General features: G+C 52.1%; 54 protein-coding genes and 1 riboswitch (1 of these 55 only partly in view). Of the genes, 48 read left to right on the top strand and 6 right to left on the bottom strand.

All coding sequences use genetic code 11. The features are described from left to right. The 7 genes from argS to AC07OI_RS27815 form a co-directional block, all read left to right on the top strand. Positions 1-1431: the 3' portion of an arginine--tRNA ligase gene (gene argS / locus AC07OI_RS27845; RefSeq protein ID WP_495259413.1), read on the top strand. The gene continues 282 nt to the left of window position 1, outside the view; only the last 1431 of its 1713 coding nucleotides appear in the window; the start codon falls outside the window, past its left edge; its stop codon occupies positions 1429-1431. 41 nt (positions 1432-1472) lie between these two features. Beyond that, positions 1473-2108, top strand: a complete 636-nt coding sequence (locus AC07OI_RS27840) for an SPOR domain-containing protein (RefSeq protein WP_492708417.1) — start codon at positions 1473-1475, stop codon at positions 2106-2108. A 54-nt stretch (positions 2109-2162) separates the two neighbouring features. Beyond that, positions 2163-2924 carry a thiol:disulfide interchange protein DsbA/DsbL gene (locus AC07OI_RS27835; RefSeq protein ID WP_492708418.1) on the top strand — a complete coding sequence of 254 codons (762 nt, stop codon included), beginning with the start codon at positions 2163-2165 and terminating at the stop codon, positions 2922-2924. Between the two features lie 56 nt (positions 2925-2980). Next, the gene (locus tag AC07OI_RS27830) at positions 2981-3763 is read left to right on the top strand and encodes an SDR family oxidoreductase (RefSeq protein ID WP_495259412.1); all 783 of its coding nucleotides are present in this window, start codon (positions 2981-2983) and stop codon (positions 3761-3763) included. A 2-nt stretch (positions 3764-3765) separates the two neighbouring features. Beyond that, the gene (locus AC07OI_RS27825) at positions 3766-4572 is read left to right on the top strand and encodes a helical backbone metal receptor (protein WP_495259415.1); all 807 of its coding nucleotides are present in this window, start codon (positions 3766-3768) and stop codon (positions 4570-4572) included. 164 nt (positions 4573-4736) lie between these two features. Next, positions 4737-7139, top strand: a complete 2403-nt coding sequence (locus AC07OI_RS27820) for a TonB-dependent receptor plug domain-containing protein (RefSeq protein WP_492708421.1) — start codon at positions 4737-4739, stop codon at positions 7137-7139. Positions 7140-7363: 224 nt separating this feature from the next. Continuing rightward, complete coding sequence (locus AC07OI_RS27815) at positions 7364-7903, top strand: carboxymuconolactone decarboxylase family protein (RefSeq protein ID WP_495259411.1); 540 nt, start codon at positions 7364-7366, stop codon at positions 7901-7903. A 32-nt stretch (positions 7904-7935) separates the two neighbouring features. Here AC07OI_RS27815 and AC07OI_RS27810 read toward each other — a convergent pair whose 3' ends face one another. The 3 genes from AC07OI_RS27810 to AC07OI_RS27800 form a co-directional block, all read right to left on the bottom strand. Beyond that, the gene (locus tag AC07OI_RS27810) at positions 7936-8829 is read right to left on the bottom strand and encodes a DMT family transporter (protein WP_495259410.1); all 894 of its coding nucleotides are present in this window, start codon (positions 8827-8829) and stop codon (positions 7936-7938) included. Positions 8830-8885: 56 nt separating this feature from the next. Then, positions 8886-10028 (bottom strand): aspartate-semialdehyde dehydrogenase, encoded by a 1143-nt coding sequence (locus AC07OI_RS27805; protein WP_495259409.1) that lies wholly within the window; start codon positions 10026-10028, stop codon positions 8886-8888. A gap of 195 nt (positions 10029-10223) precedes the next feature. Continuing rightward, the gene (locus AC07OI_RS27800) at positions 10224-12080 is read right to left on the bottom strand and encodes a glycoside hydrolase family 13 protein (protein ID WP_495259408.1); all 1857 of its coding nucleotides are present in this window, start codon (positions 12078-12080) and stop codon (positions 10224-10226) included. Between the two features lie 315 nt (positions 12081-12395). Here AC07OI_RS27800 and AC07OI_RS27795 point away from each other — a divergent pair, with 315 nt between their 5' ends. The 11 genes from AC07OI_RS27795 to AC07OI_RS27745 all read left to right on the top strand — a co-directional run bounded on the left by AC07OI_RS27795 (position 12396) and on the right by AC07OI_RS27745 (position 20473). After that, positions 12396-13244 (top strand): hypothetical protein, encoded by an 849-nt coding sequence (locus AC07OI_RS27795; RefSeq protein WP_495259407.1) that lies wholly within the window; start codon positions 12396-12398, stop codon positions 13242-13244. 254 nt (positions 13245-13498) lie between these two features. Continuing rightward, complete coding sequence (locus AC07OI_RS27790; protein ID WP_495259406.1) at positions 13499-14737, top strand: diguanylate cyclase domain-containing protein; 1239 nt, start codon at positions 13499-13501, stop codon at positions 14735-14737. Positions 14738-14866: 129 nt separating this feature from the next. Next, positions 14867-15241: a COG4315 family predicted lipoprotein gene (locus tag AC07OI_RS27785; RefSeq protein WP_495259405.1), complete on the top strand. Its 375-nt coding sequence runs from the start codon at positions 14867-14869 to the stop codon at positions 15239-15241. 45 nt (positions 15242-15286) lie between these two features. Then, on the top strand, positions 15287-15802 hold the full coding sequence (locus AC07OI_RS27780; RefSeq protein ID WP_495259404.1) for a sigma-70 family RNA polymerase sigma factor: 516 nt from the start codon (positions 15287-15289) through the stop codon (positions 15800-15802). A 13-nt stretch (positions 15803-15815) separates the two neighbouring features. Next, entirely contained in the window at positions 15816-16622 is an 807-nt protein-coding gene (locus AC07OI_RS27775) for an anti-sigma factor family protein (protein WP_495259403.1), read from the top strand. A gap of 136 nt (positions 16623-16758) precedes the next feature. Next, entirely contained in the window at positions 16759-17637 is an 879-nt protein-coding gene (locus AC07OI_RS27770) for a hypothetical protein (RefSeq protein WP_495259402.1), read from the top strand. A 56-nt stretch (positions 17638-17693) separates the two neighbouring features. Further along, positions 17694-18500, top strand: a complete 807-nt coding sequence (locus AC07OI_RS27765; RefSeq protein ID WP_495259401.1) for a glutaminyl-peptide cyclotransferase — start codon at positions 17694-17696, stop codon at positions 18498-18500. A 5-nt stretch (positions 18501-18505) separates the two neighbouring features. Next, the gene (locus AC07OI_RS27760) at positions 18506-19027 is read left to right on the top strand and encodes a hypothetical protein (protein WP_492708445.1); all 522 of its coding nucleotides are present in this window, start codon (positions 18506-18508) and stop codon (positions 19025-19027) included. Between the two features lie 99 nt (positions 19028-19126). After that, on the top strand, positions 19127-19549 hold the full coding sequence (locus tag AC07OI_RS27755; RefSeq protein ID WP_492708447.1) for a VOC family protein: 423 nt from the start codon (positions 19127-19129) through the stop codon (positions 19547-19549). A 73-nt stretch (positions 19550-19622) separates the two neighbouring features. Further along, positions 19623-19967: a GFA family protein gene (locus AC07OI_RS27750; protein ID WP_495259400.1), complete on the top strand. Its 345-nt coding sequence runs from the start codon at positions 19623-19625 to the stop codon at positions 19965-19967. A 29-nt stretch (positions 19968-19996) separates the two neighbouring features. Continuing rightward, positions 19997-20473: a nuclear transport factor 2 family protein gene (locus AC07OI_RS27745; RefSeq protein WP_492708451.1), complete on the top strand. Its 477-nt coding sequence runs from the start codon at positions 19997-19999 to the stop codon at positions 20471-20473. Between the two features lie 54 nt (positions 20474-20527). On the opposite strand, the gene AC07OI_RS27740 is transcribed toward AC07OI_RS27745, so the two are convergent. Continuing rightward, a complete protein-coding gene (locus tag AC07OI_RS27740; protein ID WP_492708453.1) occupies positions 20528-21601 on the bottom strand; it encodes an MBL fold metallo-hydrolase in 1074 nt (357 codons plus the stop codon). A gap of 445 nt (positions 21602-22046) precedes the next feature. Here AC07OI_RS27740 and AC07OI_RS27735 point away from each other — a divergent pair, with 445 nt between their 5' ends. The 27 genes from AC07OI_RS27735 to AC07OI_RS27605 all read left to right on the top strand — a co-directional run bounded on the left by AC07OI_RS27735 (position 22047) and on the right by AC07OI_RS27605 (position 51655). Then, positions 22047-22442, top strand: coding sequence for a MerR family transcriptional regulator (locus tag AC07OI_RS27735; protein WP_492708455.1), 396 nt, complete (start codon positions 22047-22049; stop codon positions 22440-22442). A 164-nt stretch (positions 22443-22606) separates the two neighbouring features. After that, positions 22607-23077: a PaaI family thioesterase gene (locus AC07OI_RS27730; protein ID WP_495259399.1), complete on the top strand. Its 471-nt coding sequence runs from the start codon at positions 22607-22609 to the stop codon at positions 23075-23077. Between the two features lie 101 nt (positions 23078-23178). Beyond that, positions 23179-24363: an isovaleryl-CoA dehydrogenase gene (locus AC07OI_RS27725; RefSeq protein WP_162043910.1), complete on the top strand. Its 1185-nt coding sequence runs from the start codon at positions 23179-23181 to the stop codon at positions 24361-24363. Between the two features lie 38 nt (positions 24364-24401). Then, the gene (locus AC07OI_RS27720; RefSeq protein WP_495259398.1) at positions 24402-25343 is read left to right on the top strand and encodes a pyridoxal-phosphate dependent enzyme; all 942 of its coding nucleotides are present in this window, start codon (positions 24402-24404) and stop codon (positions 25341-25343) included. Positions 25344-25352: 9 nt separating this feature from the next. Next, the gene (aceK, locus tag AC07OI_RS27715; protein WP_492708463.1) at positions 25353-27134 is read left to right on the top strand and encodes a bifunctional isocitrate dehydrogenase kinase/phosphatase; all 1782 of its coding nucleotides are present in this window, start codon (positions 25353-25355) and stop codon (positions 27132-27134) included. A gap of 80 nt (positions 27135-27214) precedes the next feature. Continuing rightward, positions 27215-28396 (top strand): acetyl-CoA C-acetyltransferase, encoded by a 1182-nt coding sequence (locus tag AC07OI_RS27710; RefSeq protein ID WP_495259397.1) that lies wholly within the window; start codon positions 27215-27217, stop codon positions 28394-28396. A 162-nt stretch (positions 28397-28558) separates the two neighbouring features. After that, positions 28559-29227: an SDR family oxidoreductase gene (locus tag AC07OI_RS27705; protein ID WP_495259396.1), complete on the top strand. Its 669-nt coding sequence runs from the start codon at positions 28559-28561 to the stop codon at positions 29225-29227. A gap of 26 nt (positions 29228-29253) precedes the next feature. After that, the gene (locus AC07OI_RS27700) at positions 29254-30387 is read left to right on the top strand and encodes an acyl-CoA dehydrogenase family protein (protein ID WP_110257515.1); all 1134 of its coding nucleotides are present in this window, start codon (positions 29254-29256) and stop codon (positions 30385-30387) included. Between the two features lie 36 nt (positions 30388-30423). Beyond that, positions 30424-30819, top strand: coding sequence for a rhodanese-like domain-containing protein (locus AC07OI_RS27695; protein WP_110257516.1), 396 nt, complete (start codon positions 30424-30426; stop codon positions 30817-30819). A gap of 2 nt (positions 30820-30821) precedes the next feature. Then, positions 30822-31205: a YchJ family protein gene (locus tag AC07OI_RS27690; protein ID WP_495259395.1), complete on the top strand. Its 384-nt coding sequence runs from the start codon at positions 30822-30824 to the stop codon at positions 31203-31205. Between the two features lie 8 nt (positions 31206-31213). After that, positions 31214-32836 carry a carboxyl transferase domain-containing protein gene (locus AC07OI_RS27685; RefSeq protein WP_495259394.1) on the top strand — a complete coding sequence of 541 codons (1623 nt, stop codon included), beginning with the start codon at positions 31214-31216 and terminating at the stop codon, positions 32834-32836. A 9-nt stretch (positions 32837-32845) separates the two neighbouring features. After that, positions 32846-33787, top strand: coding sequence for an alpha/beta hydrolase family protein (locus AC07OI_RS27680; RefSeq protein ID WP_495259393.1), 942 nt, complete (start codon positions 32846-32848; stop codon positions 33785-33787). Positions 33788-33819: 32 nt separating this feature from the next. Beyond that, positions 33820-34599, top strand: coding sequence for an enoyl-CoA hydratase/isomerase family protein (locus tag AC07OI_RS27675; RefSeq protein ID WP_495259392.1), 780 nt, complete (start codon positions 33820-33822; stop codon positions 34597-34599). A gap of 60 nt (positions 34600-34659) precedes the next feature. Continuing rightward, on the top strand, positions 34660-35205 hold the full coding sequence (locus tag AC07OI_RS27670; protein WP_495259391.1) for a DUF1569 domain-containing protein: 546 nt from the start codon (positions 34660-34662) through the stop codon (positions 35203-35205). A 14-nt stretch (positions 35206-35219) separates the two neighbouring features. Continuing rightward, entirely contained in the window at positions 35220-36566 is a 1347-nt protein-coding gene (bioA, locus tag AC07OI_RS27665; RefSeq protein WP_495259390.1) for an adenosylmethionine--8-amino-7-oxononanoate transaminase, read from the top strand. After that, a complete protein-coding gene (bioF, locus tag AC07OI_RS27660) occupies positions 36563-37843 on the top strand; it encodes an 8-amino-7-oxononanoate synthase (RefSeq protein WP_495259389.1) in 1281 nt (426 codons plus the stop codon). The genes bioA and bioF overlap by 4 nt, the downstream gene beginning before the upstream one ends. Then, the gene (bioD, locus tag AC07OI_RS27655; RefSeq protein ID WP_495259388.1) at positions 37843-38538 is read left to right on the top strand and encodes a dethiobiotin synthase; all 696 of its coding nucleotides are present in this window, start codon (positions 37843-37845) and stop codon (positions 38536-38538) included. Before bioF ends, bioD begins: the two co-directional genes overlap by 1 nt. Positions 38539-38550: 12 nt before the next feature. After that, positions 38551-39579 (top strand): biotin synthase BioB, encoded by a 1029-nt coding sequence (gene bioB, locus AC07OI_RS27650; RefSeq protein WP_495259387.1) that lies wholly within the window; start codon positions 38551-38553, stop codon positions 39577-39579. 126 nt (positions 39580-39705) lie between these two features. After that, positions 39706-41706 (top strand): acetyl/propionyl/methylcrotonyl-CoA carboxylase subunit alpha, encoded by a 2001-nt coding sequence (locus AC07OI_RS27645; protein ID WP_492708487.1) that lies wholly within the window; start codon positions 39706-39708, stop codon positions 41704-41706. 207 nt (positions 41707-41913) lie between these two features. Further along, positions 41914-42642: a pyridoxine 5'-phosphate synthase gene (locus AC07OI_RS27640; RefSeq protein WP_495259386.1), complete on the top strand. Its 729-nt coding sequence runs from the start codon at positions 41914-41916 to the stop codon at positions 42640-42642. 166 nt (positions 42643-42808) lie between these two features. Then, a riboswitch (cyclic di-GMP riboswitch) is annotated at positions 42809-42893 on the top strand. A gap of 39 nt (positions 42894-42932) precedes the next feature. Further along, a complete protein-coding gene (locus AC07OI_RS27635; RefSeq protein ID WP_492708491.1) occupies positions 42933-43841 on the top strand; it encodes a response regulator in 909 nt (302 codons plus the stop codon). Positions 43842-43917: 76 nt separating this feature from the next. Next, positions 43918-44283 (top strand): response regulator, encoded by a 366-nt coding sequence (locus tag AC07OI_RS27630; protein ID WP_422952007.1) that lies wholly within the window; start codon positions 43918-43920, stop codon positions 44281-44283. A 35-nt stretch (positions 44284-44318) separates the two neighbouring features. After that, positions 44319-44864 (top strand): chemotaxis protein CheW, encoded by a 546-nt coding sequence (locus AC07OI_RS27625; RefSeq protein WP_495259385.1) that lies wholly within the window; start codon positions 44319-44321, stop codon positions 44862-44864. A 96-nt stretch (positions 44865-44960) separates the two neighbouring features. After that, complete coding sequence (locus tag AC07OI_RS27620; RefSeq protein WP_492708495.1) at positions 44961-46766, top strand: methyl-accepting chemotaxis protein; 1806 nt, start codon at positions 44961-44963, stop codon at positions 46764-46766. Positions 46767-46837: 71 nt separating this feature from the next. Continuing rightward, complete coding sequence (locus AC07OI_RS27615) at positions 46838-50740, top strand: hybrid sensor histidine kinase/response regulator (RefSeq protein WP_495259384.1); 3903 nt, start codon at positions 46838-46840, stop codon at positions 50738-50740. Between the two features lie 2 nt (positions 50741-50742). Continuing rightward, the gene (locus AC07OI_RS27610) at positions 50743-51231 is read left to right on the top strand and encodes a hypothetical protein (protein WP_492708499.1); all 489 of its coding nucleotides are present in this window, start codon (positions 50743-50745) and stop codon (positions 51229-51231) included. Then, on the top strand, positions 51224-51655 hold the full coding sequence (locus AC07OI_RS27605; protein WP_492708501.1) for a hypothetical protein: 432 nt from the start codon (positions 51224-51226) through the stop codon (positions 51653-51655). Before AC07OI_RS27610 ends, AC07OI_RS27605 begins: the two co-directional genes overlap by 8 nt. Positions 51656-51676: 21 nt before the next feature. On the opposite strand, the gene AC07OI_RS27600 is transcribed toward AC07OI_RS27605, so the two are convergent. Continuing rightward, the gene (locus AC07OI_RS27600) at positions 51677-53017 is read right to left on the bottom strand and encodes a sigma-54-dependent transcriptional regulator (RefSeq protein ID WP_495259383.1); all 1341 of its coding nucleotides are present in this window, start codon (positions 53015-53017) and stop codon (positions 51677-51679) included. Between the two features lie 10 nt (positions 53018-53027). Then, a complete protein-coding gene (locus AC07OI_RS27595) occupies positions 53028-54908 on the bottom strand; it encodes an ATP-binding protein (protein ID WP_495259382.1) in 1881 nt (626 codons plus the stop codon). A gap of 211 nt (positions 54909-55119) precedes the next feature. On the opposite strand from AC07OI_RS27595, the gene AC07OI_RS27590 reads away from it, so the two are divergent. From AC07OI_RS27590 to AC07OI_RS27580, 3 genes are all read left to right on the top strand, one after another. Continuing rightward, entirely contained in the window at positions 55120-55650 is a 531-nt protein-coding gene (locus AC07OI_RS27590) for a hypothetical protein (protein ID WP_495259381.1), read from the top strand. A 14-nt stretch (positions 55651-55664) separates the two neighbouring features. Further along, a complete protein-coding gene (locus AC07OI_RS27585; RefSeq protein WP_495259380.1) occupies positions 55665-56564 on the top strand; it encodes a fatty acid desaturase family protein in 900 nt (299 codons plus the stop codon). Between the two features lie 107 nt (positions 56565-56671). Next, the gene (locus AC07OI_RS27580) at positions 56672-57586 is read left to right on the top strand and encodes a hydroxymethylglutaryl-CoA lyase (RefSeq protein ID WP_495259379.1); all 915 of its coding nucleotides are present in this window, start codon (positions 56672-56674) and stop codon (positions 57584-57586) included. The last annotated feature ends 85 nt before the right edge of the window (positions 57587-57671 follow it).

The following is a 57671-nucleotide window of genomic DNA, read 5'->3' as shown; positions in this document are numbered from 1 at the left end:
GCGGCTGCCAAGCAGTCAGTCGTCAGCAATATCTTGCAAAAGGGCGCTGAATTTGGCAAAAGCCAGCGCGGTGCAGGTGAAAAAGTGGTGGTGGAATTTGTTTCTGCCAACCCCACCGGCCCGCTGCATGTGGGCCATGGCCGTCAGGGTGCATTGGGTGATGCCTTGTCTGCCTTGCTGGATGCGCAAGGCTATGACGTCAGTCGTGAGTTTTATTATAACGATGCGGGCGTACAGATCAATAACCTGGCTTTGTCAGTGCAAGCACGTGCCAAAGGTTTTGCGCCAGGCGATGCGAACTGGCCAGAATCTGCCTATAACGGCGACTATATCGCCGATATTGCACAGGATTTTTTAGCGAAACAGACAGTTTCTGCCGGCGATTGTCCTCCGGTGACTGCCAGTGGCGATGTTGACGATATCGACTCCATACGCCAGTTCAGTGTGACTTACCTGCGTCGTGAGCAGGATGCAGACTTGCTGGCTTTTGGCGTCAAATTCAATAATTACTATCTTGAGTCTTCACTGTACAAAGACAACAAGGTAGAGACTACGGTTACCGCGCTTAAGGCTGCTGGCAAGACCTATGAACAGGAAGGTGCCCTGTGGTTGCGCACCACTGACTATGGTGACGATAAAGATCGCGTCATGAAAAAGTCGGATGGCACTTATACTTACTTCGTCCCCGATGTGGCTTACCACGTCACCAAATGGGAGCGCGGTTACCGCAAGGCCATCAATATCCAGGGTAGTGACCACCACGGCACCATTGCCCGTGTGCGCGGTGGCTTGCAGGCCTTGAATGTTGGTATACCGCAAGGCTACCCAGACTACATCCTGCACAAGATGGTCACCGTCATGAAGGATGGTGCCGAAGTCAAGATATCCAAACGTGCCGGTTCTTACGTCACCGTACGTGACCTGATCGAATGGTCTGGTGGCGGCGAAGAGCAGCGTGGCCGTGACGCCGTGCGTTTCTTCCTGATTTCCCGCAAGGCAGATACTGAATTTGTCTTTGATGTCGACGTTGCCCTGGCGCGTTCTGAGCAAAACCCGGTGTTCTATGTGCAATATGCCCACGCCCGGATTTGCCGCATGCTGGAACAGTTTTCTACTGATGAAACGGCATATGCTTCACTGACTACAGTTGATTTATCACCGCTGACAGCGCCAAGTGAAGCCAGTTTGCTGACCAAATTGGCCGAATATCCCGAAGTACTGGAAAAAGCACTCGATGAACTGGGCCCGCATCAGGTGGCGTTTTACTTGCGTGAGCTGGCTGGCGAATTGCATAGTTATTATTTTGCCGAAAAGGTTTTGGTTGAAGATGAAGCAATCAAACTGGCCCGGTTGGCACTGGTGCTGGCAACCCGTCAGGTCTTGCGCAATGGCCTTGCGTTGATCGGTGTTTCAGCACCAACACAAATGTAAATGTATTGCCTCATCTAGCTAACGAAACTCGTCGGAGACGCATGAAAGCTCAACAAAACGCCCCAAAACAAAAGAATAGCCAGCGCGGCAGTACCCTGACTGGCATCATCATCGGCCTGGTAGTCGGTCTGGCTATTGCAGTGGGCGTGGCCATGGTGATTACCAAATCATCGACGCCATTCACGAATAAAAATGGCAAATCGGACAAGGCGGATGTCCCTTTGACGCAGTTGCAGGATCCCAACAAGCCCCTGTATGGCAATAAGGATGCTGCCAAAGAAGCCAATAAGGAGCTGACAGCCAGCAAACCGGCAGAAACCGTAGCACCACCCAAACCTCCTGAAGCCAAACCGCCTGAAAAAACGGCAGCAGAAAAAGCTGCCGAGCGGGCAGAACGAGCAGAAGCTGCCGCTGCAGCCAAGGCTGAAAATACAGACGAAAAATATATTTACTTTTTGCAGGTTGGTGCGTTTAAGGAACAGGTGGCAGCAGAAAACAGCCGTGCCAAGCTGGCCCTGATCGGTTTTGAAGCGCGTATCGTGGAAAAAACCTCAGATTCCGGCACCATGTACCATGTGCGTCTTGGCCCATATGCGCAATTGGAAACAATGAACCGTACCCGCGCCAGATTGTCAGACAATAGCGTGGATGTTGCGGTAGTGCGCACAGTCAAGTAACGGACAAATAAGTAAGCAATAAGTATTGAATAAGCGATCAGTAAAGGAACCGTGATGCAATTCTTCAGCCAAATCAAACGCCGCATGTTCATGCTTGCCGCCTTGTCTTTGATGACAGCCGCAGCCAGTGCCAGCTCCACAGCACCACAGCCGGGTGTTGAATACCAGGTACTGAAACGTCCTCAGCCTGTAGACAGCGGTAAAAAAATTGAAGTCATTGAATTCTTTGGTTATTTTTGCCCGCATTGCCATGCGCTGGAACCCTTGATTGCTGAATGGGTTAAAAAACAGGGTGATAATATTTCCTTCAAGCGCATACACGTCAATTTTCATGACCTGGTGCCGCAACAAAAACTCTACTTCACCATGGAAGCCATGGGCAAGGCAGATGAATACCATATGAAGGCTTTTACCGCTTTCCACGTAGAACGCAATCGCCTGCAAACCGATGCCGACATCATGGAATTCGTCAGCAAGTCTGGCCTGGACAAGCAGAAATTTTCGGATATCTATAATTCATTCTCTATCACCAGCAAGCTCAGCCGCGCTACCCAACTGGCAAGTGCTTACCAGATTGACGGCGTACCTTCCATCGCAGTTGATGGCCGCTATGTGACTTCGCCCGTGCTGGCAGTAACTACCTCGACGACGCGCGTGACAGAAGAAATACAAAATCGCGCAGTCATACAAGTTCTGGACAGTTTGATCGCCAAGATACAAAAAGAGAAAAATGGCGCACCAGTAGCAGCGCCCGCCGCGGCTTCAGCCAGTGCGGCAGCTTCAGCATCAACAAAAGAGCTAGCCAAAAAGAAATAAATGCTAAGCTTGTGTTAACTAGTCCGCCACTCCGGCGGACTTTTTCATTGGACATCATGAAAACAGTCTTTATCACTGGCGCATCTTCCGGCATAGGCGCTGCGCTTGCCAGGGCCTATGCTGAGCAAGGTGCTACCCTGGGCTTGCTGGCGCGCCGTCAGGAAGTACTGGAAGAACTGCGGCAAAGCTTGCCTAATCCTGGCCAGCATCATATCTATGCAGTGGATGTCACCGACCATGCAGCATTGACCAGGGCGGCGAATGACTTCATGCAGGCAGTCGGGCAGGTGAACGTAGTGATTGCCAATGCCGGTATTTCAGTCGGTACACTCAGCGAGTATGCCGGTGACATCAAGGTGTTTGACAGCGTCTTGCAAACTAACCTGATAGCGACGGTAGCGACTTTTTCACCCTTCATCAATGCCATGAAAACCTATGCGCACACTACCGATTGCCGTCTGGTTGGCATAGGCAGTGTCGCCGGGATCCGGGGCTTGCCGGGTGCAGGTGCCTATTGCGCATCCAAGGCCGCCGTCATCAGTTATTGCGAATCGCTGCGGGTAGAATTGCGTGACAGCGGCATACGCGTCGTGACCATTGCACCGGGCTATATTGATACACCCATGACCAGGGGCAATCCCTACCCCATGCCCTTCCTGATGCCGGTCCAGGCTTTTTGCAACTCTGCATTAGGGACAATTGATGCTGGCAATACTTACCGTGTCATTCCCTGGCAAATGGGCGTGGTCGCCAAGCTGATGCGCATCTTGCCCAACTGGTTGTATGACGCAGTGTTCGCCAGGGCACGCCGTAAACCGCGTGCGGCAGACCAGGCATGAGCATGTTGATTGATGCGCTAGGTACGGTACATCAGCCGTATGTAGCTGAGGCCGGTGCAGACACCGGGGCTGAACCACGTATCGTCAGCCTGGTGCCTTCTGTCACTGAACTGGTTTGTGAGTTGGGCTTGTCACGCTATCTGGTCGCGCGCACCGGTTTTTGCATACATCCCAAATCAGTGGTGCAGGCTATTCCCAAGATAGGCGGGACAAAAGACGTCAATATAGAAAAAATCCGCAAGCTGGCTCCCACTCATCTGATCGTCAACATTGATGAAAATGAAAAGCCAACAGTAGAAGCTCTGGCCAAATTTATCCCTAATGTAGTCGTCACCCATCCGCTGGTGCCGCGCGATAACCTGGCGCTATATCAATTGCTGGGCGGGATATTCGGTGCACAAGAAAAAGCGCAGGATTTGTGTAGCCGGTTCGACCTTGCCTATGCAGCCCTGGATCCCACACCAGCCATTTCTCAGCAAGTCGTATATTGCATCTGGCAAGATCCGTGGATGACCGTTAGCCGCGATACCTATATTGCCGCCATGCTGGCCCTGATAGGCTGGCAAACCTGGTCACCTTCAAATAGCATTTTGCGTTATCCCGGCTTTCAGTGGGCTAGTGCGCTGCAACATCCCATCGACAGGGTATTGCTGTCGACTGAACCTTACCGCTTCACCGAAAGCCATGTGGATGCACTGGAGAAACAGCTGGGCTTGCCCGTACAACTGGTCGATGGCGAAATGTTGTCATGGTACGGCAGCAGGGCGATTGCCGGTTTGCAATACCTGAAGCAGTTAGCCAAGCAATAAGGTTATGCAATTCTGCGTATCAGCGCCAAATTCGAAATACGTCTATACAATTTACACAAAAATGCCACACTGCATAGCACAATAATTGACACTCTAATATCTGGACAACCATACTTCTGGGCATACCAGTTAAGGTTTTCTATATATTCTTGGAGAAGTTTGTTATGAGTAAGATGCGCAAAGCGATTTTACTTGCCCTGTATGGTGCAAGTGCTGTAACAGTTTTCACCCCGGCCATGGTCAATGCGCAAACTGCTCCTGCAGCAGAAAAAGCGGCTGACCCCGCCATGCAAACCATGACTATTGTTGGCTCCCGTCGCGCCAACACCAGCGCCACCAATACCCCTCTGCCTGTCGATTTTATCTCGGTCTCCAAAGCTGCAGAGCAAGGTGGTCAGTTTGACTTGGCTCAAACGCTGGCAAATATCTCGCCTTCCTTCAATTCCACCCGCCAGACCGGTGCCGATGGTGCCGATCTGGTGGATTCTGCGGCCCTGCGTGGCCTGGGTTCAGACCAGACCCTGGTGCTGGTGAATGGCAAACGCCGTCATACCGTAGCGCTGGTGAACTTGTTCGGTGCCCGTAACCGCGGCAATACCGGTACTGACCTGAATGCGATTCCCGTCATGGCCATCAGCAATGTGCAAGTCTTGCGTGATGGCGCGGCTGCCCAGTACGGCTCTGACGCGATTGCCGGTGTCATGGACATCACTCTCAAGAAAAGCCTGGGTTGCGAAGCCAGCTTTGGTTACAGCCAGTATTCTGTCGGCGATGGTAAAAACTACCTGCCATCAGCCTATTGCGGTATCGCTCTGGGTGAAAAAGGCGTATTGGGTATCACGGTGGAATACACTGATCGTGGCCGCTCCAACCGCGCTGACCCGGGCAACCCACGTACCATTGGTGATACCAAGGTCACCGGCCCTACGGTTTACCTGAATGGTGAAGTACCTAACGGTGGCAATGACAAACTGTATTTCACTCTGGGCACACAGCAACGCAAGGCATCTTCAGCTGCCTGGGCACGCGGTGGTATAGGTTCTGACGACATTCCTTCGCGCAATTCTGCTGCCATGTATCCGAATGGTTTTGTGCCTTATATCAATGGCGATATCAATGACATCTACGGTACCGTAGGCTATAAATGGGACATCGGCGAATGGCGTGCTGACCTGTCGCAGACTTATGGTTTCAATGAACTGAAGTACAACATCAGCAATACCATCAATGCCTCGATTGCCAACAAGGATTTGCTGGCAGGCGGCAAGGGCATCAGCCCCAGCCGTTTTGATGCAGGTGGTTTTTCTTTCTCGCAAGCGACGACTAATCTGGATTTCAGCCGTTTCTTTGACGGTTTCATGAATGGTGTCAATGTCGCCTTCGGCGCGGAATACCGTCGTGAAAACTACAAGATTACTGCCGGTGAACCAGGTTCTTACAATGATGTCGATGGCCTGGGTTTTGGTGGCAATGCTGGAAGCCAGGGTTTCCCCGGCTTCCAGCCTGGTGACCGTACTGACAAAAACAGAAATAGTATCGCTGCCTATGTCGATGTAGAAACCGACATCACAAACCGTTTCAAGCTGCAGACAGCAGTCCGTGGCGAGCGTTATAGCGACTTTGGCTCTACCCTGACTGGCAAACTGGCAGGTAGTTACAAGGTGTCTGATGATGTCCTGATGCGTGGCTCTATCAGCACAGGTTTCCGCGCACCGTCGCTGCAGCAGGTGTATTTCTCATCCACATTCACTGACTTCATCAGCGGCAAGCCCATGGATGTGGTGTTGGCACCAAATGGCGGTGCAGTGGCGAATGCCGCAGGCATACCCAAGCTCAAGGATGAAACCTCGAAAAACTACACTCTGGGTCTGACCTATAAGCCGAACAATGCTTTCGCGATGACGGCTGATTTGTATCGCATCGATATCGCTGACCGCATTGTCTTGTCTGGTCGTTTTGATGCCGACAATTACCCGGCTTTAGGTTCTACTTTGCAGGCGCTGGGTGTAGGCCAGGCACAGTTTTTCGTGAATTCCATCAATACCAAGACCCAGGGTCTGGATTTGACGGCTTCCCACAAAACCAATCTGGGTGCAGGTAAATTGTCTACTTATCTGGGTTTGAACTACAGCAAGACTGAAGTCACGAAAGTCACAGCGCCACCATCCCTGAAAGGCTATGAAGACGTATTGCTGTCTGAACGTGAACGTCTGTTCATAGAACAGGGTGGCCCAAGAATGAAAGCCACTCTGGCCTTCAATTATGACCAGGGGCCATGGTCAGGCGAGTTCAAGGTCATCCACTATGGATCACAAACCCTGGGCACTTTCTCTGGCACAGCCGCTGGTGTACCAAATGCCTACTATGAGCCAAAAACCTCGGCTGACGTGGCTTTGACCTATGCCTTCAATGACACCACCAAGCTGACCATAGGCGGCAATAATGTGTTCAACGTCAAACCTACACGTCAGGACCCGAATGAAACCGACAATGGTTTCTACTATGACAGCGTACAGTTTGGCCTGGGTGGCGCTTCTTACTTCCTGAAACTCTGGAAAAAGTTTTAATCTGTTATTTTAGTAGGTGATGCAAGAGCTATTGCGTTCGCATTAAAAGAATCGGCCTGGATGCATATCAGGCCGATTTTTTTATTTCATAATTCCAGTATACGGAATAATGAATTTCTAAATACGAGGATTCTTTTATTTTCAGGAATAAGGCAAAGTGACACCATTCGCAGTACTGACACGAAACGCGAAATCCCTTAAACCAGATCTGAATGGAAACTCACATGTCCCGCATCACTATTCCTGCAGTAGAACAATCCCCGGCAGCATCACAGGCTTTACTGGCTGCAGTGAACCAGCAATTGGGCATGGTGCCTAATTTGATGAAGCTGGTAGGCAATAGCCCGGCTGCACTGGAAGCTTATTTGTCACTCAGCGGCGCGTTGGCCAAAGGCAGCCTGAGCGCGCAACTGCGTGAACGTATCGCACTGACTGTGGCGGAATACAATGGCTGCGAATACTGTCTGGCAGCGCATGCTTATCTGGGTAAAAATCTGGCGAAACTCAGCGATGCAGACATAGCTGCGGCGCGCAGCGCCGAGGCTGCAGATGCAAAAAGCAATGCGGCTCTGCAATTTGCCCGCCAGGTTGCAGAACAACATGGCCGCGTCAGTGATGCAGCATTGGCTAATGTGCGTGCAGCAGGGTTTGATGAAGCCGCTGTCATAGAAATTGTCGTGAATGTTGCCTTGAATGTATTGACTAACTATGTCAACAACGTCGCTCACACAGACGTGGATTTTCCTGCTGTCAGTTTGCGTTAATTTTAAGGCAGAAAAATCACTATCGAAACAGATCAGGTTTTGTTGGTCAAAGTCACCCCGGCAATGACCAGCAAACCACCTACTATCATGGACGGCAGGATAGGTTCACCCAATATCAGCGCACCCAGGCTGATACCAAATACCGGCACCAGATTATTGAATACCGCGGTGCGTGAAGGGCCTATGCTTTTCACGCCTTCGTAGTACCAGACAAAACCAATCACCGTGCCAAATGCACCCAGATACACCAGCGAAGCCAGTACCTGCCAGCTCATGTGCGCAGGTTCAAAGCGTGGCAATTCCAGTACCGCACCCAGACCCAGCAAGAGCAAGCCCCAAAGTGAAGCGTAAGTCGTGGCTGCGATGGGCGATAGTCCTTTCAGGGCATGCCTGCCTATGATGGTATAGGCGGCCCAGCCACAGATCGCGGTCAGCATGAATAGCTCGCCCTTGCCCAGCGATTGCGATAAATCATGCACGGCACTCATCAAGTCGCCACGGGTAATCACTACTGCTGCACCGGCAAATGCAATCATGATGCCCAGCCAGCGTACCTTGCTCAGTCTTTCACCAAACAGCAAGGCCAGTGCCAGCGCAGTGACTATCGGGTTCAGGGCAACAAACAGGGCAGTGCGTCCGGCTGGCATATTTTCCAGTGCGGCAAAAAAGCACAGGTTATACAAAAAGATGCCAGTCGCACCCAGTGCAAAGGTCGCATGCATTTGCTGTCTGCTGAGTTTGGGCAAGCCACCCTCCAGTCGCCATGCCAGTAATAGCAACAAGACACTGGCGACTGCGAAGCGGATAAAGGCCGCAATCATATGCGGTATCTCTTTGGCGACCAGACGCCCGGCGATGAAGGTGCCACCCCAGAACAGGGCGACACAGACAAGTTTCAGATAAGTGGAGACAGGGGCTTTGTTCACGATGGTCCAGGCTATGCAAAATTGCTTAGCCTACACCAAAATCTGACCCGCTGTTTTTATCTGCGCATGTTGCTCAAGCCTTGCTGGTAAATAACTTCGGCTATCTGTATGGCATTCAGAGCAGCACCCTTGCGCAGATTGTCGCCACTGACGAACATTGCCAGACCATGTGCTACCGTGGGGTCAGGGCGCACCCGGCCAACGAACACAGGGTCGCGGCCAGTCGCCATCAAGGGATTGGGCACTTCCGTAACAATTACGCCAGCGGCACTGTGCAGTAACTCAAGCGCGGCATCTGCAGAAATGTTCTGCTCAAATTCTGCATTGATGGACAGTGAATGTCCCGTAAATACGGGGACGCGCACACAGGTGCAGGAAACATTCAATTCGGGAATACCAAGTATCTTGCGGCTCTCATTACGGAACTTGATTTCCTCTTCAGTATAACCGTCTTCGACAATTTGATAGTTGTAGGGCACGACATTGTATGCAATCGGTACCTGCCATTTCTTCGGCGCGGGAAAGTCTATGCCCTCACCATCATTGACCAGCCTGGTGCAGTCATCACCTGCTTTTTGCAATTGGCTTGCCAGTTCTTCCACGCCCGCAACACCACCACCCGACACAGCCTGATAAGTGCTGACGACCAGACGCCGCAGGCCAGCCTTATCATGCAAGGGCTTCAGCACAGGCATGGCTGCCATGGTCGTACAGTTGGGGTTTGCGATGATGCCCTTGGGGATATTTGCCAGGTCATGAGGATTGACTTCTGCTACCACCAGCGGTACGGCAGGGTCCATGCGCCAAGCGGATGAATTGTCGATGACCAGCGCGCCCGCAGCCGCGACTATGGGTGCCAGGCGTAATGAGGTGTCTCCACCCGCCGAGAAAAACACGACATCGAGGCCAGAATAATCAGCCGTCGCCGCATCTTCGACGATGATTTGTGTATCTTTCCAGTCCAGTGTTTTTCCGGCAGAGCGCGCAGAAGCAAACAAACGTAGTGAGCGTACCGGGAAGTTGCGCTCTTCCAGCAGCTTACGCATGAATTCACCGACCAGGCCAGTCGCGCCGACTACGCCTACATGCATGCCATGTGGGTAGCGCTCAAGCGACAGGACAGAGCGTGCCGGTCGCGGTGGGCTGGCTATTGAAGCCTGATGGTCTTGACGATTTTGATTGTCAGAATATGATGCCATGTAAATCTCCTTAAAGTGGCCGGGAGACAGGCATCAATCTATATGCACCCGCCTCGTAGGCGGGTTGCGAAAAAATGAAAAAGCGCTAACCCACCATTGCGATAATGGTGGTCTTAATGCTCAGAGTGGATGCAAATGTGCTTTTCATGAATTGATGGTAACAGACTTGATAAAGACGATCAAGCAGGCCCCTGCTTACCTGATTTCCAGCAGCAGGACGCCGCGTGCAGGCACTTTTATTTTCTGCGCCATTTCAAATTCCTGTCCACTGAATACATCTTTAGCCTTTGCACTCGTGGTTAATATTTCGGCAAAGCGCGCTGTCACCAGCTCTGTATCGGCAGTATTTTTATTCATCACCACCATGAACTTGCGCTTCTGGTCATAGCGGAAATATACATAGATACCATCCTGTGGCGCAAAGTGCATGAGTTTGCCGCTGTGGATGGCGCTCTGGGTCTTGCGCCAGGTCAGCAGTTTTTTGATAAAGGTCTGCGCTTCCAGTTGTCTGGCAGTCAACCCTGCACCTGTGAAAGCATTCAGTGCATCATCTGCCCAACCACCCGGAAAGTCTTTTCGAAAAGCGCCATCATCCCTGTGCTTGGTACTGGTCATCAAAATCTCGGTGCCATAGTAAAACTGTGGCGTGCGCGGCATGGTGGCGACATAGGTGATCGCCATCTTGAACAAATCCAGGTCTTCATCCAGGGCGCTGTACAAACGGCTGACATCATGATTGCCCTCAAACAGTACCATAGACGATGGTTGCGGATAAAGCTGGTCATTGATCAGCGCTTCATACAAAGTGGCAAAACCGGAATGCAGGTTCTCTGGCGCCACCAGGGCTTTGCGCAGTGTGTCATGCAAGGGGTAATCCATCATGCTGGGCATGTGTGAGACATAGCCATTGGCATTTTTATGCCCGCGCAGCCAGTGTGCTACCAGATTGGGATTATCCGACCACTCTTCACCGACCAGTGTCAGTTGCGGGTATTCCTGCATGACGCGGCGTGACCACTCTGTTAAAAAGGCCGGATCAGAATAGCCATAGGTGTCTGCGCGTATCCCTGCCAGCCCGGCATACTCTACCCACCAGATAGTGTTTTGTATCTGGTAATTCGCCACCAGCGGGTTACGCTGGTTCATGTCTGGCATATGTACTTCAAACCAGCCCTGGGTGAAATTCTTTTTATCGATGGCAGATGCATACGGGTCACTGACCGTGGTGCGCGCATGATAGGTGGGTACAAATTCACTGCTGTAGCTGAGCCAGTCTTTGCCGGGTAAATCTTTCATCCACCAGTGGCCGTCACCGATATGATTCAGCACGATATCCTGGATCACGCCTATGCCCTTCTTTTTGGCTTCGGCCACCAGCTGGAGATATTCTTCATTGCTGCCCAGGCGTGCATCGACCTTGTAATGGTCGGTAGCCGCATAGCCATGGTAAGAATATGTCTGCTGATTATTCTCCACTACCGGCGTAGGCCAGAGCATGGTGTATCCCATACTGGCGATATAGTCGAGGTGATCGCGTATCCCCTTGAGGTCACCACCATGGCGGCTGGCGCTGGCGTCATTGCGGTCTAGCTTGTCGGCAAAGCCGGGCAGGCTGTCATTACCGGTATCGCCATTGGCAAAACGGTCAGGCATGAGATTCAGGATTGCGTCTGTCGGGCCAAAGCCGCGCCGTTCTGCTGAACCTTTTTCACGTGCCTTGAGTTCGTAGGGAATGCCAAATTTTTGTCCCCCATGCTGCATACTGATATTGAATTTACCCGCGCGAGTGCCTGGTGAAATCTGTAAATCCAGAAACAGATAATTGGGGTTGCTGAGCTTGCGCACGTCCTTGATTTGCACGCCAGGGTAATCAATGTGTGGTGTGTAGGTGGCAATTTCTTTGCCGTGCAACATGACTTGCAGCTTGTCACTCTTCATTCCTACCCACCAAAAGCCGGGTTCTACATGTTCCATGGCTGGCTGTGCCTGCACAAATGCCGGTAGCAAGGTCAGCAAGCTGATGAACAGCCGTACTAAGGCTCTGGTTTTCATGCGGTCTCCTGGGGAATAGGTATTGTTTATGTACTTAAACTACATTTTTTCATTTATTTTAATTTATTAAGCTTTATTTAGGTGATTTAATTAGTGTTTTATTCATATGGATTATGTATTTTAATTACATAAATTCCAATGTCTGAAGCCAGGTATCATATTCCAAAGCTGGAACTGGCGCTGGAAATTGCCTCTTTTTTGGGCTTTACTCAGGCACTTTGTTTGATATTTTCTACCTATCAAATCAGGCTGAGCGGCCTCAGCAAAAGTAAGGGTGATAGCTATCTAAAGCGCAGCCCCATCCCGGGAGGATATATGCAAGACATTTCAAACTTAAATTCGATTTTCAGCGACGTACAGGCTTTGCAAAGCAAGCTGAAGTCCAGACTGGCTGATGCAGAGCAGAGTGCAGACAAGTTCAAAGCGGCCCTGCAGGCAGCAGTCAAGCCAGAAACCAAAGCTGATCTGGTGAGCGCCATCAAGGAAAAAGCCGCTGGCCTCAGTACCGATACCCAGACTACAGACCTGGCAGCGCAGATACAATCCACACTGGCAGCTTTGCGTGAGCAATTGCAGGCACCTCAGCCTGCGGCTGTACCTGTGGCAGCCCCTATTGCAACAGCAGCCAGCGCGGCGACAAGTTCAACGACAAGCTCAACAGCGCTTGACAGTGTCAGTGACACTGCTGCCAGCAGTAAAACTACGGCTACCGCAAGCACACCCGCAGCCACACCGCCGGCTGCGCCCACCACAACCATTGCGGCAGTCAACCCTACCCACGCCGCTTACAGAGTGTATGACCCGGCTAATCCAGCGGCTTTTGCCATGCCTTCCAATCCTGGTGGTGGTCCCAATCTGCTGGCGGCAGATCTGGTCTTTAATCCTGATCCAAGACCAGATTCAGTAAATTCTATCAAGCGCCCGACAGCAGAACAGGGTTCTGTCGAATGGGGTGAGCAATTGAAGAATTATGAAGTCGCTTATGAAAAATTGAGCAAGGAGAATAACGTCTGGAACCAGAAAAACATACAGATGCGTAACCAGACGCTGGCGGCTTCACCTTATGCAGCATTTGTCACTACCAGTGGTGGCGTTAATCTGGCGGCACAATCCGATCCTTTCTATCTGGCCTCTCTGGCAGACCCGACCAGAGCACCAGCTTAGTTGTCAATTTTGCAGGCTCACTTCTTGCCCGGGTAAGCCTGCTCCCGATTTTCGTGCCGCAGCAAACCTCCCTGAATTGAGTGATGCAGCAAAGTGAAAACTCGTAAAATCCCCCGTTTTGCTCCCATTTCACGCTCGTAATCTACGATAATGAATTGTATAAAGCTAGAACGCATCTCACCCTATTTATGAAATGAGTTCTACTAAAAATATCCGAGACAAATTGCGCAGCCGCGCATGGCTTAGGGGCAATCATGAGTTTCCGGGTGAAGTTCAATCTGGTCTTATTGCTGACTTTTGCACTGGCATTGCTACTGGCGACAGCCTATTATAAAAACGAAGTCCAGAAGGCCACGCTGGAAGAAGTCAAGCACGAGGCCAGGCTCAGCTTGCAAGCCGCACTGGCGATACGCTCCTATTCTTCCCAGCATGTCAAAGCCGATTTTAGTCAGGGACAATTCAAGCCTGACGATATTCCGGCATTTGTGACCATGGAAACCATGCGTCTGCTGTTTGAAAAATACCCTGGCTACCAATATTCCGAAACAGTATTAAACCCCCTGAATCTTGCCAACATGGCGCGTGAACCCTGGATCAGGGAAGTCATAGATAATTACCGGTCTGGCCGCACTCCCTATGCGGATGCAGAAATCACGACTTATGTACGGGATAAAACCTTGCATCTGGTCAGGCCCATCAAAATCCGCGATGTCACCTGCATGGCTTGTCACGGCAAAGTCGCAGATGCACCGGCTGGCATGGTCAGGATTTATGGCAATACCCATGGCTATGGCTGGAAGATGGATGAAATCGTCGGTGTGCAAACCGTGACTGTGCCGCTGGACAGATCAAGAGAGCGCAGTGCAGCGGCTTTTCAACGCTTCCTGTGGCCACTGGTGGCAGTGTTTACGCTGTTGTTTGCTACCTTGAATATCTTGCTGCAATACTGGGTATTGAACCCTCTGAGCAGGCAAAACCTGAACCTGAATCGTCTGGCGACAACAGACTCGCTGACAGGCATCTTGAACCGGCGCGCCTTCATGGATCAGTTCCAGCTAGAAATGGAAGCCGCCCGCTACAAGTCTGAACCCTTGTCGGTGCTGGTATTTGACCTTGACCATTTCAAGGCCATCAATGACACCCATGGCCATGCCCAGGGTGATCAGGTCTTGCGTGCTACGGCAAATCTGGTCAAGGGAGCGTTGCGCTCGAATGATCAACTGGCGCGCATAGGTGGCGAAGAATTTGCCCTGCTCTTGCCACACACCAGCACTGCGGGTGCCCAGGGGCTGGCAGAAAATCTTCGCAAGCTCATGGAGCATCAAAGTCTGCAAGACTCCCCGGCCACGACAGGCAGTTTTGGCATCGCCACCTGGGATGGTCGGGAAAGCCGTGAACGTTTATTGAAGCGTGCCGATGAAGCCATGTACGCTGCCAAAGCCGCAGGCCGCAATTGCATCGTCGCTGATGAAGGCCGCGTGAAAACTACCTGAAAAAATATTTTTCATTTTGCTGGAATAAAGTCTGGCCGGCTTACGTATATCCCTGTGTAAGCACTGCACAAAAGCTGCTTGCAAGTGAGCAACCAGTATTATTCCCTTTAAACTATCAGGAGTATGTTGATGAAAACCAGACAAATTTGCCTTGCCCTGTTGACCAGCGCCGCCTTCATTTGCGGGTTTGCACAAGCCCAGTCTGCACCCAAGGTCGCGGATGGCGTGCTTGTCAGTGATACAGGTATGACTTTATACAGCTTCGACAAGGATGTGGCCGGTAGTGGCAAAAGCACTTGCAATGGACCTTGCGCGGCTAACTGGCCGCCGGTAGCTGTGCCAGCCAAACTGCCGTCCGGTAAATATTCTGTCGTCACCCGCGATGATGGCAGCACACAACTGGCCTATGACGGCAAGCCTTTGTACTTGTATGCGGCTGATAAAAAAGCGGGTGAGCGCACTGGTGACAATTTTAAAAATGTCTGGCACCTGGTCAAGGAATAAAGCATGCCCTGCCTTATCGGCGTTACGTCTCTTGGTGCCTGACAAATGAGTCAGACGGACAGCCGCAGCCAGTTATTGGCCTGCATCCCCCGCCTGCGTCGCTATGCCCGTGCGCTGGTGGGTGACAGGGCGGGTGCGGATGATCTGGTGCAAGACACCATGGAACGCGGCTGGCTAAAACTGGGGTCTTTCTTGCCCGATGGTGATATGCGGGCCTGGCTGTTTTCCATCATGCACAATCTGCGGCTGGATCAATTGCGCAAGCCATCGCTGACTACGGTAGAGCTTGATGATGAAGACAAGTCCTTGCCTGCACAAGCCGCCAGCCAGAGCCATGGATTGGAGTTGCGCGACCTGCAAGCGGCATTGATGCAATTGCCGCTGGAGCAGCGCGAAGTATTATTGCTGGTCGTGCTGGAAGAAATGCGCTACGAAGAAATTGCCCTGACCCTGGATATTCCCCTCGGAACCATGATGTCACGCTTGTCGCGTGGCCGTGAAAAACTGCGCGCCATCATGGAAATGCGCCCCACCAGTACAGTCTTGAAAGTCGTCAAGTGAACAAGGCCAGATCATGAAACATGAGCCCATCTGCGAAGCGGACCTGCATGCCTATGTAGACGGCCAATTGCCTGCTGCGCGTCTGGCCGAGGTAGAAAGCTATCTGCAGGCGAATCCGGCTGAGCAGGAAAAAGTGTCTGCCTGGCGCAAACAGAATGCTGATCTGCATGCCTTGTTTGATGCCGTTGTTGATGAACCTGTTCCTGCCCGACTGCTCAAACCAACTGCTATTGCAGCCAATCAGCCTGTATGGGGCTGGCGTCATCTGGTAGCCGGTATCGCCATCGCTTTCGTCAGTGCCAGTAGTGGCTGGTGGTTGCATGCGCACAGTGATGCAAGTACAGTGCTGGCCCTGGCTGAGGTGCAAAAAAACGGTATCCATGGCGCAGCAGGTTTTGCCCATCAGGCTGCCGTTGCCCATCTGGTTTACAGTCCCGACGTACGCCGCCCGGTAGAAGTGGGGGCAGAGCAGGAAGAGCAACTGGTTGCCTGGTTATCCAGGCGCATGGGCAGCCCCATGCGTGCACCCAAGCTGGGTAAGTTATCGTATGAGCTGGTCGGTGGCCGCCTTTTGCCAGGCGGCACTGGTCCGGTCGCCCAGTTCATGTATCAGGACGCGACCGGACAGCGCCTGACCCTGTATGTCAGCAATGACCAGGTACAAAACAAGGATACCGGTTTCAAATTCCTGCAAGATGGCAAGATCAATGTGTTTTACTGGGTAGACGGCAAGTTTGGCTATGCCTTGTCGGGCAGTGTCAGCAAAACTGAATTGGCGCGCATTTCCAATGCTGTTTATGAACAGCTGGCGGTGCAGTAAGTACGCCCCAGGCAATCGTCCACATTCATTCAGGCAGAACTAATTTTCGTGCTGACAGTCTTAACAGCTGTCTTTGTTCTGTCGTACCCATATATGGATTGCCACCCGGTTCAGCTTTTTCCCAGGAGTATTCACTATGAAGCTCAGTCTTAAGGCCTTGCTGTTTGCTTGTTATCTGCTGGCCAGCACAGCCCAGGCGCAACAAGATCCAGCCTTGTTTCAGCCCGGCCTCATTTCCGATGGTGGTGTTTTTGGCTTGGCTTTATCCCCGGATGGGAATCAGGCATTTTGGGTGCAATCGCAAGGTCGGCGCGAAGCTTTGCGCATCATGAGTTCATCCAGGGTCAATGGAGTTTGGCAGACACCGCAGGTGGCGAGTTTTTCAAAAAACACAGCATGGAAAGACATTGACCCGGCTATCAGCCCTGATGGCAAGACCCTGATTTTCCAGTCCAACAGGCCTGTACCGGGCAAGCCTGAGCGCAAGGGTTTTGATATCTGGGCGGTCAGCAAGATCGCTGAGGGTTGGGGTGAGGCCTATCACCTGGGGAATATTATCAATACCGATGCTTCTGAATCTTCAGCTTCGATTGCTGCCAATGGCAATATCTATTTTATGAAGAATAATGAAGATGCAGTCCAGCAATCCGATTTATATGTATCCCGCTTCATCAATGGTGCTTACCAGGTGCCCGAAAATCTGGGCGCGCCAATCAATAGCATTGAGCGTGAATCGAACCCTTACATTGCACCGGACGAAAGCTATCTGATCTATTTTTCGACCAAACCGGGTGGTTATGGCGATGTCGATTTATATATCAGCTTCCGTGAGCAGGGAAAATGGACTGAGGCTGTCAACCTGGGGCAACCCATTAATTCAGTGGCAGCCGAATTTTGCCCTCTGGTGCATCAGGGACGCATTTATTTGTCACGACAAGTTAAACAAGGTGACAGGTTCATCGAAAATATCTATTCTTTCCCCTTTGATGCCGAACAGTACAGAACCAGGCGCTGAAGCGGGAAGATTGCAGCCGGTGCTATGATGCCGTTTGCTAAGGACAGGATATTTGCATGAAAAATTTTTGGCGGCTACAGCGCTATATCGGCGTGATTTCAGGATTGTTGACCGCATTTGCGGGATTTTCACTTGTCAGTAATGCCCTGGCGGCACCGGCAGCGATTCCTGCTTACAGCTATGAAGTGGTACACACTTATCCACATGATCCGAATGCCTTTACCCAGGGCCTGTTTTTTAAAGATGGTTTTTTGTATGAGAGTACGGGTTTGCAAGGCCGCTCTACCGTACGCAAGCTCAGGCTGGAAACTGGCGAAGTGTTGCAAAAAATGGATTTGCCCAGGCAAATTTTTGGTGAGGGCATCACCTGGTGGGACAAGCGCATTATAGGCATCACCTGGACTACTCAGGCGGGCTATGTGCTTGATCTGGACACTTTCGCTTTTCAAAAAGAATTCACCTACAAAGGTGAAGGCTGGGGTCTTGCACGCAATGATAAAGAAATCATCATGAGCGATGGCACCTCAGAATTACGCTTCCTCGATCCACTTACTTTACGCGAAACCCACCGCGTCAAGGTGACTGCTGATGGCAAGGCCGTAGATCAGTTGAATGAACTTGAATGGGTAAAGGGCGAGATTTTTGCCAACATCTGGCAAACCGATAACATCGCCCGTATCGATCCAAAGACCGGCAAGGTCGTTGGCTGGATCAATTTGAATGGCTTGCTGCCCATGGGCGACCGCATCATGGGTAACCCGGATGTGCTGAACGGCATTGCCTACGATGCAGCGAAAGACAGGCTGTTTGTCACTGGCAAATTGTGGCCCAAATTGTTTGAAATCCGTTTGATCAAGCGCTAGACATCATGACGAATAAAATACTGCATTGCCTGGCTTGCTCTATGATGGGCTTGTTGCTGAGCTCGCTCTCACCACATAGTCTGGCGGCCGATGCCAGGCTGGAAAACCAGCTCATCCTGGCCCTCAAAATCAAACCGGACGGGCAAGACAGGCAGGCCAGATCCAGGCCTGTGATACGGGCTTACCAGCAAGCAGCCTTCATCAGTAAAAAGCCGCAGCAGCGTGCCGACTACATCGATTTTTATCTCTTGCAAAAGCCAGCCAGCTTCATGGGGCATACATTGATTTTGCTGGAAGAAGAGTATATGGATGAGTATGTAGGCTGTTGCGTCAGTCCTGGCATGAGCCTGATGTTAAAGACCAATGCTGATACCCGGGCCGTGCAAGATTTTGCTGACAAGAACGCCTGCACTTTTACCCCGCATGCGGACGTGTTTGACAGGCTCAGAATATTTGGCATTGATCATAAATTGACCAAAGCCGATTACGCTACGCTCAGTTGCCGCGAAAGGGATGCGCAGAAATAAGCAGCCTCAAGTAAGGATGCGTGCTTGTATATGATTGCTTTTTTGTATATAAAGTAAGTCTCGTCGGCCCCGTCGTTTCCATCATGAAAGGAAAGCGTCATGTCTGAGTCTTACCGCAGCCCGTCCGATATTTATCCCAGCCTGATTTATGATGATGCGCCTGCTGCCATAGACTGGCTGGTGCGCGCCTTTGGTTTTACTTGCCGTTTTGTGGTGCCCGGTGAAAGCAACCGTGTAGAACATTCAGAATTGAGCCTGGGCACGGGCGTCATCATGGTCGCCTCGCCCAAAGCCGAGACTCATCATGTCAGCCCTAAATCCCTGACCGGTATTTCGCAGGCGCTCAGCGTCTATGTGGATGACCCGGATGCTCATCATGAAATTGCTATCGCTGCCGGTGCCAGGCTGGTACGACCATTGCAGACGGAAGATTATGGTGCCAGAGGCTATATGGTGCTCGACCCTGAAGGCCATCTCTGGTATTTCGGTAATTATCGTCCAGGTGAATACTGGCAAAGCTGAGCAGACTGAACTCGTTCGCTAAAATTGAGTCAGACAGCAGCACTCTTTTTATACATTCCAGGAGTAAATATTCATGCATAAAGGTAGCTGCCATTGCGGCAAAATCGCATTTGAAGTAGAGGGTGAGATAGGAAGCGCACTCGCCTGTAATTGTTCCATTTGCCAGCGCAAGGGTTCTTTGCTGTGGTTTGTGCCTCGCGATCATTTTCACTTGAAGACACCTGAAGATGCCGTCAGCACCTACGTCTTCAACAAGCATGTGATACAGCATAAGTTTTGCCCGACTTGTGGCATGCATCCCTACGCTGAAGGCGTGGATCCAAAAGGCAATCGTGTGGCAGCTATCAATATTCGCTGTCTGGAAGATATAGACCTGGCGGCCATACCTGTGCATCACTATGATGGCCGGGCTTTATAAGAGAAATAATAAGAGAGATGAAATTAAAGATGAAAAAATACCTGAGCCAGATTTGCCTGTTATGCGCTGTCCTTGGCCTGCATGCCTTGCCAGCTTATTCTGCTAATGTTGCTGGTGCTGCTGACAAAAAACAGGCTGCAGTGATCGCTGAATTGACACGTCAGGCAGATGCCTGGGACAAGGCCATCGTGCGCAGGGACAGGGCTGCAATCGAAGCCAATATGGCAGAAGATTTTCGCCAGATTGATGGTGAGGGTAATGTAGAAACCAAGCCCAGTTTTGTTGACGGACTGGTGTCACCCAAACTGGAAATTGATCCTTATACCGTAGAAGATTTTGAAGTAAGGTTGTACGGTGATGTTGCCCTGTTGACAGGCCGCACCAGGATGACGGGGCGGTATGAGAGCAAACCGTTCAAATCACACTATCGCTACACCGACATTTATATCAAGCGCAATGGAAAATGGAAGATAGTCAGTGTGCAGATCAGCAAAATACCTCAGTAATAGTTAGCGTTAAAAAAATAACCCCGTCGATACGGGGTTATTTTTTGGGATAGGCTATTTCATGACAAAACGCAGCACCCCGTCCTCACCCGTTTCCCGGCGCAAGATACCGTCATACCAGAGCTTGTGCAGATGAGCCAGCGCCTCGCCTATCGCGAAAGTCAATTGGTGCGAATCGAGCGGGCGGCGGAACATGATGGGGACGATGTCCATGGCTGACTGTGCTGTGGCACATGCCGTCTTCACCTCTTCCAGCCGCTCGGCGTGATGGTCTTGCAATTGCTGTACGCGGGTATGCAAGCCCTTGAAGGGTTTGCCATGCGAAGGCAGGATCAGCACATCTTCCGGCAGTGGCAGGTATTTTTGCAGTGAATCCATATACTGCTGCACAGGATTGGCTTCCGGCTCTATGGCAAACACCGAGACATTGGTAGAGATACGCGGCAACAGCATATCGCCAGAGATCAGGATATTAAGCTCGGCGCAATACAAGGATGCATGCTCAGGCGAATGACCAAATCCGGCGATGACTTGCCAGTTGCGCTGATTAATGACTACATCCTGACCCTCTTGCATCCGGTGGTAGGCGGTCGGCACGGTAGGCACCAGCCGGGTGTAGTGCGTCTTTCTTTCCTGTATCTGTTCCTGCATGCCGCCATCGACCAGGCCATGCTTGCGGAAGTGCGGGAACATGGCTGTGCCATCCGCACCCGGCAAGCTGGCCGACATCATGCGGGCAAAGGCATATTCACCTGCCGTCATCCATAGTTGCACATTCCAGCGGCTGCACAGCCAGTCAGCCAGACCTATGTGATCGGGGTGACAGTGGGTAGCGATGACGCGGATGATGGGCATGCCGCGCAAGTGGTTGTTCAGGTCACCGAACAGTATCTCCCAGGCGTCACGGGTAGCGTCGCTGGCAATGCCGCAATCGACTACCGTCCAGCCACGGACTTTGCCCTGACTGGTTTCGAACTCATCTTCGAGCAGCCACAGATTGATATGGTTCAGCGCAAAGGGCAGTCCCATGCGTATCCACAGCACACCCGGCGTGATTTCCATGGTCTTGCCTGTTTCAGGCAAGGTCTCGCCGAAAGGGTAGTGGAGTTGTTGTTCCAGTAAGTTCATGCTCGTCTCTGTTGTTATTGTGGTGGTTAGGGGGTGTTGACATATCTTTTAGTCAAGCGAATGGGTGAGAAACCTTGTCTGGCTAGGCGTGCGGAGCGCTGCTTGGCGAGCCAAGTGAGCGACGCACAACAACGCCAGGCGAGGTTTCTGACCCATTCCCTCTGGGTTCACCCCATATCGAGTGCTGGACTGCGTTGCGCGTCTTGTCAGGGGCGCCAGCCCTGACTGCACCACACGCCTTGCCAGCCCTCGATATGGGGTGAACGCTTTGTCTAAAAGATATGTCAACCCCCCCTATCTGCTGCCTGTTTTCTCATTATGGATGACTCCAGAAGCACTGGAATAGCCTACAATGCGATTTAAAACTATTTGACGTTAACGTCAACTGCATCAAGTGCAGATTGTAATCAGAAAACTGTTTCTGTGTTTTTTCACCAGATTGACCATGGCCACCTATACCATTACCGAACTTGCCCGCGAATTTGATATTACCCCGAGGGCGATACGATTCTATGAAGACCAGGGGTTGCTAAGCCCCAGCCGTGAAGGGCCAGGCGGCCGCAACCGTGTCTACACAACGCGGGAACGTACCCATCTGAAGCTGACCCTGCGCGGCAAACGCCTGGGCCTGAGCTTGTCGGATATCAAAAGCCTGGTCGATATGTACCGTTCCCCCAAGGATACCGAAGTACAGCTACAGAGCTTTCTGGTGGTACTGGCCAGGCACAGGGCGGCGCTGGAGCAACAGCGCGAAGATATAGAAATCATGCTGGCAGAAATCAGCGCGCATGAAGAAAAAAGCCGTAGTTTGCTGGAGCAGCTTGATCATGCAGAAAAATAAATTCTGCTTAATAAGAATGCCATGAGTTGTGTAGGCAATTTGATAAGGCTCGTGTTGAGGCAACAGCTGAAAAACATCAAACAAGCGAATTGACGTTTACGTAAACGTCAATTAGACGTATTATTTTTGCCTGAGATGGTTTTTCCTTGGCTATTGGGGGTTTTATGAGCAATCAGGCAACGCAGCAAACCACAGCTACGCTGGATCACAAACTGGCCCTGAGCATGCTGGAAAGCTTCAATGCACAGGGGGCATTGATGGCCTGGAATGCCCGCCTGACCAGCATCACGCCCGGAGCCTGTGAAATCAGCCTGCCGTTTAGCGAGGCAGTCAGTCAGCAGCATGGCTATTTTCATGGCGGTGTGATTGGTACGGTAGCTGATGCGGCGGGCGGCTATGCTGCGAATACCCAATTGATGCCGGTGAGTGAGTGCTTAACTGCAGAATACAAGATCAATATCGTCGCACCCGGCAAGGGCGATACCCTGATTGCCCGTGGCAAAGTGCTCAAGGCAGGTAAAACCCTGGTGGTATCCAGTGCCGAAGTGTTTGTAGTGCACGAAGGCAAGGAAAAACTTTGCGCCATCATGCAACAGACTTTGTTTGTGATACCGAAGGCAGAATCTAAAGCGTAAGCCAGTCGCCGCTAGTTCTATGGCGACTGTAAGCAGTAATATGGCTGGTATGGTTAATCATAAGCCAGCGAATTTTAATTTTATAAAAGTGTGAGGACGACATGCTCCATTTACCAGGTTTGACTTTTGATCACGGCGAAGACATCGCCGCTTTGCGCGAAGCCGTGCAGCAATTTGCCCAGGCAGAAATCGCCCCGCGCGCTGCCGAGATAGACCGTAGCGACCAGTTCCCCATGGATTTGTGGCGCAAGATGGGTGAGCTCGGCATCCTGGGTGTGACTGTCAGCGAAGAATACGGCGGCGCAAACATGGGTTACCTTGCGCATATCATTGCCATGGAAGAAATTTCCCGTGCGTCTGCCTCTGTCGGTCTGTCGTATGGTGCGCACTCCAACCTGTGCGTGAACCAGATCAAGCGCAATGGTACCGAAGAACAAAAAGCCAAATACCTGCCTAAGCTGATCAGCGGCGAACACATAGGCGCACTCGCCATGTCTGAGCCAAACGCCGGTTCCGACGTCGTCAGCATGAAGCTGCGCGCCGACTGGAAGGGTGACCGCTGGGTCTTGAACGGCACCAAGATGTGGATCACCAATGGTCCTGATGCCGACACGCTGGTCGTGTACGCCAAGAATGATCTGGAAGCCGGCCCACGCGGCATGACTGCCTTTCTCATAGAAAAAGGCTTTAAAGGCTTCAGCATTGCGCAAAAGCTAGACAAACTCGGCATGCGCGGCTCCCATACAGGTGAGCTGGTATTCGAGGATTGCGAGGTCCCGGCAGAAAACGTACTCGGTGGCCTGGGCAAGGGCGTTAATGTCCTCATGTCAGGCCTGGATTTTGAGCGTACCGTCTTGTCAGGCGGCCCTCTGGGCATCATGCAGGCCTGTATGGATGCGGTAGTTCCTTATGTGCATGACCGCAAGCAATTTGGCCAGCCTATCGGTGAATTCCAGCTCATGCAAGGCAAACTGGCGGATATGTATTCCACCATGATGGCATGCAAGGCTTATGTCTATGCTGTTGGCCAGGCCTGCGACCGCGCCACTACGCCAGAAGCAGTGCGCGCCCTGCGCAAGGATGCTGCCGGTGCGATTTTGTATTCTGCAGAAAAAGCTACATGGATGGCGGGCGAAGCCATACAGACCCTGGGTGGCAATGGCTATATCAATGAATATCCGGTAGGCCGCCTGTGGCGCGATGCCAAGCTGTATGAGATAGGCGCTGGCACCAGCGAGATACGCCGCATGTTGATAGGCCGTGAATTGTTTGCCGAAACAAAATAAGCCAAATAAGCAGATTGTTGTAAACTAAGTCAATTTATATGACACATTTGCATATCATTACACCGTTGCTGGAACACCGTGCTCTTTCAGCCAGCCTGGACAAACAGGTCTGGCTGAAGATGGAAAACAACCAGCCCTCCGGTTCTTTCAAGTTGCGTGGCATAGGCCTGATGTGCCAGCGTGCGGCTGAGCAGGGGGCAAAACACTTTGTCTGCCCTTCTGGCGGCAATGCTGGTTTTGCTGCCGCCGTTGCTGGTGTGGCCCTGGGTTTGCAAACCACGATCGTCGTGCCGCAAACCACGCATGAAAGTGTGCGTGCGGCAATACGGGCAATTGGCGCGACAGTTATTGTCGAGGGTAGCGTCTGGGATGAAGCCAATCAGGAAGCTATGCGCCTGTGCGAGCAGCCGGGTGCGGTGTATATCCCGCCGTTTGACCATGCTGATATCTGGGATGGCAATGCCACAATGATAGATGAGGTGGCGGGCAAGCTCGACTTTGATGTCGTCATCTGCTCAGTCGGCGGCGGTGGTTTGCTCAGTGGCATCGCCCTAGGCCTGGAGCGCAATGGCCTTGGCCATATACCCATCATCGCTTCAGAGACCGAAGGTGCAGCTTCCCTGCATGCAGCCGTGCAGGCTGGTGAACTGGTGACTTTACCAGCGATTACCTCGATTGCCAGCACCCTCGGTGCGAGACGTGTTGCACAACAGGCATTTGACTGGACGCGCAAACGCACCGTGCACACTGTGACCGTCAGCGACGCCCAGGCTGTGCAGGCTTGTCTGGCTTTTGCCGACGATATGCGTACCCTGGTGGAACCGGCCTGTGGCGCAGCCCTGGCAGTGGCTTACCAGAATCTGCCCGTACTGGCGCAATACAAGAAGCCGCTGATTGTGGTTTGTGGCGGTATAGCCGTGGATCTGGCTAAACTACAGGCTTGGGAAAAACAGTTCCTGCCCGCAGTTGAAACTGAGTGAGCACCGACCATGCCCCACACCCATTTCCCAAAATTGCTGTCTTCGCAAATTGCCTTCGATATCGCCAGGACCATACTCGATGGTTTTGACAGGCATTATCATTTGTTCCGGGCCAGCAGCCAAAGAGCAAAGCAACAATTTGAAACGGGTGACTGGCGCGCCGCACAAATCGCCGCACGCGAACGCATAGGTTATTACGACACCCGCGTGCGCGAATGCGTACAGGCACTGGAAGATGAATACGCAGAAGAAGACCTTAGTGACGAAGTCTGGCGCGAAGTCAAACTGCATTACATGGGCATGCTCATAGATCATCTGCGCCCAGAGCTGGCCGAGACTTTTTTCAACACCGTCTGCACCAAGCTCTTGCACAGGAATTATTATCACAATGATTTTATCTTCGTGCGCCCGGCAACCTCGACTGAGTATCTGGAAAGCGAAGATACGCCACCGAGTTACCGTGTGTATTACCCGGCGACAGATGGCCTGAATTTCACCATCAAGCGCATCGTCACGAATTTTCAACTGAATGCAAAATTCGAAGACCTGGACCGTGATGTGGCTCTGGTGGAAGCACGCCTGCGCGAAAATTTTGGCCCCGCCAAGCTGGAGCCAAATCACCAGATACAGGTATTGGCCAGTCTGTTCTATCGCAACAAATCAGCCTACATCATAGGCAAGGGCATCAATGGCAATAAGGAATATCCCTTTGTCATTCCCGTCATGCACAAGCGCAAGGCTGAACTGGTGCTGGACACGGTGATCTTCGACACCATGCTGATCACGGTGCTGTTCTCGTTCACTCGCGCCTATTTCATGGTGGACATGGAAGTGCCGTCTGCCTATGTACAATTCATACGCAGCATCTTGCCCAAGAAACCGCGCAGTGAAATCTACACCATGATAGGTCTGCAAAAACATGGCAAGAATCTGTTCTACCGCGACTTTTTACATCACCTCAAATATTCATCTGACCGCATAGAAGCCGCACCCGGCATACGCGGCCTGGTGATGCTGGTGTTTGCGTTGCCGTCTTTCCCGTATGTATTCAAACTGATCAAGGACAGTTTTCCGCCACCCAAGGAAACCACCAAGGCCTTGATCAAGGAAAAATACCTGCTGGTGAAAAACCACGATCGTGTGGGCCGCATGGCCGATACGCTGGAATACTCGGATGTGGCATTTCCACGCGCCCGTTTTTCTGAAGAGCTGCTGGCCGAGATCAGGCAATATGCACCATCTCTATTGGAAGTGAATGATGATGAAGTCGTCATCAAACATCTGTACATAGAACGCCGTATGACGCCGCTGAATATCTGGCTGACCGAAGCCGAGCGCGGTGGTGATATGGCTGCAATGGAACATGGCCTGAAAGAATACGGCAGCGCCATCAAGGATCTGGTGGCGGCAAATATTTTCCCTGGTGACATGCTGTACAAAAACTTCGGTGTCACACGTCATGGCCGTGTCGTCTTTTATGACTATGATGAAATCGAGTACATCACCGACTGCAATTTCCGCAAGATACCTTTGCCGCGCAATGAAGAAGACGAAATGTCTGCCGAACCCTGGTATCCGATTGCCAAAAATGATGTTTTCCCCGAACAGTTTGGCACTTTCCTGCTGGGGAACAAAAACGTCAAAGAATATTTTATGAAGCACCACGCTGACTTGCTGACCGCCGAATACTGGCAGGCCCGCAAGAAGCGCATAGTCGATGGCAAGGTGGATGATGTGTTTCCGTATCCGCAGGAAATCCGCTTTTGCAATCAGACCAGCAGTACAACTTAGAAGCTTTGTGCTTGCCCGTTTCATGACGGACAAGCCCTCATTTTCAGGCAGTCAATCTGCTTTTATTTTTGGAGAACAAGATGAATGATCCTATCGTAATCGTTGGTGCAGCCCGTACTCCCATGGGTGCTTTTCAGGGCGATTTTTCTTCCCTGACAGCCAGTCAGCTCGGTGCAGTTGCCATCAAGGCCGCGGTTGAACGCGCCGGTGTCAAGCCAGAGATGGTAGAAGAAGTCTTGTTCGGTAACTGCCTGATGGCAGGCCAGGGGCAAGCGCCAGCACGTCAAGCTTTGCTGGCTGCAGGTTTGCCAGTGTCTACAGGTGCTGTGACCTTGTCCAAGATGTGCGGCTCAGCCATGAAAGCCACCATGATGGCCTTTGATTCCATCAATGCAGGCAGCAATGAAGTCATCGTATCAGGCGGCATGGAATCCATGACCAATGCCCCTTACCTGATCCCCAAAGCACGTGGCGGCTACCGCATCGGTCACGGCATGATGTATGACCACATGATGCTTGATGGTCTCGAAGATGCTTATGACAAAGGCCGCTCCATGGGCACTTTTGCTGAAGACTGTTCTGCCAAATACAACTTCAGCCGCGAAGAGCAGGATGCATTTGCGATTGCCTCCGTCAAGCGCGCTCAGGCCGCAACTGCCGATGGTTCTTTCGCATGGGAAATCGCCCCAGTGACCGTATCAGGCCGTGGTGGCGATGTTGTCATCGACAAGGATGAGGGTCCGTTGAAAGCCAAGCTCGACAAAATCCCTGCGCTGAAACCAGCCTTCAAAAAAGACGGCACGATTACCGCCGCCTCATCCTCTTCCATCAATGACGGTGCTGCTGCACTGGTCTTGATGCGTGAATCCAAAGCCAAGGAATTGGGTCTGACACCGATAGCAAAAATCCTTGGCCACGCCAGCAATGCACAAGAACCAGGTTGGTTCACCACAGCACCAGTGGGCGCCATCCAGAAGCTGTATAAAAAATTGGGCTGGACTACGGATGATGTTGATCTGTTTGAAATCAACGAAGCTTTCGCTACCGTGCCTATGGCCGCCATGAAAGAACTGGGCATCCCGCATGACAAGGTCAATGTACATGGCGGTGCCTGTGCGCTGGGTCATCCTATCGGCGCATCTGGTGCGCGTATCATCATCACGCTGATGGGGGCTTTGAAGAAGCAGGGTAAGAAACGTGGTGTGGCTTCGCTTTGTATTGGTGGTGGTGAAGGCACGGCTTTGGCAATTGAGATGGTATAAGGCCGATTAAGCTAAGCGCAGCGCACTCTTGAGCCTGCGATGCCAGTTGTGCCTGGGTACTAAAGTACGAAGCGCTTCTTAACTCAATATTGCGCTGCTCGCTATGCTTACTCGACCTTATAGAATACCAGTGGTCACAATTTTGTAAATCGAAGGAACACAATGCCAGTCGCTTTAATCATCGGTGCATCACGCGGTATAGGTCATGAACTGGCCATGCAATACAAGGCTGCAGGCTGGCGTGTTATCGCCACTGCACGCAAGGAAGAAGACCTGGCCGCATTGCAGGCAGCAGGTTGTGAAGCGTTGCCGCTGGACGTCACCAATCTGAATGACTGTGCCGGTCTGGGCTGGCGTCTCGACGATGAGAAGATCGATGTGGCCATCCTGAACGCAGGTGTATATGGCCCACGTGTAGAGCAACTGACAGCGCCGCAGGAGTCCGAGTTTGATGCTGTCATGCATACCAATGTGCTGGCTGCCATGCGCATTTTGCCCCTGGTCTTGCCGCTGGTGGATGCAGCAAACGGCAGGCTGGCAGTGATCTCTTCACTGCTGGGTTCGATGAGTTTGCGCAACAGCACACATGGATGGTTGTATCGCGCCAGTAAAGCTGCCTTGAATTCTGTCCTCAAGGATATTTCCTTGCAGGCATCCGACAGTATCTGCATCGCCTTTCACCCAGGCTGGGTACAGACTGAAATGGGTGGTAGTGAAGCACCTCTGACTGTGACTGAAAGCGCCAGCGGCATGCGCCAGACACTGGCAGATTTAAGTGCCAAAGATAATGGCCAATTTTTTAATTACGATGGTACCAGCCTGAGCTGGTAATCGTTCAAAGCAAACAGAGACTTAGCATGTTACTGACACCAGAACACGAAATGATACGCGACGCCGTGCGCGCCTTTGCCCAGGACCGTCTGGTGCCCAATGCTGCACGCTGGGACAAGGAACATCATTTCCCCGCAGAAGAATTAAAGGAACTGGCGCAAATGGGGGCGTACGGCGTGGCCGTACCCGAAGAGTTTGGTGGCGCTGGTATGGATTATTTGTCGCTGGCCCTGGTGCTGGAAGAAATCGCTGCCGGTGATGGTGGAACTTCCACCGTGGTATCTGTCAATAACTGCCCGGTCTGCAGCATTGCCATGATGTATGCCAATGACGCGCAAAAAAAACAATGGCTGACACCATTGGCACAAGGTGAAATGCTCGGTGCCTTTTGCCTGACTGAGCCGCATGCAGGCAGCGATGCGTCTGAACTGCGCACGACCGCAAAACGCGATGGCGATCATTACGTCATCAACGGCGTCAAGCAATTCATCACCAGCGGCAAATATGCTGATGTGGCCATCGTCATGGCTGTCACCGATAAAGAAGCAGGCAAAAAAGGCATCAGCGCCTTCTGGGTGCCCACCAGCACGCCAGGCTATATCGTCGCCAGCCTGGAACAAAAGATGGGCCAGCATTCATCAGACACTGCACAAATCCTGTTCGAGAATTGCCGCATCCCGGCAGAGAACCTGATAGGTGAAGAAGGCATGGGCTACAAGATTGCCCTGTCTGGCCTTGAAGGTGGCCGCATAGGCATAGCCTCACAATCAGTAGGCATGGCGCGCGCCGCATTTGAAGCAGCACTGGCCTATGCCAAAGACAGGACCAGTTTTGGCAAACCTATTTTTGAACACCAGTCAGTCCAATTCAAACTGGCCGACATGGCGACCCAGATAGAGGCCGCCCGACAACTGATCTGGCATGCAGCCAGCATGAAAGACGCAGGCAAGCCCTGTTTGAAAGAAGCGGCGATGGCAAAACTGTTTGCTTCAGAGATGGCAGAAAAAGTCTGCTCGGATGCTATACAGATACATGGTGGCTACGGCTACGTCAGCGACTTCCCGGTTGAGCGTATCTATCGTGATGTGCGGGTTTGCCAGATTTATGAAGGTACTTCCGATATACAAAAGATTTTGATCGGGCGCGCACTGGCTGGTTGAGTGATTTCAATTCTTAAAAAGAATAACGGAGACAGCATGAAAAAAGGTTACAAGCAGCTGGTTGATGAAGCCAATGCCGAAATTAAAACCTATAGCGTGGCAGAAGCCCAGGCCAAACTCGCAGATGCCAATGTGCAGTTCATTGATGTCCGCGATATCCGCGAGCTGGAACGTGAAGGTATAGTCCCCGGTGCCTATCATGCCCCGCGTGGCATGATAGAGTTTTGGGTTGATCCTGATTCTCCGTATTTCAAACCTGTCTTCGGCGAGAAAAAAGAATTCATTTTATTTTGTGCCGCTGGCTGGCGCAGTGCATTGACTACCAAGACCGTGCAAGACATGGGCCTGGAAAATGTCGCGCATATCGATGGTGGTTTTACTGCCTGGAAAGCCGCCGGAGCACCAGTCGCCATCAAGGAAAGCAAGAAGTAATAATGAGCAGCAAAGCATGCCCCTGTGGCTTGAATAAAAATGTTGAACAGTGCTGCGGTCAGTACATCAGTGGTGCAGCGATAGCACCAACGGCAGAAGCGCTGATGCGTTCGCGCTATACCGCTTATACGCTGAATGATGAAGCCTATCTGCGTGCGACCTGGGATGAGCGTACTTGTCCCAAGGAACGTATCACGCATGATGAACCAACCAAATGGCTGGGGTTGGAAGTCAAGAAATTCAAAGCTGATGGTGATGCGGCGACGGTGGAATTTGTTGCCCGTTACAAGATTGGCGGTAAGGCGCACAGGCTGCATGAACTCAGCCGTTTTGTGCGATATGACGGCAAGTGGTTTTACGTGGATGGCAGTTTTCCAGAAAAGTGAAAAAGATAATGACAACTTTAGATTCCAAACTCAATCCCCGCTCTGAAGAATTCAAAGCCAATGCAGCGGCCATGCAAACCGTAGTGGATGACCTTAAAGAAAAGATCGCCAAAATTGCACTTGGCGGTGGTGATGAAGCGCGTAAGAAACATCTGGCCCGTGGCAAACTCTTGCCGCGTGACCGCGTACAAATGCTGCTCGATGCAGGCACGCCTTTCCTCGAGTTTTCGCAACTCGCTGCCTATGACATGTACAAAGAAAAAAGCGGTGCCGATGCTGCTCCATCTGCCGGTGTCATCACCGGCATAGGTCGTGTGGCCGGGCAGGAATGCATCATCGTCTGTAATGATGCGACAGTCAAAGGTGGTACTTATTACCCACTGACCGTCAAGAAGCATTTGCGTGCGCAAGAGATTGCCGAGCAAAATAATCTGCCCTGCATTTATCTCGTTGATAGCGGCGGCGCGAACTTGCCTAACCAGGATGATGTCTTCCCTGACCGCGATCACTTTGGCCGCATCTTCTACAACCAGGCCAATATGTCAGCCAAAGGCATACCGCAAATCGCCGTCGTCATGGGTTCCTGTACTGCTGGCGGTGCCTATGTGCCAGCAATGAGTGATGAATCCATCATCGTCAAGAACCAGGGCACGATTTTCCTCGGTGGTCCACCACTGGTGAAAGCCGCTACCGGTGAAGTCGTCAGTGCCGAAGACCTCGGTGGTGGCGATGTGCATACACGCCTCTCCGGCGTGGTAGATCATCTGGCACAAAATGATACGCATGCACTGTCGCTGGCACGTACCATCGTTTCGCACCTGAACCGCCAGAAACCACAAACCGTGGTCATGAAAGAAGTCGAAGAACCGAAGTTCCCGGCTTCTGAATTGTATGGCGTGATACCTGTCGATACCCGCAAGCCTTTTGATGTGCGTGAAGTCATTGCCCGCATCGTCGATGGCAGCCATTTCGATGAATTCAAGGCGCGTTATGGTACGACCCTGGTCTGCGGTTTTGCGCATATTCACGGCATGCCGGTCGGCATCATTGCCAACAACGGCATTTTGTTTTCTGAATCAGCCCTGAAGGGCGCACATTTCATCGAGCTGTGCTGCCAGCGCAAGATACCTCTGGTCTTCCTGCAAAACATCACCGGCTTCATGGTAGGCCGCAAATATGAAAACGAAGGCATCGCCCGCAATGGTGCCAAGATGGTGACTGCAGTGGCAACTGCGAATGTACCCAAGTTCACTGTCATCATCGGTGGCAGCTTTGGTGCTGGCAACTATGGCATGTGCGGCCGTGCTTATTCACCCCGCTTCATGTGGATGTGGCCAAACGCCCGTATCAGCGTCATGGGTGGTGAACAGGCTGCCAGTGTATTGGCGACCGTAAAACGTGATGGCATAGAAGGCAAGGGCGGTAGCTGGTCAGCTGAAGAAGAAGCGGCTTTCAAACAACCTATCAAGGATCAGTACGAACACCAGGGCCATCCTTACTATGCATCCGCGCGCCTGTGGGATGACGGTGTCATCGATCCGGCAGATACGCGCATGGTGTTGGGCCTGGGCTTGTCGGCAGCCTTGAATGCACCGATACCTGATGTGAAGTTTGGCGTGTTCAGGATGTAGGAACGTATCATGGCAAATTTCGCTTCAGCTATCCGCATGCCTGTGCTTGCTCTGTTGGCATTGTTCAGTCTGACTGTTCAGGCGCGTGCACTGCAGGAAGAAAAAACTGCAGAAGAACAGGCAACAGCCGGTCCTGTCAAGCTGGCAACGGACTTGCATGAATCGGTGACGGCTATCAATGTAGTCGTCAAGGATATGTTCGGACGAGAGAGCAAGGGTGAAGTGGTCATTACGCAGTTCAAACCTGATGGTGATGGCCCTTTCCCCATCCTGATCCTGAATCATGGTCGCAGCGCTACGAATCGTGCGGCGACTCCCAGATTCAGGTACACCCCGCAGGTCAGGTATTTTGTGAAGCGCGGTTTCGCCGTATTTGTGCCTACCCGCATTGGCTATGGTGAAAAGGGGACGACACCTGACCCTGAAGAAAGCGGTAGCTGCAATAACAAAAATTATGCGCCTATGGCAGAGGCCGCCAGCAAAGAAATTCTGGCAGTGCTCGAACATGCCAAAACACAAAATTATGTCGATGCCAGCCGGGTGCTGGTCGTGGGTCAGTCTGTAGGCGGTTATAGCGCGGTAGCGGCGGCGGCAAAAAATCCATCAGGTCTGGTAGCTGCCATCAACTTCGCCGGTGGCTCTGGTGGCAACCCGGCAGAACGTCCCGGTGAGCCTTGCCAGCCCTATAAGATGGAAAAAATGTATGCTGAATTTGGCGCAGGCAGCAAAGCACCCATGCTGTGGATATATACGGAAAACGATCAATACTTTGCTCCCAAATATTCCCAGGAATGGCACGCGGCTTTTGTAAAAGCGGGTGGCAGGGCAGAATTCAAGTTGCTGCCAGCATTTGGTAAGGATGGTCATACCCTGTTTACAGGGGGCAGCAAGATTTGGGAACCTTTGGTCAGCGAGTTTCTTGATGCGAATGGCTTCTCCAAAGCAAAGTAAGATCAAAATACGAATCAAGTGGAATTGTTAAAATGGAAAATATCGAGCTGAGCTTTCAGGGTTTCGTGGCAACTGTGACATTAAATCGCCCCGATGTGCGCAATGCATTTAATGAAACAACCATAGCTGAAATCACCAGTGCTTTCCGCGATTTGGATACGAATGACAGCATTCGTGCTATTGTGCTGGCCGCGAATGGTCCTGCTTTTTGTGCTGGCGCAGACCTGAACTGGATGAAAAAGATGGCCGACTACACCCACGAGGAAAACCTCGCGGATGCTGGCCAGCTGGCAGAAATGCTACATACCATCTATACATGCAGCAAGCCGGTTGTTGCCAAAGTGCAAGGTGATTGCTATGCCGGTGGCATGGGCCTGGTGGCAGCTTGCGATATTGCGGTAAGTGTCGATACCGCCAATTTCTGCCTCAGTGAAGTCAAGCTGGGCCTGATACCGGCGACGATTTCGCCCTATGTCATCAAGGCCATGGGTGAAAGCGCGGCACGCCGCTATTTCATTACTGCTGAGCGTTTCACGGCGGCAGAGGCGCATCGCACAGGCTTTGCTCATGAAGTGGTGACTGCCGAGGCACTGGATGCCAAAGTGGCCGAGATCGTCAAGGCGCTCTGCAGCAATAGCCCGAATGCAGTGAAACAGGCCAAACGCCTGGTACAGGACGTCGCCAGCCGCGAAGTGACGCCAGCATTGATAGCAGCAACGGTAGAAGGTATAGCGCAGATACGCGCATCGGATGAGGGCCGTGAAGGAGTACGTTCTTTCCTGGAAAAACGTAAGCCAAACTGGTTAAGTTGAATCTGGCTTGAAGATCAAGCGGATAGTAAGCAAGAATAGAATGGAAAGGGGCTGGCGAAGATGACAAAGCGTAGACTGGTATTGACAGGACTGGGCGTATCTTTGCTGGCTGCAGCAGGTGCTGTGACTTATCGCAAGTCCACCGTAGTCATCACTACAATTGCAGATATGCAGGCAAAACTTGCCAGTCTGAAATTGAATAAACTGGACAGCCTATCCGGCTGGCAGCCTTATAAAGTCTTTGTGCATCTGGCGCAAAGCATAGAGTATTCGATGACAGGTTACCCGGAAATGAAACCGGCTGCCTTTCAGAAAACGGCAGGCAGTGCAGCCTTTTATGCTTTTTCAATCGCCGGTGCGATGACGCATAACCTGACTGAACCAATACCAGGTGCGCCAGCAATCGCTGAAAGTGGCGATGTGAATGCCGGTATCGATATGCTGATTGCCTCATTGCAGAAATTTGAAAACCATGCGGGTGAGATCAAGCCGCATTTTGCTTATGGCAGTTTGAGCAAGGCAGAGTTTGCCCAGGCCCATGTCATGCATATAGAAAATCATTTGAAGGCGATATCTTGCGAGCCTTGTGATTTGAAGGTGTTGTAAGAGTAATTCGTTAAATGTCTGGAAATAATTTGAATCAAGAAAATGACTGGGTAGCACGCAGCCTGCAACATGTATGGCATCCGTGTACCCAGATGCAGCATCATGAAACCGTGCCGCTGATCCCCGTCAGCCATGGCCGCGGTGCATGGCTGTTTGATATGGAAGGCAAGCGTTATCTTGACGCCATCAGTTCCTGGTGGGTCAATCTGTTTGGTCACGCCAATCCCCGCATCAATGCAGAACTGAAAGACCAGCTCGACAAGCTTGAGCATGCAATGCTGGCCGGTTTTACCCATGCACCTGTGGTTGAATTATCAGAAAGACTGGCGGCTCTTACTGATCATGCCCTCGGCCATTGCTTCTATGCGTCTGACGGCGCATCAGCGGTCGAGATTGCTCTGAAGATGAGTTTCCATGCCTGGCGCAATGGTGGCCAGACTGAAAAACAAGAGTTTATTTGCATACAGGGCAGCTACCATGGTGAAACCGTGGGGGCGTTGGCGGTAACCGATGTCAGCCTGTTCCGTGAAGCCTATGGCCCCATGCTGCAGCGTGCTCATGTCGTTGCTTCACCAGATGCGCGTCTGGCAGAGGCTGGCGAAACTGCTGCCGATGCGGCTTTGCGCGCCGCTGCCGCACTCGAAGCAAAATTGCAGGAACGCGCAGGCAAGATTGCAGCCGTCATCATAGAACCACTGGTGCAATGTGCGACCGGCATGGCCATGCATGATCCAGTCTATCTCAAGCGCTTGCGCGAATTATGCGACCAGTATCAGGTCCATCTGATTGCTGATGAAATTGCCGTAGGCTGTGGCCGTACCGGTACTTTCTTTGCCTGTGAGTCTGCGAGTATCTGGCCAGATTTTTTATGCCTGTCGAAAGGCATTAGCGGTGGTTATTTACCGCTGTCGCTGGTGATGACGACTGATGCTGTCTACCAGGCATTTTATGATGCCGATGTAAGACGCGGCTTCTTGCATTCGCATTCCTATACCGGTAATCCGCTGGCATGCCGGGCAGCGCTGGCGACACTGGCAATATTTGAAGATGACAAGGTCTTGCAAAAGAACCGCGTCAAGGCAGAATTCTTGAACACGGCTTTTGCCGATTTGAAAAATGATGCGCGCGTGCGCCACTTCCGCCAGCAAGGCATGATACTCGCCTTTGATGCGGTGGTTGATGATGCAGAACGCGCAGCGACATTTTCACGCCGCTTTTTTGCTGCGGCCCTGAAGCAGGAATTATTAATGCGGCCCATAGGCCGCACAGTCTATATGATGCCGCCCTACATCCTTGAGCAGGATGAAATGAGCTTGCTGGCACATAAAACCAGACTGGTATTTGAAGAGGTAATGGCATGACAGATGCTGGTAAAAACAGTCCCGCAATAAATAATCCTGGCATAAGAATAGCCACGCAACGTAAATCCCTGATACAGGGTTTGCAGCAAGAGCTGGCCGTGCTGGATCAAAAACATTTATTGCGCCAAAGGCGCACGGTAGAAACCCCTTCAGCACCAAACATGAAAGTCGATGGCCGTGACTTGCTGGCGTTTTGCAGCAATGATTACCTCGGTCTGGCAGCGCATCCCAAACTGGCAGAGGCCATGCAGGAAGGTGTTGCGCTGTACGGCGTAGGCAGTGGTGCCTCGCACCTCATCAGTGGTCATAGCCGTGCCCATGCGGTGCTGGAAGAACGCCTGGCCGAGTTTGTCTCGCCACATATCGATAATGCCCGCGCCCTGTATTTTTGCACAGGCTATATGGCCAACCTGGCGGTCATCACCGCACTGGCCATCAACAAAGACACGACAGTATTTTCTGAAGCCCTGAACCATGCTTCCCTCATCGATGGTGCACGCCTATCGCGTGCCACCGTGCAGGTATTCCCGCACCGCGATTACACAGCGCTGGAACGCATGCTGCAACAATGCAAGACCAAGCACAGGGTCGTTGTCACCGACAGCGTCTTTAGCATGGATGGCAATATTGCAGAACTGGGTCCCTTGCTGGCAATTTGCGAGCGTTATGATGCCTGGCTCATCGTCGATGATGCCCATGGTTTTGGCGTGCTGGGCCAGCATGGCCGTGGCGTGCTCGAACATTTGCAGATCAAGTCGCCGAATCTGGTTTATATGGGCACACTAGGTAAGGCCGCTGGTGTCGGTGGTGCTTTTGTTGCGGCTGACGCAACGGTGATTGAATGGCTGGTGCAACGTGCCCGTGCCTATATCTATACGACCGCTGCGGCACCGGCATTGGCACACGCACTGCTGACCAGCATAGACATCATTGCTGGTGAAGAAGGCCAGCAAAGACGTGCGCATCTGCAGAAACTGATAGGCTTGTTCCGCGATGGTCTGCATTTGCAAGTCTGGCAGGGCATGCCATCGGATACTGCGATACAACCTGTGCTCATTGGCGACAATGCCGCCATGCTGAGGGTAGCTGGCAATCTCATGGACCAGGGCTTGTGGGTAGGTGCGATACGCCCACCTACCGTGCCTGTCGGTACGGCACGCTTGCGCGTGACCCTGTCTGCGGCGCATACAGAAATCCAGGTCTTGCAACTGGTGCAGGCGATTAACCGTCTGGATCAGATGAGTTATGTGGCCCAGTGTTTTGCTGAGGTGGCCTGATGCAAAAGCGGCAGCATGACTATTTCGTGACCGGCACCGATACCGAGATCGGCAAGACCCTGGTCAGCGCTGCTCTGCTGCATGCGATGCAGACGCAAGGTTTGCAAAGCGTTGGCATGAAGCCGATAGCCGCTGGGGCAGAAATGCGTGACGGTGTCTTGCACAATGAAGATGTAGACATGCTGGTGGCAGCATCCAGCGTCAAGGCAGAGCTGGCTCTGGTATGCCCTTACCTGATGCAGACACCGGCAGCGCCACATATCGTCGCGAAGCTGGAAAATGTGACTATAGAACTGCAGCATATCGTCGATAGCTATCAGCAGTTGTATGAGCAGGCAGATACCGTGGTGGTGGAAGGTGTAGGCGGTTTTTGCGTACCCCTGAATGCGCAAGTGACGACGGCAGACATGGCGCAAGCCCTGGATTTGCCAGTGATACTGGTAGTCGGCATGCGCCTGGGTTGCATCAATCATGCATTGCTGACTGTCGAAGCCATCGCCGCGCGAGGCCTGAAGCTGGCAGGCTGGGTTGCCAATACCGTTGATGTCAACATGCTGTACCCGCAAGAAAATATTGCCGCCCTGCGTGAGCGCATAGCAGCACCCATGCTGGGGCATATTCCCCGTTTGAATGTTCCTGATGACGAGAAGGCAAAAGCTGCTGCCTCGTATCTGGATTTGAGTCAATTGAAGTAAAAGGAAACAAAGATGCAAGCTACTGATACGACTTTGCAAGCCATGCAATTCCAGCCACCGGTCAAGAAGATAGAAGCCGATACCTGGCCCGTGGATGAAGTACTGGCCCTGTTTGATTTGCCCTTCAATGACTTGATGTTCCGGGCGCAAACTGCACACCACGCCAACTTCCCTGACGGTGATGTGGAGCTGGCGACACTCTTGTCCATCAAGACTGGTGGTTGCGAAGAAGACTGTGGCTATTGCCCGCAAGCTGCGCGTTATGACACCGGTGTTGAAGCCAAAAAATTGCTGGATGTACGTGAAGTACTGGACGCTGCCAAAGCCGCCCGCGAAAACGGCGCAACCCGTTTTTGCATGGGTGCCGCCTGGCGCTCACCCAAAGACCGCGACATGGAAAAAGTAGAAACCATGGTGCGCGAAGTCAAAGCCATGGGTCTGGAAACATGTGCGACTCTGGGAATGCTCAAGGAAGAACAGGCTCAGCGTCTGAAAGATGCGGGTCTGGATTACTACAACCACAATCTCGATACTGCACCTGAGTTTTACAGTAACGTGATTTCCACCCGCGATTACCAGGACAGGCTTGATACGCTTGGCCATGTACGCAGCGCCGGTCTCAAAGTATGTTGCGGTGGCATCGTAGGCATGGGTGAATCACGCCGTCAGCGCGCCGGTTTGATCGCACAACTGGCGAACCTGAATCCCTATCCAGAATCCGTACCTGTCAATCATCTGGTGCAGGTAGAGGGTACGCCTCTGCATGGCCTGGATCCGCTTGATCCGCTGGAGTTTGTGCGCACGATAGCCGTTGCCCGCATCACCATGCCCAAGGCGCGTGTGCGCTTGTCTGCAGGCCGTCGCCAGATGGGTGAAGCCGTGCAGGCCATGTGTTTTTTGGCGGGTGCGAATTCGATTTTCTACGGTGATAAATTGCTGACTACGGCTAACCCGGAAGCACAGGATGACCGTGTCTTGCTGGACAAGCTGGGCTTGAAGACGCGTGGCAAGGTAGAAGCGAAGGCTGGTAGTTGTTCTTGAGGAAGACCTTACTTCTTCAGCACCGAGTGCACAGAGAAAATGGAGACACAGAGAAGGGCAAGTGCTTTTCTCTGATGAAAATCGTAGTCAATTATCGTAGATACATCCACCCAAAAGGTTAGAGACATGTTTACCAAAATCCTTATCGCCAACCGTGGCGAAATTGCTTGCCGTGTTGCTGCTACCGCACGCCGCATGGGCATCAAGACTGTCGCTGTGTATTCCGAAGCCGATGCTAATGCCAAGCATGTCGCGGTTTGTGATGAGGCAGTATTGATAGGCCCTGCTGCTGCCAAAGAAAGTTATCTGCGTGCCGACAAGATCATACAAGTCGCATTGGCGACGGGGGCGCAGGCGATACATCCTGGCTATGGCTTCCTGTCAGAAAACAGTGAATTTGCTGAAGCTTGTGCCAAAAATGGCATCGCCTTCATCGGCCCGCCAGCTTCTGCGATAGAAGCCATGGGCAGCAAGTCTGCAGCGAAATCCCTGATGGAAAAAGCCAATGTGCCACTGGTGCCTGGCTACCATGGTGATAATCAGGATGCAGATTTTTTGCATACCGAGGCTGACCGTATCGGTTACCCGGTCTTGCTCAAAGCCAGTGCCGGTGGTGGTGGCAAGGGCATGCGTGTCATTGAGAAATCGGCTGACTTCAAGGATGCGCTGGCATCCTGCAAACGTGAAGCCATCAATTCTTTTGGTGACGATAAAGTGCTGGCAGAAAAATATCTGCAAAGACCACGTCACATAGAAATCCAGGTGTTTGCTGATACCCACGGCAATTGCGTCTACCTGTTTGAGCGCGATTGCTCGGTGCAGCGCCGCCATCAAAAAGTGTTGGAAGAAGCACCAGCTCCAGGCATGACAGCAGAACGCCGCGCCGCCATGGGCGAGGCTGCCGTGGCTGCTGCAAAAGCAGTTGGTTATGTTGGTGCCGGTACGGTGGAATTCATCGCCAACCAGGATGGTTCTTTCTACTTCATGGAAATGAATACCCGTCTGCAGGTTGAGCATCCAGTGACAGAAATGATTACCGGTACTGATCTGGTGGAATGGCAATTGCGTGTAGCTGCCGGTGAAAAATTGCCGCTGCAACAAAGCGAATTACAGATCCATGGTCACGCCATAGAAGCACGCGTGTATGCAGAAAATCCTGAAAAAGGATTCCTGCCATCGATAGGTACTTTGCGCCATGCACGTACTCCCGTTGCAGTGAATTTTGAACTTGGTGGCGCGACTGATCCGGCGGCTTTCCGTATCGATAGCGGCGTACGTGAAGGCGACACGATTTCACCTTTCTATGACCCCATGATCGCCAAGATGATAGTCTGGGGCAAGGACAGGAAAGAAGCATTGGCGCGCATGGCGCAGGCATTGGCGCAATACCAGATCGTTGGCCTGCACAGCAATATCGCCTTCCTGTCGCGTCTGGTGACCAGCACGGCTTTTTCTGGTGCTGATCTGGATACTGGTCTGATAGAACGCAATCAGGCAGAACTATTCCCTGCACCGGTAGCCGCGAACCTGACAACGCTGGCACTGGCGGTTGTCTCTCTGTTGAATTCAGAAAAATCAGCAAGTGGTAGTAGTGACCCTTGGCAATCCAGCCACGGCTGGCGCATGAACGGCCTCATGCAACGCAGCCTGCAATTCACAGAAGAAGAGCAGGCGCATGAAGTGCAAGTGACTTACCTTGCAGATGGCTGGCAAGTGCAGGCCGGTGCAGCGACAGCGCAAGTCAAACTGGCACTGGCCGATGAAAATGATATCGTCATCAAGATTGCAGAACAGACTGTGGCGGCTACCGTAGTGCGTGATGGCGAACATTTCCACGTCTTCAGCCAGGGTAGACACACTGACCTGCATTACATCGATGCGCTGGCACATGCCGGTGAAGCCGAGGCTGAAACTGGCCGCCTGACTGCACCCATGCCAGGCAAGATCGTTGCCGTGCTCGTCAACAAGGCGCAGGAAGTGAAGAAGGGCGATGCCCTGCTGATCATGGAAGCCATGAAGATGGAACATACGATTTCTGCACCGCATGATGGCGTCATTGATGAAGTCTTGTATGCGATTGGCGATCAGGTGACTGAAGGGGCGCAGTTGCTGGCTTTCCAGCAGTAAATCTTTGCCTGAAGCTTGTCCCGTAAAGCCAGCACTGTTGTGCTGGCTTTACTTTTTTATCACCAGATCATTTAAGTAAAACAGATACGCCAGCAAATCACCCCGCTGTGTTACTTGTACAATTCGACAAGCAAGTCCATGATGAATACCTGAACAGAAAATTGTTCCAGCGATTTTTCATTACCTTGCCCAGACTTTGGAATCACCATGACCGCACTCTCCATCAACATCAACAAAATCGCCCTGCTGCGTAATTCACGTGGCCGTAATTATCCTGATGTGCAAGCCTTTGCTGCCCGCTGCCTGGACTTGGGGGCACGCGGCATTACCCTGCATCCGCGTCAGGATCAAAGGCATGCGCGTTATTCTGATGTGGAAACCCTGGGCGTGTTATGCCAGGCGCGTGGTGTGGAATTGAATGTGGAAGGTTATCCTGCGCCAGACTTCCTGGACGTCGTGAAGCGCAACAAACCTGCGCAATGCACGCTGGTGCCCGATGCGCCTGATCAGCTGACTTCTGACCACGGCTGGGATTTACGCAAGGACGCTGACTTTTTACGCCCTGTGCTGGCTGACCTCAGGGCGCTGGGCATACGCAGCAGTTTGTTTATTGATTACGACAATCAGGACATGCATCTGGCCAAAGAGCTGGGGGCAGACCGTGTCGAGTTATATACCGAACCCTATGCCGAGCATTTTGGCACGGTAAAGGGAGAAGAGATTTTCCAGGGTTTTGTTGCTGCCGCCAAACGCGCCCAGGATGCCGGGCTGGGGGTGAATGCCGGGCATGATCTGAACCTGAATAACCTGGCAAAATTCCTGACCATACCCGACATACTGGAAGTCTCCATAGGCCATGCAGTGATCGTCGAATGCCTGGAGCAGGGCATTGTTGAGGTGCTCGCAAAATACGCAAAAATCTGCCAGTCGTGCTAATTTTTATATTTTTTGCAAGAAAAAATGAAAAGCAAAAAAATGTTAACTTTTTCCTTGTTACTTGCAATTTCATGAACTACATTGGGGTAACGGTGCTTCGCATGAGGCACTGTGGTTGATGTACCGCCCTATGGATGAGGATTCATTCATAGGAATTTTCATCAGCGTTGTTTAAAGGCAAACCACCCGAAAGCGTGGGACGCAAAACTATAGGGCCCTCGCCAAACGCGGCACGGCAGCCAGGTACCGTAATCCGCATAGGCGGTTTTTCGTTAAGAGGTAGGTCGCTCATGAACAGCATTTCTACGGCGCTTCCCGGCGCTTCTAAAAAAATTCTGATTAGTGTATTTGGTTTGTCTGAGTATGAATTGCGTCTGGTACGCAGTGTGCTCAGCTTGACCATGGCTAGCGGACGCAAGCATTCCTATGCGCTGTTCGATGCCGGTCAGGCTGCTGACCCTGATATCGTCATACTCGACCCGGATAATAGCCAGGCCAGAGCGGCTTTGCAGGAACTTATAGCAACACGCAATATTCCTGAACCTGCCACGGTATTCATCTCCAATGCAGGGCAGGCGAAGCCAGGCAAATATCATTTATTGCATCCTCTGGTGCCGACCAAGATGCTGGCCTTGCTGGATCAGGTAGCAGATGAACTGGAAAAAGTTTGGCCAGCGGCATCTCCCGTCAGTACAGCAGTTGCTCAGAAGGCAGAAATGGACAAAGCAGCTATTGTGCAGCCTCTGCTGCAAAAGAATTTCCCGGCATCGGTCTTACAGACCGGTCACCGTGCTTTGATCGTGGATGACAGTCCTACTGCGAGAATCAAGATCGACCTTGAATTGCGCTCCATGAAGATCGCTTCCGACTGTGCAGAAACAGGTGAGCAAGCCCTGCAGATGCTGGAGAAAAAAACTTACGACATCATCTTCCTTGACATCGTCATGCCAGGCGCAGATGGCTATGAGATTTGCAAGATCATACGCCGTCATCCACAAACCAAACGTACTCCTGTCGTCATGTTAACCAGCAAGTCTTCTCCCTTTGATCGCATACGTGGTTCTTTGTCTGGTTGCAGCAGCTACCTGACCAAACCCGTAGAGCACCTTAAGTTCCGCGCAGTGGTGGAAAAGAGTCTCAGTGGCGGTGACGCCAGTCTGGGTCTGGACAAGGGGCATGGTCTGGCCATGGGAACCTGACACGAAGCCAAAGTCTGCATTTTTACCTCAGCCCTGAGGATCAGGGCGTTTCATCTACACATCTCGGGAGTACATCATGGGCATGAAAAAAGCACTCGTTGTTGACGATTCCACCACTGAACTGGCCAACATCAAAAGCATATTGACTGATGCCGGTTATGTGGTGGTCACCGCATCCAGTGGCAAGGATACTCTGGAAAAAGCCAAGGCTGAAAAACCCTCGATTATTTTCCTCGACATCGTCATGCCAGAGATGGACGGTTATGAAGCTTGCCGCAGCCTGACGCAAGACCCGGCAACCAAGGACATCCCCATCATTTTTGTCAGCAGCAAATCACAAAAAGCCGACAAGATCTGGGGTCAGTTGCAAGGCGCCAAAGGTTATGTCGCCAAGCCATATACCGCTGACCAGATTATTGATCAGCTCAAAATAGCTGCCTGATTTTTAATTGAGTCAAACCAAACCAGGGAGCTGTCATGAGCCAGTTCACTTCCAGCGATGCCGGGCAGTCTAAAGATTGGCTGCCACCCAGCGTTGCTCTGGAGCGCTTCACTCCGCCAGGTGATTTGCTGTGGAGCGATGTGGCACCGCTAGTTGAAAGAAAACGCTATGGCTACCGCGTAGGTTCACTGAATTTGCTGATCAGGGCTGAGATGGGGAGTGAAGTGATACGGCCACAGGCGCTTGCTCCCTTGCCTGGTGCTGCCGCATTTCTGCTGGGCCTGATCAATCTGCGCGGCAACCTGGTTCCCATCTTTGATCTGGGGCTGGTACTCAGTGGCCGCAGGTCTGAAGTCACTGCATCGAAATTGTTTTTGATACTGGACAAGGCAGAAAATGCTGTTGGCATGCTGATAGACAGTTATCCGCAACCGCTGACGGAATTGCGCACCATCACACAAATGCCGCAACTGCCAGCAACACTGGAAGCCCACGTACCAGCGGCCTTCGTCAAGGATGACAAGGTCTGGCTGGACTTCAATCATGAAAGTTTTTTTGAAAAACTCAGCCGTAGTGCTTAAAGCATAGAGCATAAAACTTTAAGCTAAATCTGGTTGAACCCCTTCTGTTGATTTGATCAAGCAGTCTTTGTTGATGTTTTTCTTGTGGAGAGCAAAATGAAATTACGTACTCCGAATATTGGTATCCGGCTCAGTCTGGGATTTACAGCGGTGTTATTGCTGTTGGCGGTAACGGCCTGGCTGGCGATGTCCAACCTCAAGAGCATCAATGATGGTACCCACCGTATTGTGGACGGCAGTTATCCCAAGGTTGTGCTGGCGTACAAGATGCTGGGTAACGTTAATGCCAATGCACGGTCCATGCGTAATATGCTGCTCCTGAATGATCAATCGGCAGTTGAAAAAGAACAGCAATTGATTTTGTCACGCAGACAAAATCAGGAAGAAAATATCGCCAATTTCGAAAAACTGATCGCCAGCGATGAAGAAAAAGGCATCTTCCAGACCGCGACAGAAGCACGTACCAAATACGGTGCATCGCAAAGGGAATTCATGCGACTGGCAACAGAAGGTAAAAAGACGGAAGCGACTGCCTGGCTGCTGGGTAATCTGCAAGCCGATCAGGAAAAATGGTTTTCTTCCATGGATAGCCTGATTGATTACCAAACCAAACTGGTGAACAGGGACGGTTCCGCAGCCGACAGCACTTATCTGAATGCAAAAAATGTGCTGGCCGTAGTGGCTGCGCTTTCCATCTTGCTGGCAGCCGGTGTTGCTTACTGGATGACGCGCAGCATCACCAAACCGGTATCGCATCTGATCGGCGTTATGCAGAAATTGACGCAGGGCGATGCCACCGTCAGGGCGCGTAGTAATCACCCTGATGAAATCGGCAAGCTGTCACGCCAGTTTGACAAGATGGTGGATGAACGTGAAGCCAGCCGCAAATCCATCGAAGATGAAAATGAAAAACTTAATGAATCTGTGCTGGTCTTGTTGCAGGCAGTGGCGCAACTGGCGAGCAGGGATCTGACAGTGAAAGTACCTGTGTCCGCTGATGTGACCGGCGCAGTATCCGACGCCTTGAACATGTTGACCAGTGAAACTGCCAAAGTGCTGCGTGATGTAAGTAATATTTCTGCCGACGTGACGGAGGCAACGCTGAAAGTGAAAGCCCAGTCTGACAACGTGATGGCAGCAGCGGCGGAAGAAAGGCTGGAAGTGGAACATACGACTTTGTCACTGTCGAATGCCTCTGAAGAAATGCGTAATATTGCCGACCTGGCTCAAACCTGCAACCGCGCCGCTGATAATGCAATACGCTCGACAAGGCTGGCGATGGATACGGTAAACAGCACAGTGGGTGGTATTAACAGTACCCGCGACATCATACGCGAAACAGAAAAACGGATTAAACGCCTGGGTGAACGTTCGCAAGAAATTTCCGGTGTGGTCGGCCTGATTAATGCGATCGCCGAACGTACTCACATCCTGGCCTTGAATGCGAGTATGCATGCGGCATCTGCCGGTGAAGCCGGCCGTGGTTTTGCGGTGGTTGCGGATGAGGTGCAAAGGCTGGCAGAAAATGCGCGGCAGGCGACGCTGCAAATTTCTGGCCTGGTCAATAATATTCAACTGGAAACATCAGATACGGTCAACACCATGAACTCGGCAATTGCTCAGGTGGTAGAAGGCAGTCGCCTGGCAGAACAGGCTGGTCTGCAAATGCAGGCAACCCAGAATGCGACTTCTGAACTGGTGGAATCGGTACAGCAAATTGCCATCAAATCCCACGGCCAGGCCAAGGCCAGTCAGGAGTTGCTGGACAGAGCGATACAGATCAAGAAAACCAATCAGGAAACCAGCTTGCAGCTTGATGAACAATCTGCACAAACCACCAATCTGGTGGAATATGCAAGGATGCTTTTGTCTACTGTGCGCGTCTTCAAACTGGCGGCCTGACACTACCACTCAAAACCTGCGCAAGGCTTTGCGCAGGTTTCTCTCTTTCCAACTTACCCATCTGAGGCAGTATGGAACAGCTAGAAAACCATGCTACAGATTTCAGCCATGTCGTCCTCGGTGCTCTGGATGAGGTATTCAATGCGCTGGAAACAGACGCCACCCATTCTACTGATGTTGCCATAGTCACCCGCGCACTGGCTTGTTATATAGAGCAATTGCGTCGTATACGCGCAGCAGCCAGTGCGGCTGACATGCCCGGTTTGCACTGGGTGTGTGCGCTGATAGAACGCAACCTGATCAGCCTGTATAACCAGAACCGCCGCCTCAGTGATGAAGAGTATCACTTGCTCAGTGAATGGCCGGATTTGCTGGCCAGCCATGCCCTCAATCATGGTGATAAAAATATAGAAACCCTGATAGATCATCTATCGACAGCCAGCTGGCCCCTGCCTTTGAGTCCTGGTGATTCTGGAGAATTGCGGCAGTTACTCAATACTGATCCGCTGACACCTGCAACTGAAGTAGAAGAGCCGCCTCCCTTGTTTCTGGTACCTGCCACGTCAGCGGCAATCGAGGATGAAACAGAGCATCAGGTCGATGTGCAGGCCGAAGATGAACAAAGCCTGTCAGAAGTTACTCAGCAAGAAATACCTCAGGCCCCAGATCAGCAAGCAATCTCAGCATTGCATGAAGTTCTTGATGCCCTGATCATGACGCTGGCAGCAGATGAACATTTTGGTCAGGGCGGTGCAACAGATGCGCTAACCCTGCAATCTTATGCGGCGCAGCTACTGGCATTCTCCAGTTATGCCACACAGCTCAACATGCATGCCGTGGCTGATGCCTGTCATGCCTTTGCCGATGTGCTCTGCCTGAGATCAGCGAGCGAAGATGTGCTTGCTGAACCCGAGCTGAGCGCATTACAGCGCTTCCCGCTCATGCTGATGGACAGCATAGCTGATGCAGAAAATCCTGAAGCAGCGGCGAACTTGCTGGATGTGGTTTATGACCCAGCATGGAACAGACTGGAACCGGTCAGCGGGGCACACTACACTGAGCTAGAAGAAAACGAGCAAAGTGATCAAATTGATCAAAATGATCAAGCCGGTCAGGAGTCCAGCATAGCCGTGCAAGAAATCAGCAGCGACATGCTGGCACTGTTCGCCAAAGAATTTAGCCTTATGGGCGATATGCTGGCAGAAGACCTGGCAGCAGTCGTGGCAGCGGGTGATGATGAAGAACTGCGCAGTCTTGCGCTGCAAAATTATGTTGAAGCCTTGTTGCGCATTGCCACTACTTCCGAATCCATAGGACTGACTGCGCTGCATAAATTCTTGTCGCTCTTCGCTGGTGTAGTGGCGGCTCAAGCCCAGGCACTGGATGAACAGCAAGCCAGCCTGCTTGGTGAGTTACCAGCCAGGTTAAATACATACCTGAATGCGCCCAAAGAAGAAATCGCTGCGCTGGAACTACTGTCACTGCTGATGGATCCTTGCTGGTCACAGGCAACAGTCATGGATGGCCATGAATCCCTGTTTTCCGAGCTGATCAATATCAACCTGATAGAAGACAGTCATGATGAAGAAGATGTCGCTGTTGCAATCACGCAAAGCGATGTTTCCATACAATTGCCTGATGATCTGAATACCGAATTATTTGACGGACTCTTGCAGGAATTGCCGATACAGGTAGGCAGTTTTACCAGTGCCATAGAAAAATTTTCCAATGGCGCGGGCAGCATGCAGGATGTCGAGCAAGCCAAGCGCGCAGCGCATACGCTCAAAGGTGCCGCCAATACCGTGGGCATAGCTGGTATCGCCAACCTGACCCACCATCTGGAAGACTTGCTGATTGCGCTCAGTAATAAACAAAGCCTGCCAGATCAGGCATTGGCAGCACTGTTGACTGAAGCAGGCGATTGTCTGGAAGCCATGGGTGAAGCCGTAGTCGATGGCGGTACTGCTCCCGCGCAATCACAGCAAGTCTTGCAGCAGGTTTGCGACTATGTCAGGTACATGAACAGTGGAGAATTTGTGGCACATAGTGAGCCGGTGCCAACGGCTTCGCTTACCGAAAATGTATCAGCTACCCCATCTGCCGGCGCGATACTGGACCTGGTTGAACCAGGTTCACATGCTGCTGAGCCTATGTTGCGCGTACCTGCAAAAGTAGTCGATGAATTGCTGCGCCTGGCCGGTGAAAATGTCATCTCGAATGCGCAAATCCAGGAACAATTGAAACAGACCCAGAAACAATCCAAGGCCATACAAAAGCATGACATCCTGTTCCAGAAGCTGATCGCCGACCTGGAAACCCTGGTCGATGTGCGCGGCATGAGCAGCCCACAGAAAAAGGCCAGTATAAGTACTACTGATGGTGATTTTGACCCATTGGAGTTTGAACGCTACAGTGAGCTGCATACCATCACAGCGCAATTGGTGGAAGCACGCACCGATGCCTTTGAAATGTCTAATCACATAGACGAACAATTGCATGGTCTGGCGGAATTGCTGGAAGTGCAGCGCCGCCTGCAAATGGAAAACCAGCATGCCGTCATACGCACACGTCTGGTACCGGTAACGACTATCGTATCGCGCCTGCAGCGCAGTGTACGTCAGACTTGCCGTTTGCTCGACAAGCAGGTCAACCTGAACATCCTGGGTGCAAATACCAATATCGACAGCAATATGCTCAATGATCTGACCGATCCATTAATGCATATCCTGCGCAATGCAGTTGACCACGGTATAGAGACAGCAGCCAGCAGGCTGGCTGCGAGCAAACCAGCAGATGGCCTGATAGAACTGAGCTTTGCCCGTGAAGGCAATTCCATTGTCGTGCGCTGCAAGGATGATGGCGCTGGCCTTGATTATGCGGCGATACGCCGTACGGCCTTGAAACGCAAGATGATCAGTGCCGAACGCATCCTGTCTGAAGAAGAGTTGGCCAGGCTGATCCTGGTGCCGGGTTTTTCTACCCGCGACAGCAGCACCCAGACTTCTGGCCGTGGCATAGGCATGGACATGGTGCATGCACGCATACTGGAAATGAAAGGTTCGCTGAACCTGCGCTCAATCGCAGGCCAGGGCCTGGTGGTGGAATTACGCCTGCCCGCCAGCCTCTTGTCCGAACATACCCTGATGGCGCGCGTGGCTGGCCACATGATGGCAATATCCAGCCGCCGCATCATCGATATCCACTACATCACCGATACACAAATCGATACGCTGGCTGACCAGCCTGTCTATCGTGTTGGCGATGCCGTGCATAAATTGTTGAAGCTCGATAGCTTGCTGGGCATGCAGGACCATCGCAAGGAAGCACGCAGCTATGGCTATCCTGTCCTGCTGGTCAGTACCGATACCGGATCAACCTGTGCAATACAAGTGCAGGAACTGGTCGATGGCCGTGAAGTCGTGGTCAAGAAATTTGGTCGCTATGTACCAAAAATCCAGGGCACGATAGGTGCGGTCATTCTGGGCGACGGCAGTGTTGCGCCGGTCATCGACTTGCCTGAATTATTGCGCGCATCTACCCAGCAGTATGTCAATATGGATGATGCCCATGCTGGCTTGCCAGCGCAGGCAAGTTTGCAGGCAGCACATGTGCGTACCGCACTGGTGGTGGATGATTCCTTGTCCGCCCGCCGCGCTACTGCGCAGATCATGCGTGATGCTGGTTATGAAGTGCGTACCGCCATTGATGGCCTTGATGCAGTTGCCATCCTGGATGAAATAATACCTGATGTGATTCTGGTGGATATGGAAATGCCACGCATGAATGGCCTGGAACTGACCAGCCATGTACGTGCACGCAAACTCGACAAACGTATCCCCATCATCATGATCACTTCACGCTCTACGCAAAAACACAGGCAACAGGGTGATGCTGCGGGGGTTGATGCCTATCTCGTCAAACCCTTCAGTGAAGATGCCTTGCTGCAGCATATTAACCGTCTGACAGGAGCCTGATCATGGGCGCGATGATGCCGGGGATGAAAACAGAAGTGCGTAACCGCCTGTTGCTGCACATCGATGGCATGCAACTCATGTTGCCACAGGGAGATGTCTGCGCAGTGGAATCGGTGGCGGATTTGCAGAGTCAGGATACCGTCGCACCAGCAGTTGGCCGCATTCTTTACCTGGGACAAAGCTGGCCGGTGTTAAGCTTGAATGGTGAATTGCAGACTTTGAACAGCATACCGCCAGCACGCCGCGCCTGTGTCATGCTGGCGACTGGTAAAGGTTTTCTTGGTTTGCTATGTGATGATGTCAGGGTGCTCAATCAACAGTCAGATGCTGACTATGCCTTGCCTGTTGCCATGCGCACGGCCAATACACCCATACAGGCAATCATGCCCTTTGAAAATGGTCTGGCCTGTCTCAGCGATGCCAGGCATTTATTGCAATATGGTGGATTTGCACAAATCACGTCTGTTCACCAGGAGATACAACATGCCTAGCGCAAATGCCTGGTTACTGGATGTCGGCGATGGCAGGCAGGTTGCCATAGGCCAGCGTGAACTGATACAAATCATGGATGCGCAAGACAGCTTTGAAGTACCGTTGGCACCAGCATATATGCGGGAAGTGATTTTCTGGCAAAAACGTGCCGTACCCGTCATGCAATTACCCGTGCGTCTGGGTGGCAAGGCTTGCACCGGCAATATCCTGGCGCTGGTGGCGTTTCATGATACGGTCAGCAACGCTGCTGGCCTGGGTGCCATACACCTGGCAGCACCACCTGTACGTGTGCTGGTCGATGATAATCAGGCCAGCAGTCTCGATGAAGCAGGTTGGGAAGATATGGCGATTTCCTGTTTTGAGCAACAGGGGCAAAGCATACCTGTGCTGGATTTGAGCCGCCTTTTTTCTGCCGCGCATTAGTGCTGAGTAAGCATGCGTTGCTTACTCACGCAAACCATACCTGCGCATCTTGTTCAGCAATCCAACGCGTGAAATACCCAGTTGTTTTGCTGCATGCGTATGGTTGCGCTGGTTGTCATTCAGCGCGCCGATGATGAGGCGCTTTTCCAATGCAGCTACCTGTTCTTCCAGTAAACCGGAATCCACCACAGGTGCATCGCTTGCGACCTCACCGCAAGCCAGTGCCAGGTCATCAACGACGATTTCATTCATCTCACCCGCCAGTGCCATTGCAGTTTGCAGGCAATGCTGCAATTCCCTGACATTACCGGGCCAGGCGTGGGATACCAGCCATTCCTGCGCCGCTGCCGTCAGGCGTTTTGGTGGTGTTGATCTGGCCGCAATCGCCTGGGCTATCAGGGCGATGTCTTCTGCCCTGTCTGCCAGCGCCATGGTGCGCATCTGTATACCCTTGAGACGGTAATACAAATCATCCCTGAAGCTTTTTTCTTCGACCATGACCGCCAGATCACGATTGGTGGCTGCGACTATGCGCACATCGACACGCAACTCTGCGCGTGCGCCTATGGGAAAGAAGCTGCCAGACTGCAAGAAGCGCAGCAGCTTGACTTGCATGGGCAAGGGCATTTCACCTACCTCATCGAGGAATAGCGTGCCGCCATCAGCCGCAGCGATCAGCCCTTTGCGGTCGCGGTCGGCACCAGTGAAGCTGCCTTTGCAGTGACCAAATAATTCACTCTCGAATAATTCTGCGGGTATGGCACCGCAATGCACAGCAATAAATGCTTTGCCTGCGCGCTTGCCCTGGGCGTGCAGTGCGCGTGCCACCAGTTCCTTGCCAGTGCCGCTGGGGCCGGTAATCATGACTGGTACATCGGTAGGCGCAATGCGGCGTATCAGCGAGCGCAATTCCGCCAGTTCGGCACTGATGCCTATCAGGCCCATGCTATTGTCGTCTGGCAGGGCGCGGGCGCGCCATTGTGCGAGTTCACGTTCCAGACGGCTTTTGTTTAGCGCACGATCTACTACGACGCGCAAGATATCGGGATCAAGTGGCTTGGGTAAAAAGTCCCAGGCCCCCAGGCTGATGGCACGTAGCGCCAGTTCACGGTCTGCATGACCAGTCATGACGACCACGGGTGCAGGTGCGAAAGCGGGCAATAGTGCCAGGCCCTCATCGGGCGTGAAGCTTGGCGGCAAAGCCAGGTCCAGCAAGACCAGGTCAAAGCTGTTCTCCGCCAGCAATGCATGTACCTGTTCTGCCGTGGCAGCGACCTTGACGATATAACCCAGGCTGGCCAGCCAGTTGCCACACAGGCGTTGAAAGGCTGGTTCATCATCAACCAGTAAAATAGTTTGCATGCTCATGGTGTCATGGTGATTTGGGTAGATAAAATTCAAAACAGCAATTCCAGCCCGGGTAAGTGATCAGCGCAACGTTGCCGCCATGGGCCTCCACCAGTCTGCGCACTATCGCCAGGCCCAGGCCCGTACCACCGGGGCGGCGACTCTTGAAAGCCTGGAACAAATCGGTTTTCTGTTCCGCCGGTATGCCGGGGCCGTTATCGCAGATGCGCAGCCTGAGCATCTGCTTGTCTGTCGTCGCTTCGATGTGGATGCGGGCATCTGGTCTGCCGCGCAACATCGCCAGTGCATTATTGAGCAGATTATTGAGGATTTGCTCAGTGCGCATGCGATCTATATTGCCGCGTAAATTTTCTTCGATATCGCGGCTGATTTGCACGCTGTTCGCCATGGCAGCAGGGCGTAATTGCGCCACGATGTTATCAATCAATTCTGCGACATCCGCAGGCTGACAATTCAGGCGCACTTCACCGGAATAACTGAGCAAATCCTGTATCAGATGATCGGCTCTTTCTATCTGCTCGCGTATGTCATTTCGTACATCAGCGGGGCAAGAGATGGCAGCCATACTGATGATGTTCAGGGGGTTGCGCAATTCATGGGCGACGGTGGCTGCCAAGCCACCCAGTTCCGTCAGATGTGCTTGTTGCAAGCGCTGTTTTTCCTGATCTGCATAACGCAGCAACTGATCCAGGCGCCCGGCTGCTGCAGCCAGCAGGGCACCGAATACTGCGCCGACTCTTTGTACACTGGGGGTCGCTCCCTCCCAGTGGCGCAATTCGTAATGCCATTCTGTATGAGCGGCCTGTGCTTGTTGTCGGTAACAGATGACAGATGGTTGTTCAGCAGCGCTGCTGCCAGGTTCGCCATCACGGAATAGCAAGACAGGCATGGGCTGGCGCAGATGGGTTTCCAGCAATGCAGAGGCAACCGCTTCCAGCTCTTGCCAGCTGGCCGCTGCTTCCAGTTGCAGGCGCCAGTTGCTCAGGACTGCCGCCTCCAGATGTGCACCGGGGAAGATCAGTTTCTCCATAAAGCTGCGCATGGGTCTTTCCAGTATCAGCATCATGAGCAGCATGCCAGTGCCCAGAAGCCATAACTGCCACAGTGGCAAGGCCGCCAGTGGGCTAAAGCCGGTTTGTGCCACCAGGCTCAGCACCAGACCCGCAATAGCTACCGTCAACAGACTCAGGGCCAGCCAGGCCAGGAAGCGGTTTGCCCAGAGGTTTACTGCCATCATGTCATAACGCAATATGCCTAGTACCAGCAAGACTGCATAAAAAGGCAGCAGGATGACGCTGTAGGGGAAGACAGGTATGCCAAACGAGGCATTCAAAAACATGAGAGTAGAAGCCGAACCCCAGACCCCGGCCAGGCAAACTGCCAGGATTTGCCCCCGCTTCTTGGGTGCTGCGGCAGGCCATGCCATCAGCAAGAGCAGGTAAGCCCAGGTACTCAGGCCACTGACAAAGATGCCAGGTATCCAGCCCCAGGCTGGAAATATGTAATAGCGTTTGAATGCCAGCCAGGGCAAGAGGCTGCCCATATCGAAAATGGTAATTCCCACCACCACCAGCAAAGCGACTGCATACCAGGCGATGATGCGTGCTGGCCGCAAACGACCCAAGAAGCGCAAGACAAAATGCAGGAAGAACACAGCATTCACCGGGCCGGTATTGACCAGCATCTTGCCCAGTTCACTGGTCTTAGCATCACCCAGATTGATGGCCAGTTGCCCTGTTGCCCACAGGCCTATACCCACGCAAAACAGCGCCAGCGCCTTCATGCCTGGCTGTTGCCCTGCCTTTACCCACAGCCAGATAGCCAGCAAGGGGCTGATGATGCCTTGCAAGGCGAGTGAGAAAAAATAAAGTCCGTAGGCGTTCATCAAGGGTAACTGTCAACAATCTTGATAGTAAATTTCGGTCAACTATATAGCAAGCTTACAGTTTTGCTGAGGCATAAATTGAATTTTCTTAAAAAACAAGGGCTTATGAAAAATTCCTGACTGGCACGCGGCTTGCGAATAAGGAGACAGGCAGTTTTCATACCTGGCACCCAAAAAAAGCCGGAACCAATCAAGCGGAGCAGGAAAAATCATGACCTCAACTACATCAAGCTTCCCACATTTCACTTTGCTGACCAGAGCCAACTGGGTCAAGCTCAACCGGATCCTGGCCTGGGCCATGCTCATCACGCCTGTGCTGCAATTTTTTGTAGAGGCAAACCTTGCTTACGCCTTGTTAGCGGATTTTGGCCTCTTGCTCGCGCATGGGATTTTGTCGCTGATCTTGTTTGGCATCCCCAAAGTCAAACGGCAAAAATTTACATTTTCCATGCATGTGATGGGTTTTCGTTGGCATATCTTAAGTCCGCGCAATGAATTCCTGTTGACTGGCTACCGCATGGCCCAGGCTATGTCTGTGTTGCCATTGTTGTTCATTCCTGGTGCCAGATGGCTGGCATTGCTCTTGTTTTACCCATCACTGAGGATGCCATTTTCTTTCATACAGCATTTGTACAGAGCTATCAGCTTTGCTTTTCAGCGCTGGAGTATCAAGCATCTCGACGCAAGCCTGGTCGTGTGCATTTACCTGTTCTTTTTCATCGCCAACTTGCTACGCGCCTGATCAGGAGCAGGAACATGAGCCATAGCGTTATCCTGACTGATACGGTATTTCACGTCGCCCGCGGTAGTGCAGTCCTACTCCAGACGCAAATCGCCGTAAGCCCGCTCAACCGCCGTCAAGCTGGTTTGCCGAATCTGAGCAGTCTTGGCCTGGACTTGTTGAATGCCAGTAAATTGCAACACCTGATCTGGCCAGTGCTACCTCTACTGACCCTGGCTGTCTATGCCATGGTTTTTTCCATGCAGTATTACCTCTTGTTGCCGCTGGTTTTCGTCTTGCATTTTTTGGTATCAGTCACTTTTACCCACGATGTATTGCACGGTGCTGCTGGTTTCAAGCCACGCAGCACAGAATGGGTCTTGTTTGCCATGAGTATTTTGTTGCTGGAAAGTGGCCATGCCTTCCGGCAGGCGCATTTGCATCACCATAGCCATTGCCTGGAGCATGATGACTTTGAAGGCAGCCCCGCACACATGAGCTTGCTGGGCGCACTGAAAGCCGGGCCTACCTATCTTGCACGTCATTGGCTGCATGCCTACCGGCTTGCTAAAAGCCCGGTACAAAAGCGCTGGATGCTGACCGAACTGTGCGCTGCCATCCTGGGTATTGTGATTGCCATACTGGTCTTGCCCTGGACTGCTGCGCCGCTGGCTTATTGCGTATTCATGTACATAGGCTCTTGCCTGTATCCGGTCACAACCGCCTGGTTGCCGCACTTCAAGCCTGATAGCCGCATACTGGGACAAGCCAGGAGCTTGCGTGGCAAGATCATACCGGCCTTGTTGTTCAATCTTTCTTATCATCTTGAACATCATCTATACCCGCAAGTGCCCAGCTATAACTTGCCGCAACTGGCAGAGAGACTGGACCCGTATTTCGCCAGACTGGGCGTTGCGGTATTGCATGTGGTTTGAGTTGGTTTTTGGCACAAGTAGAAATACGGGGGAGGTTCAGGCTTTCGCTAGCTTGGAGGTAAAATGATGTTATCGCCTGCCTTTACTGGTGCCCAAGGAAAAACAAAATGAATGCATCACTACCCAAGCAAGTCAAAATCGTCGAAGTAGGTCCGCGTGATGGCTTGCAAAATGAAAAAGAAAGTATCCCTGCCGAAGTCAAGATAGAGCTGGTGAACCGCCTGACAGCGGCCGGCTTTGTGAACATAGAAGCAGCTTCTTTTGTGTCGCCCAAGTGGGTGCCGCAAATGGCTACTTCGGCTGAAGTCATGGCCGGTATCACGCGCAAGCCGGGTGTCATTTATTCTGTGCTAACGCCGAATATGAAAGGTTTTGAAGCGGCATTGGCAGCTGGTGCGGATGAAGTAGTGATTTTCAGTTCAGCCTCGGAAGCCTTTGCACAAAAAAACATCAACTGCTCAATTGCAGAGTCAATAGAACGCTTCCGCGAAGTGGCCGAAGCCGCAAAAGCAAACAAGATACGCTTGCGCGGCAGTATCTCTTGCGCTTTCGGTTGCCCTTACCAGGGTGAAGTCGCCGTTGATAGCGTCTCGGATGTAGTGCAGCGTTTGCGTGACCTTGGTTGCGATGAAATCGACATCGCTGACACCATAGGTGTGGGCACCGCGAGGCAAGTGCAAAACGTCATGCAGCGCGTCGCACAGGATTTTCCTGTTGCCGCTTTGTCCGGTCATTTCCATGATACCTATGGGCAAGCACTGGCGAATATCTACGCGAGTCTCGAAGTCGGCATTTCCATCTTCCATTCATCCGTTGCCGGTCTTGGTGGCTGCCCCTATGCCAAAGGCGCGACTGGCAATGTATCGACTGAAGATGTGCTCTTCCTCATGCAGGGGCTGGGTATACAAACTGGCATCGACCTCAATGTTGTGGTTGATGCGGGGCAATTTATTTCTGCACATCTGGGGCGCAAGGCAGTCAGCCGTGCTGGCAATGCACTGGCCGCGAAACGCCTGGCCTGATTGTTGGAAGCGGGCAAGGTGGGAGAAATGGGCGATATGTTTTGACCTTTCGCTCATCTTTGCTATAACTAAGCAGGAGGCTTTG

The organism is Undibacterium sp. GW821-FHT07F11, from assembly GCF_059418665.1.
Note: the sequence above shows the minus strand (reverse complement) of the source record. Positions and strands in the feature narration are given on the sequence as shown.

Excerpts from the sequence above, each read along its gene's own strand:
- AC07OI_RS27840 (WP_492708417.1), top strand. The coding sequence starts at position 1,473 with ATGAAAGCTCAACAAAACGCCCCAAAACAAAAGAATAGCCAGCGCGGC.
- AC07OI_RS27835 (WP_492708418.1), top strand. The coding sequence starts at position 2,163 with ATGCAATTCTTCAGCCAAATCAAACGCCGCATGTTCATGCTTGCCGCC.
- AC07OI_RS27830 (WP_495259412.1), top strand. The coding sequence starts at position 2,981 with ATGAAAACAGTCTTTATCACTGGCGCATCTTCCGGCATAGGCGCTGCG.
- AC07OI_RS27825 (WP_495259415.1), top strand. The coding sequence starts at position 3,766 with ATGTTGATTGATGCGCTAGGTACGGTACATCAGCCGTATGTAGCTGAG.
- AC07OI_RS27820 (WP_492708421.1), top strand. The coding sequence starts at position 4,737 with ATGAGTAAGATGCGCAAAGCGATTTTACTTGCCCTGTATGGTGCAAGT.
- AC07OI_RS27815 (WP_495259411.1), top strand. The coding sequence starts at position 7,364 with ATGTCCCGCATCACTATTCCTGCAGTAGAACAATCCCCGGCAGCATCA.
- AC07OI_RS27805 (WP_495259409.1), bottom strand. The coding sequence starts at position 10,028 with ATGGCATCATATTCTGACAATCAAAATCGTCAAGACCATCAGGCTTCA.
- AC07OI_RS27800 (WP_495259408.1), bottom strand. The coding sequence starts at position 12,080 with ATGAAAACCAGAGCCTTAGTACGGCTGTTCATCAGCTTGCTGACCTTG.
- AC07OI_RS27795 (WP_495259407.1), top strand. The coding sequence starts at position 12,396 with ATGCAAGACATTTCAAACTTAAATTCGATTTTCAGCGACGTACAGGCT.
- AC07OI_RS27790 (WP_495259406.1), top strand. The coding sequence starts at position 13,499 with ATGAGTTTCCGGGTGAAGTTCAATCTGGTCTTATTGCTGACTTTTGCA.
- AC07OI_RS27785 (WP_495259405.1), top strand. The coding sequence starts at position 14,867 with ATGAAAACCAGACAAATTTGCCTTGCCCTGTTGACCAGCGCCGCCTTC.
- AC07OI_RS27780 (WP_495259404.1), top strand. The coding sequence starts at position 15,287 with ATGAGTCAGACGGACAGCCGCAGCCAGTTATTGGCCTGCATCCCCCGC.
- AC07OI_RS27775 (WP_495259403.1), top strand. The coding sequence starts at position 15,816 with ATGAAACATGAGCCCATCTGCGAAGCGGACCTGCATGCCTATGTAGAC.
- AC07OI_RS27770 (WP_495259402.1), top strand. The coding sequence starts at position 16,759 with ATGAAGCTCAGTCTTAAGGCCTTGCTGTTTGCTTGTTATCTGCTGGCC.
- AC07OI_RS27765 (WP_495259401.1), top strand. The coding sequence starts at position 17,694 with ATGAAAAATTTTTGGCGGCTACAGCGCTATATCGGCGTGATTTCAGGA.
- AC07OI_RS27760 (WP_492708445.1), top strand. The coding sequence starts at position 18,506 with ATGACGAATAAAATACTGCATTGCCTGGCTTGCTCTATGATGGGCTTG.
- AC07OI_RS27755 (WP_492708447.1), top strand. The coding sequence starts at position 19,127 with ATGTCTGAGTCTTACCGCAGCCCGTCCGATATTTATCCCAGCCTGATT.
- AC07OI_RS27750 (WP_495259400.1), top strand. The coding sequence starts at position 19,623 with ATGCATAAAGGTAGCTGCCATTGCGGCAAAATCGCATTTGAAGTAGAG.
- AC07OI_RS27745 (WP_492708451.1), top strand. The coding sequence starts at position 19,997 with ATGAAAAAATACCTGAGCCAGATTTGCCTGTTATGCGCTGTCCTTGGC.
- AC07OI_RS27740 (WP_492708453.1), bottom strand. The coding sequence starts at position 21,601 with ATGAACTTACTGGAACAACAACTCCACTACCCTTTCGGCGAGACCTTG.
- AC07OI_RS27735 (WP_492708455.1), top strand. The coding sequence starts at position 22,047 with ATGGCCACCTATACCATTACCGAACTTGCCCGCGAATTTGATATTACC.
- AC07OI_RS27730 (WP_495259399.1), top strand. The coding sequence starts at position 22,607 with ATGAGCAATCAGGCAACGCAGCAAACCACAGCTACGCTGGATCACAAA.
- AC07OI_RS27725 (WP_162043910.1), top strand. The coding sequence starts at position 23,179 with ATGCTCCATTTACCAGGTTTGACTTTTGATCACGGCGAAGACATCGCC.
- AC07OI_RS27720 (WP_495259398.1), top strand. The coding sequence starts at position 24,402 with ATGACACATTTGCATATCATTACACCGTTGCTGGAACACCGTGCTCTT.
- aceK (WP_492708463.1), top strand. The coding sequence starts at position 25,353 with ATGCCCCACACCCATTTCCCAAAATTGCTGTCTTCGCAAATTGCCTTC.
- AC07OI_RS27710 (WP_495259397.1), top strand. The coding sequence starts at position 27,215 with ATGAATGATCCTATCGTAATCGTTGGTGCAGCCCGTACTCCCATGGGT.
- AC07OI_RS27705 (WP_495259396.1), top strand. The coding sequence starts at position 28,559 with ATGCCAGTCGCTTTAATCATCGGTGCATCACGCGGTATAGGTCATGAA.
- AC07OI_RS27700 (WP_110257515.1), top strand. The coding sequence starts at position 29,254 with ATGTTACTGACACCAGAACACGAAATGATACGCGACGCCGTGCGCGCC.
- AC07OI_RS27695 (WP_110257516.1), top strand. The coding sequence starts at position 30,424 with ATGAAAAAAGGTTACAAGCAGCTGGTTGATGAAGCCAATGCCGAAATT.
- AC07OI_RS27690 (WP_495259395.1), top strand. The coding sequence starts at position 30,822 with ATGAGCAGCAAAGCATGCCCCTGTGGCTTGAATAAAAATGTTGAACAG.
- AC07OI_RS27685 (WP_495259394.1), top strand. The coding sequence starts at position 31,214 with ATGACAACTTTAGATTCCAAACTCAATCCCCGCTCTGAAGAATTCAAA.
- AC07OI_RS27680 (WP_495259393.1), top strand. The coding sequence starts at position 32,846 with ATGGCAAATTTCGCTTCAGCTATCCGCATGCCTGTGCTTGCTCTGTTG.
- AC07OI_RS27675 (WP_495259392.1), top strand. The coding sequence starts at position 33,820 with ATGGAAAATATCGAGCTGAGCTTTCAGGGTTTCGTGGCAACTGTGACA.
- AC07OI_RS27670 (WP_495259391.1), top strand. The coding sequence starts at position 34,660 with ATGACAAAGCGTAGACTGGTATTGACAGGACTGGGCGTATCTTTGCTG.
- bioA (WP_495259390.1), top strand. The coding sequence starts at position 35,220 with ATGTCTGGAAATAATTTGAATCAAGAAAATGACTGGGTAGCACGCAGC.
- bioF (WP_495259389.1), top strand. The coding sequence starts at position 36,563 with ATGACAGATGCTGGTAAAAACAGTCCCGCAATAAATAATCCTGGCATA.
- bioD (WP_495259388.1), top strand. The coding sequence starts at position 37,843 with ATGCAAAAGCGGCAGCATGACTATTTCGTGACCGGCACCGATACCGAG.
- bioB (WP_495259387.1), top strand. The coding sequence starts at position 38,551 with ATGCAAGCTACTGATACGACTTTGCAAGCCATGCAATTCCAGCCACCG.
- AC07OI_RS27645 (WP_492708487.1), top strand. The coding sequence starts at position 39,706 with ATGTTTACCAAAATCCTTATCGCCAACCGTGGCGAAATTGCTTGCCGT.
- AC07OI_RS27640 (WP_495259386.1), top strand. The coding sequence starts at position 41,914 with ATGACCGCACTCTCCATCAACATCAACAAAATCGCCCTGCTGCGTAAT.
- AC07OI_RS27635 (WP_492708491.1), top strand. The coding sequence starts at position 42,933 with ATGAACAGCATTTCTACGGCGCTTCCCGGCGCTTCTAAAAAAATTCTG.
- AC07OI_RS27630 (WP_422952007.1), top strand. The coding sequence starts at position 43,918 with ATGGGCATGAAAAAAGCACTCGTTGTTGACGATTCCACCACTGAACTG.
- AC07OI_RS27625 (WP_495259385.1), top strand. The coding sequence starts at position 44,319 with ATGAGCCAGTTCACTTCCAGCGATGCCGGGCAGTCTAAAGATTGGCTG.
- AC07OI_RS27620 (WP_492708495.1), top strand. The coding sequence starts at position 44,961 with ATGAAATTACGTACTCCGAATATTGGTATCCGGCTCAGTCTGGGATTT.
- AC07OI_RS27615 (WP_495259384.1), top strand. The coding sequence starts at position 46,838 with ATGGAACAGCTAGAAAACCATGCTACAGATTTCAGCCATGTCGTCCTC.
- AC07OI_RS27610 (WP_492708499.1), top strand. The coding sequence starts at position 50,743 with ATGGGCGCGATGATGCCGGGGATGAAAACAGAAGTGCGTAACCGCCTG.
- AC07OI_RS27605 (WP_492708501.1), top strand. The coding sequence starts at position 51,224 with ATGCCTAGCGCAAATGCCTGGTTACTGGATGTCGGCGATGGCAGGCAG.
- AC07OI_RS27600 (WP_495259383.1), bottom strand. The coding sequence starts at position 53,017 with ATGCAAACTATTTTACTGGTTGATGATGAACCAGCCTTTCAACGCCTG.
- AC07OI_RS27595 (WP_495259382.1), bottom strand. The coding sequence starts at position 54,908 with ATGAACGCCTACGGACTTTATTTTTTCTCACTCGCCTTGCAAGGCATC.
- AC07OI_RS27590 (WP_495259381.1), top strand. The coding sequence starts at position 55,120 with ATGACCTCAACTACATCAAGCTTCCCACATTTCACTTTGCTGACCAGA.
- AC07OI_RS27585 (WP_495259380.1), top strand. The coding sequence starts at position 55,665 with ATGAGCCATAGCGTTATCCTGACTGATACGGTATTTCACGTCGCCCGC.
- AC07OI_RS27580 (WP_495259379.1), top strand. The coding sequence starts at position 56,672 with ATGAATGCATCACTACCCAAGCAAGTCAAAATCGTCGAAGTAGGTCCG.